Origin of the sequence: Stenotrophomonas sp. GD03777 (assembly GCF_029842485.1) — a bacterium.
Classification (GTDB): domain Bacteria; phylum Pseudomonadota; class Gammaproteobacteria; order Xanthomonadales; family Xanthomonadaceae; genus Stenotrophomonas; species Stenotrophomonas sepilia.
In genome coordinates, this window is the sequence record NZ_JAOCGL010000015.1 from 1 (window position 1) to 53683 (window position 53683).

A 53683-nucleotide genomic window follows, 5' to 3' on the forward strand; every position below is an offset into this window, starting at 1 on the left:
TCGGCCTGCAGGCGGAAGCGCGACACCGCCACCGCCAGCTGCTCGGCCTGCTCCTCCATCGCACGGGCGGCGGCACTGGCTTCCTCCACCAGCGCGGCGTTCTGCTGAGTGGTTTCGTCCATCTGCACCACGGTCTGGTTGACCTGCTCGATGCCGGCCGACTGTTCGCGCGACGCGGCCGAGATCTCGGCCATGATTTCGTTGACCCGGCCGACCTGACCGACGATGTCCTGCATGGTGCGCCCCGCACCGTGCACCAGCTGCGCACCGGCACCGACCTGGGCCACCGAGGCGTCGATCAGCTCCTTGATCTCCTTTGCAGCACCCGCCGAGCGCTGCGCCAGCGCCCGCACTTCACTGGCCACCACTGCGAAGCCACGGCCCTGTTCACCGGCGCGCGCCGCTTCCACTGCCGCGTTCAGCGCCAGGATGTTGGTCTGGAACGCGATGCCATCGATCACCGAGATGATCTCGGCGATACGCTGCGAAGACGCCTCGATCTGCTCCATGGTGTGCACCACCTGGCTGACCACCTGGCCGCCTTCGCTGGCCACACCCGCTGCGGAACCGGCCAGCGTGTTGGCCTGCAGCGCATGGTCGGCATTCTGGCGCACGGTGGAGGTCAGTTCTTCCATCGACGCGGCGGTTTCTTCCAGGTTGGCGGCCTGCTGTTCGGTGCGGCGCGACAGGTCGCTGTTGCCGGCGGCGATCTCACCGGCGGCCAGGCGGATGCTGGCCGCCGACTGCTGGATCTGGCCGACGATCTGGGTCAGCTGCTGCACGGTGCTGTTGGCATCGTCGCGCATCACCGCAAACACGCCGTGGAAGTCGCCCTGCATGCGGGCACTGAGGTCACCGGCGGCGATCGCGCGCAGCAGCGTCGACAGTGCCGCCAGGTTGTGGTCGCTGACCTGCATCATTGTGTTCAGCGTCTCCACCATGCGGCGGAAATCATGGTCGAAGCGCAGTGCATCACCGCGCACGGCGAAGTCACCGGCGGCGGCGGCGGCGGCCAGCTGCTGGATCTGCTCGTTGATCGCAGCCAGGTTGCGCTTGGTGGTCGCCATTGCGGCAGTGAACACCGCCTTCTCGCCCGGCAGCGCTTCCATGTCCACGCTGAGGTCGCCCACGGCATAGCGCTGCATCACTTCAACCAGGCGCTGGGTGACCGCATTGCTGGAGGCCACCAGCTGGTTGCTGTCGGCCACCATGCGGCCGTACTCGCCCGGGAAGGCCGCAGCATCCATGCGATAGCTGAGTTCACCGGCATCGTGGCGGCGCGCCATTTCGGCCTGCGCAGCCATCACCGACTGCAACTGCCCACGCATGCCCTGCATTGCGTCCAGCAGGCGCCCCACTTCGTCGTTGCTGCGCGCCGGCAGCGTGCTGTCCAGCTTGCCGGCGGCGACATCACCGGCCACGCGTACCGCTTCGGCCAACGGGCGGATCGCCAGGCGGCGCAGCAGCACGTAGACGCCGGCGCTGAGGGTCAGCGCGGCGATCACGCCGACCAGCAGGGTCAGCCACAGCAGCTGGCGTGCCTCAGACACGATCACCGCATGCGGCATCACCACGCCCAGCGCGAAGCGTTGCGGGGCGTCGCCCACGCGCAGCGGCACATACACGCGTACGTTGCCGGCCGCGTCGGGGCTGAAGGCCTCGAACGGACGGTCGGCGGCGATGTCGGCCAGCATGCTGCGGGTCAGGGCATCGTTGCGCGGCTTGCCGATCTCGGCGGCATTGGCCGAGGCCAGCACCACGCCCTTGGGCGACAGCAGTTCGACGCGGCCAGCCCCCATCGGCTTCAGCGTTGCCAGGTGCTTCTGCAGCGCTGCCAGCGAGAAGTCGACGGTGAACACGCCCAGGAATCTGCCGTTCTCGATGATCGGCGTGCTCAGGGTGCTCATCAGCACCTTCTGGCCGGCGATGTCATAGGCGTAAGGTTCGCTGACCTTGGGCAGCTTGTCGCGGCTGGGCACCATGTACCAGTCACCGGAACCGCTGGCAGTCTCGGTGTAGTCGGTCATCACCGACTGCTGCGGTTTGCCGTCTTGCCAGGCCCAGTAGCTCATGTAGCGGCCGGTGGCATCGTGTGCTTCGGTATTGACGAACTCCGCATCCTTGCCGTCGAAGGCATCGGCCTCCCACATGGTGCTCTTGCCCAGCCATTGAGGATGAGCACGCAGCTGTTCGCCGAGCACCGCCGCCAGGCTGGCGCGGCCGGGTATGTCACCACGGGCACGCTGGGCCAGCACGGCCTCGACCATGGCGTCATTGCTGGCGAAAGCGGTGCCCAGATCAGCCGCCACCTGGCGCGCCTCAGCGTTGGCCTCGCTGGTCATGGTCTGGCGCGAGGCGCTGATCAGACTGGCGCTGGCCTGCCGGTAGATCAGGAAGGCGGTCAGGCCGAAGCACAGCAGCGCGATCACGGCGGTGCCCAGCATCAACTTGTGGGCGATGCTGCCCGGGCGTTGGGCAGTGGCAGAGCGGGAAGAAGACATGGGAGGGTCCGCAAGCAGTTCAGGACGACCGGCACCACGAGGGCACCGCGCAGGCGCGCGATCCGTCGCGCAGGCCACCGGCAGCCGGGGCGCGCCCGGCGCTGGAAGCGCACTGGGTTAGCGGCCGCCCGCCAACGAGGTTGAGGCGGTCGGCCTGCACATTCCTGAATCCGCTCAGGGTCGGCTCAGCGTTCCCCCCTCGCGATGCCCTCACTCGGCCACGCGGTCCTTGATCCACTGTGCCCGCGGCAGTACCTCGATGCTGCCGACGGCATACTGCTGCAGTACGTCGTCCGGCCCGAAGCACGGTTGCCAGCCCAGCTCGCTGCGCAGGCGGGCACTGTCATAGACACGGTCGATGCTCAATGGCAGCGGCCAACCACGGCGTTCGAACTCGGCCAGCAGCTGCGGCGCGCGACGGGCCAGCACGCTGCGCGGGTGGGTGGCCAGTTCCAGGCAGTCCTCGCGCCGGAACGGCGTCGGTGCGCAGGCGAGATAGCGCGCGAACCGGGCGCCTTCGTCGAGCAGCAGTGCAGCATGTGCGCTGGCCACATCGCGGGCGTCGATGCCGCGATGCAGGCGGAACATCGCCATCCGTTCGGGCGGTTCCGGGAAACACCGGCCCATGCGCAGCACGCGAACGCTGAAGCCCGGCGTGGCGGCGGCTTCGGCCAGGGTCTCTGCCTGCAGCTTGGTACGGTGGTAGATCGTGCGCGGCAGCGGCTCGGTGTCTTCGTCGATCCAACGGCAGCCACCGGCCACCACGGCATGGCCATACAACGCAGTGGTGCTGGTCAGCACGAAGCGCCGTGCACCGGCTTCGCGTGCCGCCTGCAGCAGGTGTGCGGTGGCCTCCACGTTGATCTGCTGGAACACCGCATCCGGCACCAGGCCGACATGCGGGGCATGCAGGGCCGCGGTATGGATGACCGCATCCACGCCCTGCACCGCGCGCGCGACGGCCTGCCGATCGCTGACATCGGCAATGATGCGCGTGGTGGCAAACGGACTGCGGTCCAGCCCCACCACTTCGTGGGCGGCCGCCAACGCACCGAAGATCGCGCGCCCGATGCGGCCGGAACTGCCGGTCAACAGAATCTTCATTGAGTCCATTCACTCGAAGCGCCCGGGAACTACCGGGATGCTTCGATTCTAGGCATGCAATCGCGCATCCGCGATAGGACAGCCATGCAATCGTGCGTTCATCTTGACGACTTCGCAGACGCCAGCAGTTGCCGCGCGATGAACAGCGGATCGTCGCCGCCGGCCACATCAGGCCTCACGCCAGTACGTTCCCAGTTTCCACCGGTGCGCAGATTGATGGGTTGCCGGTCGGGAATACTGATCTGATAGCCATCGGGCAGCAGCACAGGATCACCAAACATATGCGCGGCACCGCCACTGCGCGTGCCGACAATCCGCGCGCGGCCCAGTGCCTGAAGCGAATAGGCGACGAACTCGGCCGCCGAACCGGTGCGGCGGTCGATCAGCACCACCAGCGGTTTCAGGTACGCAGGCAGGCTGGCAGGCGGCAGCGGTACCGGCGTGCGCCGGCCGCGCTGGTCCAGCTGCTGCACCGCGTCGATCTTCGCGTCCAGCAGCGTGCGTACCAGCAGGTCGGCACTTGCATCGTCGCCGCCCCCGTTCTGGCGCAGATCCAGCACCAGGCCATCGGTGTCGGCCAGCAGGGAAAGGGCCGCAGCGAACTTCGGGCGCGCCAGATCCAGCGGATAGAAGGTACTCAGGCGCAGGTAACCAATGTTGCCCTCCATCACCCGAACCTCGCGCACGCCGGCACCATTGCTGCGGGCATCGGCGCGCCAGGCCATCAACCAGTCGTCCTGGCCGGCCGCTGCGTCCACGCGTTCAACATGGAAGTGGCCATCGAACATGTCCAGGTCCTGGTTCAGGCGTGCGCTGAACGCAACCGGATCCGAACAGCTGTCCGCATAGCGCTGCTGCACCGACCAGGTGCGCAGGGCATCGGCGATACGGGCGCCCTCCGCCTCGTCAAGGTACTGCGCCTGCACGGCGGTGGCCGCCGCGCGCAGCACTCCGTCCTGCGCCGGGCAGGCCCCTGCCAGCAACGCAATGAGCATCCAGGACACGGCCATCAACCAACTCCGCGTTGAAGATATATAAGCGCTTATATATCATCCTGGTCATGGATCTCCAACACGCCACGCTCGGCACATTGCTGCGCGCCCTGCTCGACCAGCTGGACCCGGCGGTCGAGCACGCCTACCGGGACCTGCAACTGGACTACCGGCCCCGCTACACACCGGTGCTGCGCACGCTGATGGCGCAGGGCCCCTGCCGGATCAAGGACCTGGCATCGGCCTGCGGGCTCAGCCATTCGGCGCTCAGCCAGACCGTGGCGGCGATGGTGCGCGATGGTTGGCTGCACGCGTCCAGCAGCGACGATGGGCGTGAACGCATCCTGCAGTTGAGCCCCCGCGCACAGCGCGCGATGCCTGCGCTGCAGGCGCAATGGCAGGCCACCGCGCGTGCGGCGCGCAGCCTCGATGCCGATCTGGGGCAGCCGCTGGAGCAGGTACTACGCGACGCCCTTGCAGCGCTCGCACAGCGGCCCTTCGCGCAGCGCCTGCAGGACGCCCGCCAGCCCTGAAGCCTTACTGCTCTGCGGCCATTTCGATTTCGCTGAGGAAGGTCCAGCCGCCGTTGCCCAGGCGCAGCTCCAACGTGCGCACTGCGCGGCCGGCTGTCCGGCCTAGGTGAAGGGTGCAGTTCGTCCTGGCCACGCAGGGCGGCGCGCGCAGCAGCGTACCTGCGCCGTGAAAAGCAGTACGGTGCGGCGTGAAGGCAGCCGCACCGGTGCGGACACTCCGTTAGCCGGGCACCGGCAAGGATGAGCTTCCCTTCCATGCAACGGGAGCCTTCCCATGGCCGGCCAGCACCACGGCACTTCCCATCGTGGCTTCGCCTCGATGGACCAGGACAAGCAGCGCGCGATCGCCGCAAAGGGAGGACGCGCCGCGCATGCGTCCGGCAATGCACACGAGTTCAGCCCGGCCGAGGCACGCGTGGCCGGCCGCAAGGGCGGCGAGGCGATCAGCCGCAACCGCCAGCACATGGCAGCGATCGGCCGCGAAGGCGGGCACGCTCGCCACGCCAATGCACGGCAGCAGCGGCAAGCGGCCGAAGCGACGCCAACGAGGGACGGTCCACAACGCCAGCAGAGCTGACCGCGGCGCGTCCAGGCGCGCCTGGGCTGCCGGAGCAGCCCGGATGCCGCGAGCAGGGCCAGCACGCCGGTAGACGGTCATCGTCCCGCGCGCACCGTCAGGCGTGGCGAGGCACCATCCACCGCTCAGGCGTGGGCAAGGATGTTCAACAGCCGACCGAACGGATCGCGGACGAAGAAGCGCCGCACGCCCCAGGGTTCGTCGGCCGGGCCATATTCCAGCGCGATGCCGGCCGCGCGCATGCGCTGCAGCACGTCCTGCAGATTGTCCACTTCGATCGACAGGTCCGGCACCGGCGTGCCCGAGCCTCCTTCACTGGCGAAGCTGACCTGCGCCAGCGCACTGCTCTGCCCGCCATGGGTGACGATCCAGCCATGGTCCATCACCACCGGCATGCCGAGCGGCTCGCCATAGAACGCAGCGGCACGTGAGGGATCGGACGTGGCGATGTTGGCGACGACACGCTTGACGGCCATGTTCCACTCCACCAGGAAGAACGTGTCGAGACTGCCCGACCTTGCGCACGAACAGAAGAGCCCCGCCACGGACGAGGCCCGTCTTCAGCCGAGCATGGCTGGGCTTACACCGCGCCGCAGCGCTCCATGACACATCGATCGTATTCGTACTGGCATTCCATGGCATCACCACCACCGGACACACATGCCTGGTAAGCCTTCCAGCAGGGCAGATCGCAGGGCTGGACTGGTCCGGCCACGGCCACCGAGCCGCTGCAGGCCAACGCGAACACAACACCGGCGATCACTTTCCTGAAAGTGCGCATCGACATCGCTCCTTGATTAGCCTGGTGAGCCCAGGCCGGGCCACCTTAGCGCTGCACACGGGACGCTGGGTGAAGGCCGATGCCGCTCGACTCAGCGGTGCAGTAACCCCAGCACACGCAGCTGTCCGGCCAGCTCATCAATGTTGCGCCACGGCAGGATCGGCGAATTGCCGCGCTCGTCCGGCGGGTTGTCCGGCAGCGCATCGGACCAGCCACCGGCCCCCACCAGCGGCAGCAGCGGCCGCTTGTGCAGCCAGGCCAGGCAAACCTCCGAGATCGTACCGGCGCGCCCGCCGATCACGATGCAGGCATCACCGGCCAGGGCCATGATCAGGTTGCGCGCATCGCCCATGCCACAGGGCACCACCACCGTGGCGGGCCAATCGGCTGCCGGCATGCCGCTTTCCGGGATCACGCTGAGCACCTGGCCACCGGCGGCTACTGCCTGCTCGGCAGCTACCCGCGTAGCGGCACTGCCACAGCCGCTGACCAGCGTGATGCCCTGCACGGCCAGGAAACGCCCTGCTTCAGCTGCGCGCTCGAACGCGTCGCTGCCAGGATCGGCACTACCCAATATCGCCAACTGTGGTTTACGCAATGCGTTACGCATGGACGGCTCCAAGGCCTCGGCAAGAAAGGTCGCGGTGCCCGGCCCGGCGGAGCCACGTCGTGCACCGATCACAAAACATTAACACGTTCATAAAAATCCCTTCACATTACTGGGGGATATCGCCATGCCGTTGCGTTAACGGCCTTGATGTCCGTCAACCAAGGAAGTTGTCCGATGAATCACCCGCTGTACGGCCGTTCGTCCCGCTCCCTGTCGCACCGCCCGCTGGCGCTTGCCGTCGCCAGCTCGCTGCTGCTGGCCGCTGCACTGCCGGCCATGGCCAGCGAATCACTCGAGGCCTGGCAGCAGCAGCGCCAGATGCAGGCTGCATGGGCGCAGCCTGCTGCCAACGCTGCACCCGCAGCGACGGCCGCTGCACCTGCCGCCAGCAGCACCGCCGTTCTTGGCAACCCGGGCGATCCGGCCAGCTGGCGCAGCGATGAGTTCAACGCCGATTGGGGCCTGGGTGCGATGGGCGCGGACTACGCCTATGCACGCGGCCTGACCGGCAAGGGTGTGCGCCTGGCGCTGTTCGACTCGGGGTCCGCACTGGCGCATCCGGAGTTTGCAGGACGCAATACCTCCAGCATCACCATCGGTGCCGACTGCCCGACGCCGGGTGTGGTCGCGGGGACCGGTGCCTGCGGGCAGACCCGCGGCGAACAGCCCGGCTACAACTACTATGGCCTCGGTGCCGGCGTTCCGGCCGCACTCGCGGCACGCCTGATCGCGGCCGGCCAGCCCTATGGCTTCAGCTACGCCGACCACGGAACGCATGTGCTTGGCACCATCGGCGCAAACCGCAATGGCACCGGCATGCATGGCGTGGCCTTTGGTGCGGATCTCACCGCCGCCCGCGTGTTCGGCGACACCTACTATGAGTGGCGCCTGGATCCGGACAACTACTATCGCCCGCGCGCGGTCTACCGCACCGATCCGGATGACGCCGCCACGCTGGACATGTATGCACAGATCCAGGCGCAGGGCGTGCGTGCCATCAACCACAGCTGGGGCATCTCCACGCGCAACATGACCGCCGCCGCGCTGGACCAGCAGTACGCCAACATCGGTGCCGACTACGGCGTGTACGGCAGCATCTACGCCAGCAATGGCGATACCCCGGGCTCCACCCTCATCCAGGTCTGGTCGGCTGGCAACGGCAGCGGCGCCGTCGCCGGCATCACGGCCGCCATGCCGCGCTGGAAGCCCGAACTGGAACCGTACTGGCTGGCCGTGGCCAACGTCCGCCGGCCCAACGCCGCTGCGGGCGAAACGGACTACGTGATCGATGGCAGTTCCAGCATCTGTGGCGTTGCCGCCAACTGGTGCATCTCGGCACCCGGCACCGACATCGTCAGCACCATCGTTTCCGGGGATATCCAGGGCCGCATCGAAAACACCTCCGCCTACGTGCGGCTGATCATCGACAGCGAGAACACCCAGTATGTCTATGGCACCAAGACGGGCACATCGATGGCGGCGCCGCACATCACCGGCGCGCTCGGCCTGCTGATGGAGCGCTTCCCCTATCTGGACAACGCCCAGGTCCGCGACGTGCTGCTGACCACCGCACGCGACCTGGGTGCAGCGGGCATCGATCCGATCTACGGCTGGGGCATGGTGGATCTGAAGAAGGCCATCGAAGGCTATGGCTCGCTGCGCGTGGACACCAACGTGGTGATGAACCAGAAAGCCGGCGGCCTGAAAGTCTGGGAAGGCGATGCCTGGGACAACTGGACCAACGACATCGGTGGCCCTGGCAAGCTGACCAAATCCGGTATCGGCTGGCTGCGCCTGAGCGGCAACAACAGCTTCAACGGCGCGGTACTGCAGGACGGTACGCTGGAATTGAACGGCACCAACACCCTCACCTCGGCAGTCGAAGTACAGGGTGGCCAGTTGCTGCTCAACGGCAGCCTGGTCTCCACCGCACTGACCACTACCGGTGGCGTGAGCGCGGTCAGCGCCAGCGGCGTGTTGAACAACAGCAACCTGGTGATCAATGGCGGCGTGGTGTCCTTCAACGGCACGCAGACCGGCGGCACCACCACGGTCGGCGCCAACGGCCTGCTGAAGGGCGTCGGCACGCTCGGCAATACCCGCGTGGACGGCATCATCGCGCCGGGCAACTCGATCGGCACGCTGACCATCAACGGCAACTACGTGCAGGGTGCCACCGGCGTCTATGCCGCCGAGCTGGCCCCGGGTGGCCGCAGTGACCAGTTGCACGTGACCGGCACCGCCACCCTTGGCGGCACGCTGGTCGCGCTGCCGGAGCCGGGTGTGTACTACCTCGGCGAGCAGTTCAACTTCCTGCGTGCCGACGGAGGCATCAACGGCCAGTTCGCCAAGACCGACTTCAGCGCGTTCTCCCCGTTCCTGCAGTTCAGCCTGGCCTACGGCACCAACGGCACGCGCATCGATGTGGCCCGTGGTGCATCGCTGACCACCGCCGCGCACACGCCCAACCAGCGTGCCGTGGCGGCCGCCGCCGACCTGCTGCCGATCGCCCAGGGCCTGCCCAAACCACTGACCCAGCTGTTCCCGCAGCAGGTCGGAGGCGTGCTCGATGGCCTCAGCGGCGAGCTGCATCCGGCCACGGCCATCGCCCTGGTCGAGGGCAGCCGCTACGTGCGCGATGCCGCGTTGTCACGCCGTGCCGGCGCCGCCGCACCCGGTAGCGACGTGGGTGACGCGACGGGTGCATGGGTGCAGGCCATCGGTGGCAACAGCAAGCTGGACGGTGACGTCAACACTGCCCGCACCGAAGCCAACAGCAACGGCCTGCTGGTCGGCATCGACCGCGAGTTCTCCGGCTGGCAGGTCGGCGTGTTGGCCGGCACGGGCCGCACCGACGTGAAGCAGCAGGAGCGTCGCGCCAAGTCGAAGATCGACAACACCCACTTCGGTGCCTACGCCAGCCACAACTGGGGCGGTTTCGGCCTGCGCGGTGGTGTGGCGTGGAGCAAGCACGAGGTGAAGAGTACGCGTGATGTCGCCTTCGCAGGCTTCAGCGACAGCCTGAGCGCGCGCTACGACGCCCGCACCCGCCAAGCCTTCATCGAAGCCGGCTACCGCTTCGGTGGCCCGGAAGCCGGGCTGGAGCCCTACCTGCAGGTCGCACGTGTCGAAGTGGACCTCAAGCGCGTCAACGAACGCGGTGGAGCAGCGGCACTGCAGGGCAAGGTGGACGATACCGGAACCACGATTGCCACTGCCGGCCTGCGCTTCGACAAGGGACTGAAGGCTTCGTTCCAGCAGGAGAGCTGGCTGCACCTGCGCGGTGGCGTCGGCTATCGCCGCGCTTCCGGTGATCGCAGCCAGGTCGCCAACCTGGCCTTCGCCAACGGAAGCACGACGTTTGCGGTCAACGGCGCGCCGATCGCCGACAACGCGGTGGTGGCCGAACTGGGCCTGTCGGCCTGGCTGACCGAGCGCCAGCAGCTGGAACTGGGCTACAGCGGCCAGTACGGCAGTGAAAGCCGCGACCACAGTGCGAATGTGCGCTGGTCGGTGCGCTTCTAGTTCCCGTCACGTGTTCTCATGAAGGATTGGGGCGGCCTGATGGCCGCCCTTTTTTTATCACCGGCCGAGGCTAGCGGCAGCCGCGCAACATCGCCGCGGCGACCAGGCTGGCCACTGGCAGCAACAGCCCATAGGCCACCAGCGGCCATACCGTATCGCCCGGCAGCAGCACCGTAGCCAGTGTTCCGAAGCAGGCCACGATCAGGCTCTGCATCGCGTAGTAGAGCGCCACCGCCATACCCGACGCATCGGCAAACTCACTCAACGCGCCGTTGGCAGCCACCGAAACCACCATCACCAGCCCCACCGCGATGCCCCACATGGGCAGCACGACGCTGGCGAATGACAGTGGCAACTCCGCAGCGAGCGCCATCAACAACACGCCCGCCACCATCACGCACAGGCCACGCACGAATGTGCCAGGCACCGCCCAGCGCGCGATGAACGTCTTCGCCATGCGCGACATGAGGATCATCACCAGTGCCACCGTCGCGAACGCCAGGCTGAAGGTGATCTGGGAGTACTGCATGCGCTCGACCAGCACGCGCGGTGCGATCGAGAAGAACACGAAGAACGTGCCCATCGCGGCACTGAATCCCAGCGTGTAGACCCAGAAGGCACCACTGCGAAGAATTTTCTGCAGTGCCGGTCCAGCGTCCCTGCGCCCTGCGGGTCGGGTTTCCTGCCACAGGCGTTGCGCACGCAGGACGGCGACCAGGCCAAGCACACCCAGCAGCACGAAGATCGCACGCCAGCCTGCTGCCGCAGCCACCAGTGCACCCAGCATCGGCCCCAGTGCCGGCACGAAGGCCAGCATCGAAGCGAACAGTCCATACAAGGACGCCCCCTGCGGTGTATCCGCGTATACGTCGCGGACGGTGGCAAACGTCGCTACCAGCGCTGCCGACGCGCCAATCGCCTGCACTGTGCGCCAGGCCAGGAAGAACCCGCTATTGCTGGACAGCGCCAGCGCAAACGAGGCAACGGTGAACAGCAGCGCCCCCAGCAACAGCACGGGGCGGCGCCCGATCCGGTCGGACAACGGGCCGAACAGCAGTTGGCCGACGCCGAGCACCAGCAGGTAGATGCTCAGCGTCAATTGCACCCGCGCAGGCGATGTTCCCAACGCGCCGGGCATCAAGGGCACTACAGGTAGATAGATATCCATGGCCAGCGAGGCCAGGAGGTCGAACGGCGCCATCAGCGCAATGGCCGATGGCAGGGTATGGGCCCAACGCGGGGCCTGTCGATTGAACATGGGGAGTCTCCGCCCAGAATGAGTCCGGCGGTGATCCATCCACTTCGCATGCATCGCAGGGATGTTCACCGCAACAACGTCTGCGTCGTTGTTGCGGCTCAGCGAACTGTCTGCGGACCGTTCCCGTTGTTCATGGTGCTCATTGTTGGCAGTGCGGAACCGGAAAGAGTGTAGCAGCGACCGATTCAGGGTGGCCGGGGCAGCGGTGCCGCCCCGGCCGCGGCGTCCCTGGGGAGTGGGACGCCGCTGATCGTCAGGCCGCCTTCATCGCATGCTTGCGCGCGCGCATCACGTTGTGGCATTCCTGCACTTCCGGCAACAGCTGGGTGACTTCCTGGCGGACCGCCGGCGGAAGCTCGTTGTCCTTCAGCACGTCCTTGAACGCGCCCAGCAGGCGGTCCTCCGATTCTTCCAGCTCGGCCACATAGCCATAGTTGGTGTCACCGAAGGCTGCACGCACCTTGCCGTAGAACTGCTGCATCGAACCCACCACGGTGCCATGCTCGGCCGGCTTGCCGCCGCTGGCAGCCACCGAGCCACTCAATGCGGCCACGATGCGACCCTTGACACCGGCAATGCGGGTGAACAGGGCCGACAGCTCGGCATCCTTCACCTTGGTTGCGGCTTCTTCATAGAACGACTTGCCGTCACGGGCGATCTCGATCAGGTCGTTGAGACGGTGTTCGATGGTGGACTGGGTGCTCATGGCGTTGCTCCTGTATCTTCGTTTCAGGGGAGAAAAGCAGCTTCGACTGCGCTGCCTGCGTATCCACTGTGGACATGCTCGTGTGGTTCCCGGGTGAGCAGCGATTGATACGCACATCACTTCACCCAACCCGCACTGACTTTTTCACGCGGCGGTGGCGCGTGGATCACATCGAGCGATCCTGGGCAGGGTCACCAAGGAACAAAGAGGATGATCAGCACGATCATCAGGACCGCAACGAGTGCTCCCATCAGCACGTTTCTCTGGCGCCAACTGGGCTTGGGTTTTCCGGGGGTATTCATGCCTGTTACCTGTCTCTGCGGATGACCCCGGCAGACTGATGGATCGGCGACGGTGCGTGCGTGCAGGACACGTGCAGGCGACGTGCAGAGCACCGACACCCATGTCGATTTCCGGCACACTCGCTCGTCAGATCATCAAAGCCCTCCTTGATTGCGGACCCCATGCCTCCCATCCTCACCGCCTTCGCCACCTCCCCCGACCGTGGCCAGGGCCTGGCCCGTGACATGCGCGTGCGCTGGGCACTGGAGGAACTGTCGGTAGCCTATGACGTACAACTGCTCACCTTCACCGAGATGAAGCAGCCCGTACACCTGGCACGCAATCCGTTCGGGCAGATTCCCACCTGGCAGGAGGGCGACCGGACCCTGTTCGAATCCGGCGCCATCGTCCTGCATCTGGCCGAACAGCACCCCGGCCTGCTGCCGCGCGACCCGGACGCCCGCATGCGCGCGATCATGTGGATGTTCGCTGCGCTGAACACGGTGGAGCCCCCCATCGTTGAGCGCTCCATGGCCTGGGTGCTGGAGCGCGAGCAGCCGTGGTACGCACAGCGGCTGCCGATGCTGGATGAGCGGGTTCGGGCGCGACTGGCGCAACTGTCGACATGGCTGGCCAAGGCGCCGTGGCTGGACGGCGATTTCAGCGTGGGCGACCTGATGATGGTCTCGGTGCTGCTGCGCCTGAAGAGCAGCGGGCTGCTCGACGAGTATCCGACGGTGGCCGCCTATGTGGCCCGCGCGACGCAGCGGCCCGCCTACCAGCGCGCCTTCGCCGCGCAGCTGGCGGTATTCCAGAACGGGTAGTTCCACGCCATGCGTGGAAACACTCAGCGCAAGCTGCGCCGGCAGGCGGCCTGCACCAGCATCAGCTGCGCCACCAGGATCAGCATTGCGCAGCCCGACAACAGCCAAGGGTCGATGTACCACTGCTCATTGAAACTGAAGTCGCCTGCGGAAATGCGTTTCCAACCGTTGAAGTGCTGCATCGCTGCGACCACGAACGCGAAGCCACCCGCTGTGTACGACAACCAGGGCACGATGAGGCTCCCCGGGCGCGCGAACAGCGTCAGCAGGCCGAGCACGCCGATGACCGTGCGCTGCACGCGGCAGTACGGGCAGACATAGGCCATCCCGCTCCATTCCACCGCCCAGGCCAGCAGGCTGACCAACATGCCCGCCACTGCGGCGGCGTGCAGGGCTTTCGGCGTGATCGTCATGCCACTCTCGTGTGCCATCCCGTGCTCCTTGGTTGAAAGACCCGGGCAGGGTAGCAGTGCTGCAGCGTCATCCCTTCTTGATGACGGTCCGCTTGCCGATGGTGCTGGTCCTGCCAGCGGTCGGCCTGGCCAAGCCAGGAATCAGGAAATCGGTGACCTTGTGGCCCATCGACACCTTGGACGCCAACCAGCGCGGCATGCGCCCGCGACCGGTCCAGGTCAGGCGCTTGTATTCCGGGTCGCGATACTTGGGCGCGACTTTGCCGGATTTACGGCGGACGGCTTTTCGGGCGGGCGCAGGTGTTTCCGAGGCTTGGCCGCCAAAGAGTTCTTCAAGGGTGTAGCCGGCTTCGGCGGCGGCGGCCTTCAGCATCCGCCGCACCGCACTGGCCGGACGGCGGCTGGAAATCAGCTGTTTCCGCCGTTCAGCGGCAACCACCAGGGCACCCAGCTCGCGAAGGCTGAGCGATTCAATATCGATCGTCATGCGGGAAAGGTCTACTGCAGCGCGGCAGCTGTCAAGGCGCCCTGCCCGGCGCGTAGACACGGGCTTCACCGCCGGTGGGCTCCGATCGCCTGCGTCGGCCATCTCCGAGGACCTCGACGTGAGCACTTCATCGCATTCGCTCGCCTACCTGCTTGCACGCATCCTGCTGATGGCCCTGTTCCTGGTCTCCGGGCTGGGCAAGCTCGGCGATCTCAGCGGTACCCAGGGCTACATGGAGGCAATGGGAGTACCCGGCATCCTGCTCTGGCCGACCATCGCGTTCGAAATCGGCAGCGGCCTGTGCATCCTGCTCGGCTTCCAGACCCGGCTGGTGGCGGTCGTGCTCGCAGGCTTCAGCCTGGTCACCGCTTTCATCTTCCACCACAACTTCGCCGACCAGACCCAGCAGATCATGTTCCTGAAGAACCTGGGCCTCGCCGGCGGCTTCCTGCTGCTGGCGTGCACCGGGGCGGGACGTTACAGCATCGATGGGCGTGGGCGGCGCGGATGAGCGCGCGGCATGCCGCCATCACCCCTGGCCCATGGGCGCGACGCGCCGCAGGCGCAGGTTGCGCCATGTCGGCTGGGAGCCGCGAAAATCCACCGCTTCGCCATCGCTGGTGAACAACAATCCTGGCTCCACCTCAGCAACCAGGCGGATGCCATCGATGTACAGCCAGCCGTGTCGTTGCTCCAGCACAACGAACATCGATGGTCTGCCCCATTGGTCAACGCGATAGCGTCCCAGCCAGGGTTGCCAATGGGGCGCCTGCGGCCCGGTGGGCCCATCGATGGGATCGTTCTGGTCCAGGCCATCCTCGCCGTTGCTGCATTCCAGGTACGCCGGCAGCATGTCCGTCGCCGCATGGTAACGGTACGTCGCAACCTCTCCATCGGTGTCCACAGTGAAAAGTTGATCGCCGTCGATGGCCGCAAAGCGGGTACCCTCGGCGTGCGCCCCTCGATGCAGTTGCAGCTCCCCGTTTCCGGCAACCCCGATCTTCGCCTTGCCGCTGCGCCCGATCCAGCTTCCCGCCATCTGCTGCATCTGGTCCTGGGTCAACCTGATCGGCGCCAGGCTTGATAGGGGCACACGCGGCTGACGGGGCCCGAAACGCGCCGACAACAGCTGATCGAGCAGACGCTCGCCGATGCCGTACCCCGCAGACGTCGCGCGATTGAACATCGCGGCAAATCCAGCGTTTGCCTGCCTGCAGTAGGTGAACACGCACCCGAATCCGAAGCCCCCGCCGCGGTGGTGCAGCAGCCGCACCGGTGTACTGCCGTAGAGGCGTTCGCTGCGCATGACACCGAGCCCGTAGTCGCCGCCCAGGCCGAAACCATGCATCTCGTCCCAGAGACGGGGCTCAAGCAGTTGCTGCGCACCGGATCGGCCGCCACCGAGCAGGAAGCCAAGATACTTCGCCATGTCGGCGGCACTGGTCCACACGCCTCCCGACACCACCAGCGGCGTCACCGGCGGTACCTGCGTATGGCCTTCCTGGGTTCCCAGTGCCCGCACCTTGCTTGCCAGGTAGACCGACGCATCGGCCGTACTGTCGTGCATTCCCAGCGGCTCGAAGATCCGGCGCTGCAGCCAGGCCGGATAGCTGATGCCCGCAACCTGCTCAAGGACATGACCGGCAAGGTCGAAGCCCAGGTTGGAGTAGCGATAGCGCGTACCCACCGGAAAGCGCAGCCATGTCTGCGAGATGCTGCGGACGTGCGCATCAAAGCCCGGCGACGCCAGTTCGTAGTTGTTGCCCAGTGGCGCCTCGTGCGTGAATCCCGCGCGATTGGCAAGCAGCAGGCGCAGGCTGATGCGCTCCTGTGGAGCATGCTCGAAGCGGCTGCGCACCGTGAACGACGGCAGATAGCGGGTAATGGGCGCGTCCAGATCAAGGATGCCGTCCTGCACGGCCAACAGCACCGCCACCGCCGCGAAGTTCTTCGAGGTGGACTGGATGCTGAACATCGTGCTGGCGTCTACGGGCACGCTGCCCTGGCCTGATACGTGACCGAAGCCTTCAGTCCAGCGCACCTGCCCGCCTTCGACCAGGCAGACGGCAGCGGCACCGATGCCGCTGCCGTCCATGGCCGAGCGGATCACGCCGCGTTCCGCGTCGATCAGGCTCGCGGTGGTGACGCTTGGCCGCGCCGGGGTGGCAACACCGGTGGGAATGAGCGTGGCCGCCGGAACAGCCGCGGCATTGGCCAGGAAGGTGCGACGACTGAGCGTACCAGGCATCAGATCACTCCACTTCAGGATGCCGCCATCTTCCCGCCAGCAGAAATGGCAGGGCATGTGTCATTCGGCACAGAGTGCGGTGATCGATGGCGCTGCGCCTTCGCTGGCTGAGCAGGCCTCAGCCCGGAGGGTCCGGCAAGCGGATTCCCTGCGCCGAAACAAAGGCGCGGGACTCGCTCCAATAGGCCTGTGGCGGTTCCCGCAGCTCTGGTCGCGCCCAGTAGTCGTTGCCATGCAATGCGCTCATCACATGGCACCAGCCGTCACGCGGATCGTGAACCTGAAATCGCCCGCGATGATGGCGCGGATGATACGCGTAGTGACCAAGCGCCTCCTGGCGCGCTTCATCCGGCGAACGACCCGCCTGATGGACAAGCGTCCATGCACGCATGTGGCGTGCATGCGCGAGCGCGCCCAGGTACTCGTCCTCATCCAGCAGTGGCACCTGCTCACCGCGGGCCAGGCACAGTGCGTCCGATTCGGCTTCGTAGTCCAGCGACGGCTGCGCCAGTTCCGAGTGCTGCTGCCAATACCTTTCGCCCTTCATGTGCAGCATCGCCCAGTGCCAGGGCTCGTCGTGGAAGATCAGCGCGTGTTCGTATTCGCGGCCGGGGTTCTGGTCGGGATAGCGCTTCCGTGCCTGTTCGAGCGCCTGCGCCTCGGGCACCTGGCCATAGTGGACCAGACACCAGGCGAACAGGTGCCGGCTGTCTTCGATTTCGGTGGTGAAGTCTTCCACCGGGGTAGCGGTGTTGGGCATGGTCGATCCCTGTGTGCGGATCAGATGGTACCGACGCTCCGGGTCGCGCGGGGGGCGGGGGGCAATGAGATCTGCAACAAGTCGTGCGAGGTCGCGTGGGGGCCCATCACGATTCGAATCTGGAATCGACGGATTATGGGACCTCTACAGCGCTTCCACGCGCCTCCACAGACCTTCCAGCCGTAAACCACGCGGCTGATTCCCAGGCCCCGCGACCATCTTCGCTCATCTTTGTGCACCTCCTTCCGCTGACAAAAGGTCGCCGAGCGGTCGCCAATGGGCGCAATGAAGGGAATGCTCGGAGAGAACGGACTGGCCGCCTTGCCGATCGGTCAACGTGCCTCGGATCCAGCGTCGCGTGGTGTGGGCCGGCCGAATGTGCGGAAGCTGGCTGGCGGTGGGCTGAAGTTCCGCTACAGATACACCAACGCCAACGGTCAACGCGATCGCGTCGCGGCCGCACCACGAGGGAGGGCGCAACCTTCGCGGTGAGATCGCAACTGCGGCAGCCGCCGTCGGGCTAGCGAGAGAACAAGCCAATTGCTACCGCGGCACGGAATGGCCATTTTGCCACTCATGCGCTCGCCTTCCGAGAAAGGGTATTTGTCGCTTTACGTCTACCGATGCGTGATTGAGAACACCCAAGAGCCAAGCGTAGCCAGCTGCAACGAATTTCTGGTTGACAGTGAATATCACCCCGCAATATGAAACCCCGGGAATCGAGAGGCAGGGGATCAGCGCCGAAATCAGTTATCACCACGGCCCGAGGTCCAGTCCATCGCAAAGCTCCGCGACGACAAGGGAAAAGGAATCAGGTGAAGATCAGTAGAATTCTCATATATGGAATGCTCGTCATCGGCGTAGTCGCAACCATTTCCTGGTTGGCCTGCAGACCATCCGATGTCACAGGAAGCAAAGGAGATGAGGTTCCTCTCAGTGAAAAAAGCACTTCGTCAACGGATATCGCATCTGAATCAAGCATTCATCAATCCTTGCGTTCGCCACACCAATCCATCGAATCAACAGTGGCTTTGGGTGGCAAGGCATTTCTGCTCAAGATCGAAACACCTCACTACGAAGGCGACGCCTCGGAATACATTGACAGGCGCATCGCGGCTGCACGGGCCGGCGATGCCCAGTCGAGCTATGAGATCCATAACCGCATTGCCAGTTGCAAGCGGGCGCTTAACTCAGGTGATGCCGATGAGTACAAGGCCTACGCATCAGTGGAAATCGGCCAGGAGATTGGCCACTGCCAAGGGCTGATAGGGCGAACGGAACTCGGAGATGAGAATTGGCTCTCTCTTGCTGCCGCCCAAGGGTCGGTCGAAGCAAGACTGATTTTCGCCAAAGACCCGAAAGCCATCATTGGAAACTTGACTGAAGCGCTCAAGGATCCGGAACGAATAACCAATTATCGAAGGGATGCGATTGATTATCTAAATGAGTCGGTATCACAGGGAAGCGTCGACTCGATTGAAGCCCTTGCTGACATCCATGACCGAGGGATCATTGCCGATAAATCCCCTGAAAAGAGCCTTGCATACTGGCCCGCATATCAGCGCGCGCACCCCAATAGCCAATCGGCGGCGTCCATTGCGAGACTCTCCAAACTGTTGCAGCCCAACCAGATAGAGCGATCCAACGAGATGTCTGAGGCTATATACAGGTCCTGCTGCTTGTAACCCAACAGAAGTTTCCTACTCACCCAACATGGCGCACGATGAAAGCAATGAATTCAAAGAAATGGTTGATTGCAACCTCCCTGGTTGTCGCGATTGCTTCCTCTTGCCCACCCATAGCTCGCCCCTTCCAACTAAACGAATAATCTAACACTGCGCGAAATCTCCCAAAATCGCTATCAGGTGGGGGTTCCGACCCGTGCATCACAAGACGTTGTGCTAGATTCGGGACAGTGTTCCTGGCGCGAGAGGTACCTTCATGGATGCATGGCTCGACAAATGCGCTACTTCATCAAGGCGCGGAGATCGGAGTCACCTCCGGCTTGCAGCGTATCGCTGCCTCTCAATAGCCGTTTCAGCGTTGATACTGTCAGCGTGTTCGAGCGGTGCCTCAACAACCCCATCGCATAAATCTAATCAAAGACAGTCCGTCAAATCAGGGAGTGAAATTGGTATGGAGCGATTCAAGAACGACATCGAGCGCCTGTCTAGTGTACGTTTTGATGATGTCGACGCGTTAAATGAACAGCTCCACACGCATCTGGGAGAGCCGACACGCCAGGACGTGATGGACGAACGGATCGCAGAACACGGAATGTTGGGCGACCTTGAGGTCCGGAACATCAGGCTGAGAAGTGCTGCTGACGATCCTGCGCTCGCGAACCTGATCTTTGAGATCGCACCACCAAGCATTGCGCTCAAGGAAATCATCTGGGAAAACTCGACCAAACATCCACCTCGGCCTGACGCGCCTGGCTCTCGCCCTTACTGGTCTGCGCAGGTGAACGATGCAAAGGTCGTGCTCGGACTCGATTCCGATAACGTGACGCTGACCTACATATCGATCAGTCAGCGCTGATCCCTGTTATTGCGAAGGAGCCGGAGCATGGAGCGTACTGAAGAATCTGGACTGCCACAGCCGCAGGAGGGAGGCCGCCCAGGAGCCACACGGCGTCCCGCATCGCCATTGGACGACCCCTCCTTGGCGCCGCTTCTAGCAAAATCCCCAACACTTCAGGCGGGCCTCACCCAGGCGAGGCGTGAAGGCATCGTTATCCAATGGGGGGCAGCCGGTGAAGGCACTTATCTTATACCCGGCGTCAAGATCGTTATTGACGAGAATGCGATTGGGCAAGGCTCAAGGATCGCAAGTTCTCTTGCTCACGAAGTTGGGCACCATCTCTTCACCGAACCCGAAAATCGAACTTCTAAGCAAGCCTATGTGAACAGCGAGCTGCGAGGAGAAGCCGCCGCGACTCTCAGCAATGTCCAGGTCCAGCGTGAGATCGTTGCAGCTGGCGGTCCAGATATTGGCGTTTCCGGCACAGGTAATCGTCCACAACAATACGGAACCATTGCGGCGGAACTCCAGGCCGGACGGATCAACCGTAACCAAGCACTTGGGCAGATCGCTGAGGTGTTCAAGACAGAGGCGCCGTCTGTTGGTCCTCATGCGACATACGAACTCTACTATGGCGACTACTACGACCGGGAAATAGCACCCACGCAACGGCGGCGTAGGCCAGATCCAGAATTTGACGCCGAGCGCATTGCGGTTGCGGAAATAGTCGGTTCGGACAGCGACGACTCGCCCTCACGGCAGCGAGCATCCTCCTCAGCCCCTGAACTCGGCGATGCTGACCGCTCTCTCTACATGCAGATTAGGGCAGGTGTGGAACGCCTGGACGCAGAGCATGGGAAACCTTGGGACGAGTCGAGTCAGCGCATGTCTGCAAGCTTGCTGGTACTGGCGAAGGAGCAGAGCCTTTCACGGGTTGACCATGTTGTCTTGAACAATCCGACAGAGAACCTAGCTCGAGGTGAGAGGGTCTTCATAGTCGAGGGAGCAATGGACGATCCCGCCCATCGTCGAGGCCATATGAGTACGATGGATGCGCTTCGCGCACCGGAGGCGGAATCGCTCCATCGCGCTGATGCGTTGAGCCAATCACAAGCAGCGAGCCTTGAACAACAACCGGCACAGCAGGCGCATACGCAAGACGGGCCATCGTTCTCGAGATAAAGCCGTCACTGTGCTATCGGCGCCATTCATTCCACCGCCTTGGCCCACAAGTGAGCGCCCACGCTGCAGCTCGGGCGCTCTCGAATCATCATGCGGTCGCCTCCAGTTCGAAGGGTTCGAAGCGGATCACGTCCTGGCCCAGCCACTCGTTAATAGCTGCCATGTGCGTCTGCAGCGGCGCCAGTTCCATCGCCGCCCACACGCCCGCCGCGTCGCGGATCGACCCAAACCCGCCACTGTTCTGCGGCACGATACCCAGAAGCTGCGGTGGCACCCGGAGCACCGCCAACATGTCATCGCGGGTCACACTCTTGATCCCGGTGAACTCATCTCGGACCGCCACCTCACTGACCGGGGTCACCTGCAAGCCGTCCTTCTTCCCATTGGGCGAGTGCACGAACAGGTTCTTGAAATTGCCCGGCCCGCGCGACTGCCGCAGCGCGTCGCGCAACGCGTCCACGTCCAAGCCCTCGGGTTGGGGGTCGGTCATGTAGAGAATGTAGCCGGCGTGCGAACCGTTGTTGTAATACTTCCGGCGGAACAGCGTGGCCGACTCGTTCAGCAGCGCGGCCTCTACGGCTGGCATCCACTCCGGCAGGCCGTAGATCTCCTGATCAGCATCTGCCTCTCGCAGCTGGAACACCTCACCGGCGGGAAACTCATGCTCTACCCGTGCGGCACGCACCGGGAAGAACTCACCGGGCTGCACGCCACGGCGCACGTACTGCGCCAGCGGCACCGCCAGACTGTGCGCGGCTCCTGACATGGGGCGGCGACGCTCGACATACCCCATGCCGAAGGTGGTGTAGTCCAGCGCCAGCTGCGAGAACGCCTCACGGCTCAGCAGCCGGTGCGGTCGGAACGTGCGCACCAGCATGTTGCGTTTGAATGTCAGGCCGCTGTGCAGGTACGGGTTGGAGCGCGTTGTGCGCGACAGCCCTTGCAGATCCACCGGTGGCTCGAAGTAGCGGCCATTGCGCCAGCATTCGAGGTAGTCGAGGAAGCCGCGTGATTCCAGCACAGGGCTGGCCTCGCCAAAGGTGAAGGCTTCGATACTCACCGGCGGCGCGGCGATGGCGCTCTGGTCGGTGTCGGTCATCAGAAAATCTCCATGGTGCCGCGCGCAGCCCGTCCGCCTTCCAGCGGCTCGCTCTGCAGCGCGTGCGTGAGTGCCCAAGCCAAGTCAGCATGGCCGGTGGTACGCGAGCGCCCGGCGGTGTAGGTCACCTGGCGCCCGCTCGGGGTGATGGTTTTCTGGATCGCCAGCAGTGACTGCGTGAGGTCGATCCAGCCGGCGTCGTATTCCTGCCGTTCGTCATTGATTACGTCATAGGCTTTCAGCACCAGCCGCGTTTTCACCTCGGGCGAATAGTTGAAGACAGTCACGCCGGGTAAGAACTGGCGCACCAGCTGAGCAACGCAGGTGCCCATGCCGGTCGCATCCACGCCGATGTAGGTCACCCAATAGCGCTTGGTGATCTGCTCGATGAACGCCGCCTGGTCTTTGAACTCCATGCCCTTGAACTGGTGGCGTTCCAACACGCGGAACTTGCCCCCAGGCACCAGCGGCGGGGCCACAACCACGATGCCCGCGCTGTCGCCGGTCTCAGCCGGGTCGTAGCCGATCCACACGGCGCGGTCGCCGTAGGGCCGGACGGCAAACGGCTTGTAATCGACCTGGCAGGGCTGCAGCATCGTGAGCGGGAACACACTGGCGCTGTCGTCCACGAACTCGCACATCAGCAGGTTGGCGAACTCCTCGGCGCTGTAGTCACGGCGCAGTTCCTCGATATCGAACAGGTCACAGCCACGGTCCGCCGCGTCCAGCACGGTCACGATCTGGCGCCAGATGGCGTCCTCGCAGGGCCTGCCACCCATCAGGCGCGCATGGCTCACGTCCAACACCGAGGGCAACCGTGGCGACAAGCAGGATGCGGCCGGGCACAATCGCCCACCACTACGGGCCGCTACGATCACGACTTGCCAGTCGTGAAACCACCTCGCAAGCGTTGAGTTTTCCCGCGAATTTTCCCGCCGGCACAAAAAAGGCACTTGGGCGTAAGCTGTTCATGCAAGCATAAGTTGTCCGACCGCTACAAGCATAAGTCGCCCACTAGTGATTCGCCAATGCCATTCACACCGCCCACTAGTCTGGATAAATACAACCAAGCAGTTGGACACCGCCGCCAAATGAACTGGACACTTGCGCCAAACAAACTGGACAGCAGCGCCAAATGAATGGGACGCCGCCGCCATACTGAACACCCCGTTCGAAGAAGGTGCAGGGCCTAGGCTGAGTTCGTTCAGATGTTATCTACAGCCAAGCCCGAGGGCGGGCCTGAGGGTGCAGCCGATCACTGAACGCTGGCTGCTGGAGGCGGGCAACTGCGACACCACTCGACTGCAGCGAGGCTGAAGCATGTGGCCCAAGGAAGTGCGGTCAACCAAGATGTTCTTGCCCAATGGTGGCGTCTTCTACCACCTGTTCCACGATCTGGTCGGTGAGCTTGCTCGGATACTGATCCAGTCCGCTGGAGCAAATAGATCCGTGGTCACCTACGAGGTCCTCGGCGACGCAGATGACTGCCTGGAGGAACGCAAGCGGATTCTTGAACCGTTGAGATAGATGGTCAGCGAGGCACTTTTAAATATAGGGCCACGCCTACCCTCGGAATAGTCCATGGCCTGAGGCTGCCAGTTGGCGGCCCGAGGCTGCACTGGACTACTCCCGTGACTTGATTGCCTTGACCTTGTGCAGGAAATCGCCATTCAAGACTAGCTTGCGGCTGCTGTGGATGAGGCGGTCCATGATGGCGCCGGCCAAGGCGGGATCGTGGATGAAGGCATGCCAGTCCTTGGCCGTCATCTGCCGGAAACAATGGTGGCACCGGATCCGACCTGGTCATCGAGCAGTTCCAGCAGATCGGCGCGGCCGCGGCCGGACAACGGGGTCAATTCGAAGTCGTCCAAGATGAGCAGCTTGGTCTTGGCCAACTGCCCCGCAGTATGGGCAGCGAACCATCGGCATGGGCCAATTCCATTTCTTCCGGCAGCCGCCCTACGCGTCGATAGCCAATCGGGAGGCCATTGCGCGCCGCCTGGACGGCCTAGGCGCACGCCAACCATGTTTTGCCGGTGCCGGTGATCAGGACGTTCTGCTGCCGCTCAATCCAATTACAGGTCAGCAGATCGGTAGCCATCCCCAAGGCAGTAGACCCTGGTGCGACGCAAAGCGTCATTGGCGGCGGGGCTGATTGACCACCCAAACGAGCTGGCTCGCTTGACAGACTTTGCCGGTATCCGGTATTAGACGTGCTCGGTCGCTAGGGATAGCTATGGTCGGATGAGGGTGCCTCTGAAGGGTTAGTCATTGAATAGACGCGCATAGAGTGGTTGGGCCGCACCGTAGGTCTTAGCCTTTTTTTGATTTGACCATCCGGCACTTAAAGATGAAGCAGGACGCTACACGCTCAGGTTTGTTTCGCGGTCTGATTTCTTTTAGCTCAATGACGCTCGTGTCGCGCGTACTGGGGCTAGTTCGTGATTTGGCTATCAATGCTTCCTTCGGTGCAACCGCCGCGAGCGATGCTTTTTGGGTGGCGTTTCGCATCCCAAATTTTCTTAGGCGACTATTCGCCGAAGGATCATTCGCTAGCGCATTTGTTCCAGTCCTGGTGGAAATCAAGTCGCGGCGCCGTCAAGAGCTGCGTTCGTTCATAGCCAACATTCTGGGGATCTTGGGGGCCGCCTTACTGATAGTCACCGCCGCCGGCATTTTGATGGCGCCTTGGGTGGCTTCGGCTTTCAGCTTCGGCGATACGGGCGGGGAAAAGGCTCATCTCACAAGCCAACTGCTTAGAATAACTTTTCCATTCATCTTCTTTGTTTCCCTGACAGCTCTTGCTGGAAGCATTCTCAACAGCTTCCAGAGGTTTGCAATACCAGCACTGACCCCAGCTATTCTCAATATATGCATGATTATTGGTGCAGTTTGGGGGTCAAGTATTGCTGACCCTCCTATTGTGGCGATGGGCTGGGCAGTAATGGTCGCCGGAATACTTCAATTGGCCTTCCAGATGCCTTCATTGGCGCGCCTCGGTCTGCTTGTTTGGCCGAGATGGAACTGGCGGGATCCAGAGGTTCGAAAAGTTTTTCGATTGATGATGCCAACGCTCTTTGGCTCTTCAGTAGCCCAAGTGAACCTGCTATTTGATACATTCCTCGCGGCTGCCTTGGTTGCTGGATCTCAGACTTGGCTTACACAGGCCGATAGATTTCTTGAGCTTCCTCTAGGGCTATTCGGGATAGCGCTCGGAACAGTAATTCTGCCCGCGCTTTCACGCCACCACGTATCAAATGACAGCGGCGCATTCAACGATACGTTGGACTGGGGTATGCGAGTTACCCTAATGATCTCCGCTCCGGCAATGGTCGGACTCGCGACCTTGGCGGAGCCATTGGTAGCAACGATGTTTCAGCGCGGGAAGTTCACGGCATTCGATACCGAAATGGCGGGGATGTCAGTGCTGGCGCTTAGCCTTGGTCTGCCGGCATTCGCCCTGGTTAAGGTCTTGGTCCCTGCATTCTTTTCTCGCCAAGATACGAGCACCCCTGTCAGGGCCGGCATCGCCTCTCTTGTCGCCAATGCCATCCTCAATGTGATGCTGCTTGGTGCATTCGCGCTATACAAAATACCGGACTGGCGCGACCGTGGCCTAATAGAGGCGGTAGCAAGCACGCCTGGCTTGCATGTGGCCCTTGGGTTGGCGAGTGCGCTAGCTAGTTATGTTAATGTCGTTCTTCTGTGGTCGGCACTTAAAAAGCAGCAGGGCTATGTTCGTTCGAGAGGGTGGGCAAGGTTTTTAGTTCGCCTTTTTGCTTCGTGCATTCTAATGGGGGTGTCTATCTGCTGTGCTCTCCATTTTGCGCCTGATTTTACTGTATCAGGGGAGGCTGTCAGGATTGGTTGGTTGGCAGTGCTGGTCGCCTGCGGTGTGGTGGTATATGCGGCGTCAATGCTTGCATTTGGCTTCCGTCCTTCCGATCTCTCAAGGCTGTAGATCCTGATAACGAACATGTATTGTTGTTTGGGAGTAATTTATGGCGATCTGATCGTCACTGAATCTCTCTAGTTCTTCTAGGGAGCCTGCATCGTTCTTTCATGAAGAAAGGGCGGTCATCTTGGTGTTGTGTATAACAAATGGAGATTGAAATGCGTACCATTGATATGAACGAAATTCAGCAGGTTGGTGGCGGATTCAGCGAGAATGTACTCACCGTGGTTGAAAATGGTGAAACGAGCTATGTTGCCATTAATTGGCAGGGCGCACTTGAGCTCGCGATTTACTATAACTTTAACGGACACAATCCCATAAACATCCAGTAAGGCAAAGGGCTCCCTTCGACATGAAGGGAGCCCTTTAGTGGTGTGGGCGACGCCTATTATGCTCTGGTAGATCTCTCATTGGGCAATGCTTCCGTTGCTGGGAAGGCGGGTTTGAGAATGACAATATCAGCGAGTGAAGAACGGCTGCAATCGCCCTTCGCTCATTGAAGAATGTATGGTTCAAGCATGCATGCCACTCTCGATTGGACGTTGACTCAAGCTCGCTCTACGCACGCGTAGTAGCACATCCACTTCAATCGAACTCTGAAGCGAGTTGTATGGACACCGTAATTCAGACTGAAGCCGCTGAATGCGGACTTGCCTGCTTGGCAATGATCGCGTCTCACCACGGCAATCGTATAGGCTTGCGCGAGCTTCGCCGACTTCATTCGCCTTCGCTAAAAGGTGCATCTCTCTCCCAACTGATGGACGTCGCGGCACAGATGGGCTTCATGTGTCGCCCCTTGCGATTGGATTTGGAGCATCTTCCTAAATTGCAGTTGCCTTGCATCCTGCATTGGGACCTCAATCACTTTGTCGTGCTCACACGTGTCCGCAAGCGCGATGTCACAGTGCTTGATCCTGCTTTCGGAAAGCGGGTGCTTCCCCAGGCAGATTTCTCGCGGCACTTCACCGGGGTCGCACTGGAGCTTAGCCCGGGCGCCGAAATGCGCCCCGCTAAACGTCCGCCAACAGTCGCGATCTCGCAGTTGACAGGAAAAATTAGCGGCTTGTGGCGCGCACTCGGGCTCGTCCTCATGCTTTCGCTGGCACTACAGGTCTTTGTTCTGCTGGCGCCATTCTTCATGCAGTGGGTCGTCGACCAGGCGTTGATCGCAGCTGACCGAGATCTACTGACGGTCCTTGGCCTTGGCTTCGGGCTGGCGTTGCTGCTCCAGGTCGGCATCGGTCTTGTGCGAGGATGGGCGGTGATCCATCTCTCCAATCGTCTCGGCTTGCAATGGACAGGCAATGTCTTTAGTCATTTGATTCGACTGCCTCTGGACTTCTTCGAGAAGCGACACCTAGGCGATATCACCTCCCGTATGAATAGCGTGCAAGCAATCCAGCGGACCCTGACCACAAGCTTCGTTGAAGCCCTGATTGATGGCCTGATGGCTATCGCCACACTTGGGATGATGCTGCTTTACAGTTGGAGGCTTGCGTTGGCGACGCTGCTTGCAGTTACCTTCTATCTGGTAGCACGCTCCTTGGCATTTCGCGCACAACGAAACGGCACAGAGCAACAGCTGATCGCATCGGCCCGCCAGCAGAGTCATCTGTTGGAATCTATTCGCGGCGTGCAGTCGATAAAAGTAGCAGGTAAGGAAACGCAACGCCGCTCAGGCTATTACAACCTGATGAATGAAACTGTCAATCGTGAAATTTGGCTGGCGCGAGTCGGCTTGGTCTTCAGCAGCGCCAGCCAAACCATCTTTGGCATCGAGCGCATAGCGGTCATCTGGATCGGAGCGATCCTCGCGATGAAGAACGTTTTTTCAGTGGGAATGCTCATCGCCTACCTTGCTTACAAGGATCAGTTTTCTCAGCGGGTCAGTGGACTGATCGACAAGTGGGTGGAGTTTCGCATGCTGCGACTGCATGGCGAGCGTCTCTCTGACATCGTTCTGGCCGAGCCCGAAGCAACCGAGGGGCGAGCTGGGAGTCAGGGCTTGCCTGCCAACTTGCGTATTGAGGCGGTGGACTTGGGCTTCCGATATGCCTCAGGAGAGCCATGGGTGCTTCGAAACTGCAACCTGACGATAGAGCCAGGAGAGTCGGTTGCGATTGTTGGAGCCTCCGGTTGCGGCAAGACTACCTTGCTAAAGTTGCTGCTTGGATTACTTACGCCGACGGAGGGGGGGATCTACATAGATGGGGTTCCTTTGCCCAAAGTGGGAATGGAGCAATACCGCCGCATCATCGGTGCCGTTATGCAGGACGACCAGCTGTTTGCAGGAAGCATTGGCGACAACATCGCCTTTGAAGACGAGGGGCAGGACGAAGTGCGTGTGCAAGAGGCGGCCAAACTCGCGGCGGTGCATGCCGATATTGCGGCGATGCCGATGGGGTACAACAGCCTGATTGGCGATATGGGCACCACGCTGTCGGGTGGCCAGAAGCAACGGGTGATTTTGGCGAGAGCCCTATATAGGAAGCCACGGCTGCTGTTCTTGGACGAAGCTACTAGCAACCTTGACGTAGAGCGTGAGCGTTTGGTCAATGATGCTGTTCGGAAGCTGGAACTCACGAGGGTGATCGTTGCACATCGACCGGAGACAATTGACAGTGCTGATCGAGTTCTAGTCATGAATGCGGGGATGATTGTGCGCGAACTACGGCCTTCCGACCCTCAGGTTACTGAACATCAAGTAGCAAACGAGGTGATGGCATGAGCGGGCTGTTTCGCCGAGAGGTCCTGGAGGCGAAGCGGGGGAGTTGGCTTGGAGGCATCTCGCTAGCGCAGCCCGTCAGGCTTTGGGGGCTGGCAACCTTTGCCGCCATTGCCGCGAGCGTGGTATTGGGCTTTCTCGTGTTCGGTGAGTACACGCGGCGCTCCAGAGTGGAGGGTGAACTCGTTCCCGATCTTGGTCTCTCGACGGTTGTGGCACCTTCTGCCGGTGTTATTGCCTCCCTACACGCGGAAGAAGGTGATCGTGTCCAACGACAATCGGCTTTGCTCCTTATCAACGTCCCGCGTGTCACTGCAGCCGGTGACGATGCATTAAAAGTTCTGCGTGATGGTCAAGAGACGCGCGTCGTGAGCTTGGGAGAGCTTCAGGATGCTAAGGATCAGCAGTTTCAGGCCCAGCAGCGCGGCACTGAGCAACAGCGCGACGCACTGCGTCGCGAGCTCACGCAGATCGAAAATGAGATACGCACTCGTGGGGAACAGGTTCGTATAGGTCGGGAAACAGTGGGGCGCTATCGCCAGGTCGTAGATCAACGCTACGTAAGCCTGGTGCAGATGAATCAGCAGGAGCAATCTATGCTGGACATGCTCAATGCACAACAGGCATTGCAGCGGCAAGCGACGTCTCTGCGTCGGACGCTTGCTCAGCTGGACCAGTCGCTAGCGGAGCTCCCGGAACAACGGCGCGCCGCTCGAGCTATGACTGAGCGTGACTTAGCGGCACTCAGTCAGGAAGCCGTACAGATGGAAGCCAACGGCGAGTTGCTACTGCGAGCCCCGGTCGCAGGCCTGGTAGCGAGTCGGCAGGTGGAAGCAGGTCAAGCTGTGCAAGCTGGCCAGCCGATTCTTAGCCTGTTGCCGGAGGGGTCATTGCTGCGCGCCCAGTTGCTGGTCCCAAGTGCCGCGATTGGGTTCATCAAGCCTGGCGATCATGTGCTTTTGCGCTATCAAGCTTATCCATATCAAAAATTTGGCAGTCACGAAGGTACAGTAATTCGTGTTTCTCGGAGTGCGATTGCAGCTAGCAGCCCAAAGGGAGAGGCGAGCGAACCCGTCTACCGAGTCCTTGTTTCGCTAGATCAGCAAAGTGTCCTGGCTTATGGGAAGCCGGAAGCGCTACGACCGGGAATGCGCTTGGAAGCTGACATCATGGGGGAGCGCCGACGGCTATACGAGTGGATTCTCGAGCCTATCTACTCGGTGACAGGTAAAGTGGGCAGCTAGATTCGCCTCGTGCACTAGCGAATGGTGCCATTCATTACGCGGATCGGCGCTCCATTCTCCTGTTCGATTTTTCTTGAATACTTCTCACCGGGGCCTGTTGACGCGTAGGCCTTGTGCTCATCAGCATCACCTGGATTGAGAGTCCGCGGGGCATCAGCCGCCGCGCGTTGAACGCGACAAGTGAGATCGATGGTCCGCGGTGGCTTCAATCCTGCCTAGGTCGCTAGGACAGAAGGAGACGCAGGGCGAGAAGGCGAGCGCTGCGTTCACCGCAGTTGGCTTGGAACTGTTGTCTCATCGCCTTGGTACGTGGTGACTCTCAATGTTTGATTCGGCACCCCAGTGGGGCTTTGTTGGGTTGCCGTCCGAGCGGATGCGGTGTACGTCCACCATCATTGTTGTAGACCATACCGGTTACTTTGATTGGTAGTTGGCGTTGCGACTACTTGGGGATCCAGTGGCAGCCCCTGACGCTAGGTGCACGCCAACCCTGTCTGAGAGCGGTCAAGCATGGTGCAGCGCGTCGCACACGATCTGAAATCAAATTTCATCGAAACTGTCGATCAATCCGTGCTTACCGACATCAGGAGGCGGGGAAGCGCGGATGTGGTCCAATCGGATCTGATCGCCGGCACCGACGGTGACTCCTCGGCGATGCGCTGCCTGGGTGATCCGGTCAACTGCCACACGCAGGGCTGGGCCGGGTGATCGTTGCTGGGGTGATGTTGATGCCTTTGCCTGGCTGGCCAGATTCTCTTGGTGACCTTCTGGGATCTTTCCGGCCCATACCGTCGTCAACGATGCCAAGCAAGGAGCGGCGGTGACTGAGATGAAGCGTCCTTCTCCGGTCACGGCGTGGCTTGGGTGCTGAATCCACAGCACTCACCCGAGGCGTGTGCGCCCCCATAGTGGGACCGCTGCTGCGAATGCGGACTAGTTCAAGTGGCTGAGGCGGCCGCCAACCCCGGATTCGAGTTCGATATATTTATATCTTACTTTTCAACAACTTGCGTCAAATCAACAATAGGTCTATACAGGTTCAATCAGACCGGACAGAGCGCGACTAGGCATGCCAGGCTCTCAGATCCCTCCCGCACCGCCCCCTCCCGGCTCGTTCTGGGCGGCACCGCTGCTTGGCGTAACCGTCCCCGACAGCCCCATCTTCTCAGCGGCGGACACAGCCAGGCTGTTGGGCTTCCCCACAAGGGAGGCCCTCGCAAAAGCACGCCGAACCGGACGGCTCTCTATAAAGATGTTCCAGATTCCTGGACGGAGAGGCTGGTTCGCTCGTCGCGAAGAGGTATGCGCCTGGCTACACCAATCCCTGAACAGCGAGGAGCAAGCCCGATGAGCTAGCGAAAGCACGGGCCCTCAATAGAAAAGGCCGCACATTTGCAGTGTGCGGCCTTTGATACGGCAAACGGCTTCTCGATCCGTTGCCCGATATTGAGCTTCGCCCTCCATGCAAGTCAAGCCCCGTGGCATAGCGCCGCGCGGCCGTCCTTTGCCCGTCTGCGCTGGATCCAGCGCGGATTAGGAGGTCTCATGTCTTTATCTGCCCCAGAGTTCCAGTCGTACGTAGAGCGATTGTCTCTTTCGGCCGCTGCAATCAGCTATATAGCCGACACCCGTTCTAGTGAGCCGGCGCGATCCGTCAGATCTGTCGGATACCACAACACGGTCTGGCGCTACCCGAGCGCGAAGATGGGGTTTGCAGTGGCGCTTGAGAGTACGGAGGAGCACACATGCGCCGCTCAGCTTGAGTACGACACAAGTGTCATCGAGTACTGGGACCAGCCGCCCGCTGTAAGTCTAGATGTGTTGGATTTCCACGGGAGAAGGAGAAAGGCGAACTACGTTGCTGACTTCCTCACATTGAAGGAGTCTAGCGTCGAGGTGGTCCAGGTCAAGACTGCCTCCGAGTGTGAACGCTTGGCCAGTTCCAACCCCAACAGATGGACGTGGGACGGAACCAAGGCAGCTGACCTTGCAGCCGACGCGCACTTCCAAGAAATCGGCTTAGTACACCGCGTGGTCTCTGACGGATGCTCACGAAGAATTTTCGCTGAGAACTGCTTGCTTCTGTTGCGCCTTCGGCAAGCATCTACGCGAAGCATCGATGCTCGTCAGCTTGCCAAAGCCTGCTCCACGCTCAGGCAGCGAAAGGTCTTCACCTTGGGCCAGTTAATGCGTGCAGTGAACACTTCCTCAGCGAATGAAGTCGTGCGGTTGATAGACCTAGGTACTCTCTTCACCGATCTCAATCGATGCCGCCTGTCGGTACCTGATGAGTGCCTGGCCTCCTTTGAACCTGACATCGTGACCAGTCATCTTCATCGCCTAGACATGCTGGGCACTGCAGCCGATCATCCATTCCAGCTGACACAAGCGGAGGCAATAGAGGTCCACGGCCGATTGCTCGTCATACGTGGGCTGATGCCTCCAGTGAAGTCTGATCGAACAACGAGGCGCTGGCGCGCGCGGCTTCTACAAGCAGAGGGAGACCCTTCGGCCCTCCGACCAAGACATCGATCCAAGGGCAATAGAACGCCCAGGCAGACACCTGAAGAACTCGCAGTGGTGGATCGCGCGATCGGCACTCACTTCCTCAACGCAGATGCCCTAAGCGTTCAGGCGGCATACTCACAGTACCTACTTGATCATCAGATTTCTATTGCCGAGGGCAAGCTGCTACGGAACTCAGTCGCCGTATCTAAGGAGACCTTCCGCCTTCGGTGCAAACGGCTGCCAAAGGAAATCGCCGAAGGGGCCCGGAGCGGGGCAAGAGCTGCTGCAGCTTCCGCACCCCCGGTAGACCCCGCGCTGACACACCTATCTCCGGCACGGGCATTTGAGCGCGCGCATACTGACCACTACCAGTGCGATCTGCACGTGGTCGTGATTGAGGCCAAGCCGCCAATCACCAGCAAGCCTTGGATAACTGCGCTGCGTGACCATGCCACCGGTCAAGTTTTAGCCACGTCCTTAAGCTTCAGCAGTCCAAGCAATTACAGCGTGCTGGGAGTTCTTCGCGACTGTGCGCGGCGGTGGGGACGGCTCCCAGAATCAATCGTCGTGGACAACGGCGCCGAGTTCAACTCCACATACTTTGAAACCACCCTGGCCAGCTTAGGCGTTTCAAAGCAGAGCAGGCCTCCGGGAGAGCCGCGCTCTGGCGGACAGGTCGAAGGGTGGTTCCGTTCGCTGAAGTCGTACCTCAGCCAGCAGTCAGGGAACACGACAAACGACGCTAGGGGACGATCAGCTACAGCAAAATTCAAGGGGCGAAGCCAAACAAGCTGGACACTTGCAACGGCTTATCAAACCATGGATGAGTTCATCTTCGGCATCTACAACAACAGCATCGCTGATGGCTGCCTTCGCAGTCGATCAAACGCCTCGGAGTCACTTCTAGCCGCATTCCCCGAAAGTGGAGTACCGACGCCCTTCACCCGCGAGCTGCTTGCCAGAACAGCAATTCCGCTTCGGAGACCACTAAAGCTTGATCGAGCTCGGGGAATTCGTCATTGCGCGAGATGGTACAGGCATCCCAAGTTGTTCGAGTCAAGAGGCGGTCGCGGGCTTCTCGAAGCCTATGTCGAGCCTTGGGACGCCAACACACTCTATGTGCTGATAGACGGGCAACGTATCGCCTGCAGGCATGGTTCTCAGCATGCGATTGACCTTACTACGGACTTTACGCCCGCTCTGGACTCGATCCGGTTCCTCGGTAGCACCAGAGGCCGTGCGCTTCTCGCTAAGGCCGCGTCGATTGAGACAGCCAAGCTGACAAGGCGATTCGCTGAGGCTGCCAAGGCCAGGCAAAGGGCGACTAGCGCATCCAAGGCGCAGAAGCCAGCAATGCCTCGCAAGAAGCTACCCGTGCGACGTGCCCTAGTACTGCCTTATGGTCACGGTGACGCGTCATGAACGAGCATCTCCGAGAGGCGGTGAACGGCGCTCGATTTCCGCACCCTCGCTACGTTGAGGCGGTGAGGTCTGCGGCAGCATTGATCACATTCAGCGGCGAAGGATCCGTGGTTGCGATGGTGGGCCCACCCAGAGCGGGAAAAAGCACTGCCGGAAGGGCCGCCGCGAGAGAGGTGTACCCGCACTCCAACCCCGATTCCATTCCTTACGTAGTTGTGGATTGCAGTCGAACCGACGCCGGCTACATGTCCATGCGCTACCTAACCCTAGACCTCCTCGCCCAACTCGGCCATCCGTTCTATGGCGATCTCGAGCACTCCCTAAGGCTGAAGCTTACGGAGACCAATGCGCGCCTACAGCTTCGTCGCGCGATTGAGTACAGGCGCACCAAGCTACTGATCATCGACGAGGCCCATCATCTTCTACGCGTTAAGGACCGGTCCGGACGCGAAGCCGCATTGGAATCACTGAAGTGCCTTGGGAATGAAACGGGTGCCTTGATATTCCTCATCGGCGGGTACGAACTTCTCAGGGAATGTTTCTGCTCTGCTCACATGAACGGGAGGCTGTCTATCCTTCACTTTCCGCGCTACGGAACTAGCACCTCTGATGCAGGATGCTTCGATAGGATTCTCGCGTCCTATGATGTTCTACTCCCTTGGGCAAAGGGGCACTCACTCCTCGAGATGAGAGATCTCCTATACGAAGGTTCACTGGGGTCGTGTGGACTCGTTGGCAACTGGATTCTTCTTGCGCTAGCGCGGATGACCTCGCTGCGATCGCAGCGGCTTCGCATGGAGCACTTCAAGTCAGCCAGGTATAAGCAGCAGCTGGCGGAGATCGCAGAGGACATCTCGTTTGGCGAGTCCGCTCTCCGACCTATTGAGAAGGATCACATAGGCGCTTTGGAGATCGCCCCCATTACGGACGTCTCAGGAAGGAAGGTAGTTCGCAGACCAGGCAAGCGGCTTCCAAAGCGGGATCCAGTCGTTAATGCTGAGCGTCAGCGATGAACGCATACTTTCATGTCCCACCTATCGCCCTTGGCACAGTGGAGGTTGAGTGTCTTTCCTCGCTGCTCCACCGAATTTCATACGCCCACGGCGTTTCGCGATTTCAGTTCATCTCACACCTGCAGTCTCGCTGGAGGACCGAAACTGGCAATCATCTCCCTCGATGTGAAGAGCTGAGATGGGACGGCTACAGTCCGAATGTATCTATTGCGCTATCCGCGCTCAATTATGCATTTGGCTATGACTTGGAGGGAACGACCCTCATCGCCCTACAAGGCATCTGCGCAGGAAACAGCATCGGGTCCATAAAGCATGAAAGATGCTGGTGCCCTGCCTGTCTCAAGGGTGATCGTGAAGCCGGCAGGCCACCCTATGATCGCTTGCTGTGGCGAGTACAAGGCGTCGAACGCTGCAGTCTTCATAAGCTGCGGCTTCGACGCAAATGCCCTCACTGTGATTCAGGTCAAACCAAAGACAGCAGCAAGGTCGAGCTAGACCAATGCGGTACCTGCGGTCAAAGCCTATCCAACCTCACGTCAATCGGAGACTATTCGCCCCGACCGCTATTCGGTGAGGAGCAGACAGAGCAACTGATCCTCCGATTGGGAGAGGTTCGTGGAGCGGCCTCGGGTTCGCTGCAGGTATTTCTTAACAACGTCAGCAGTCCTGCCAAGGATTGGGGAAAGCATCTTGGCGACATCTTCCACACGAGGCACTGCCCGATTCTTCCGCAGCTGACGTCGTTGATTGCAGTAGCTACTCACTTTGGTGTGGACATCGTGCAACTGATGACCTCGCCAGCTTCGGCAGCAGCCCAATCTGGATTGGAAATTGGCAAGGCGTCACCGCGGAAGATACGCAGACCGAGTTCTCACTTGCGAGCAGATCGTACCGCATGGTTTCGGAAGGAACTGGAGGCTGTTATCGCATCCGACCCGCCCTACCCTTCTACAGCTCAGTTCTGCCGCAGCCGGGACTACAGCGTCACTGCCGCCAGCAACAGCTTCCCATGGCTTACCAGACAGCTCAGTGCCCTGCATCGTGAGTGGAAGAACGCCGAGAAGGAGCGGCAGACGTTGGCGGCAGCAATGGCAATTAGATCCCTGCTACCAGGCACAGAACACCCGTCTATCAGGGCTCTCACCCGCGTGGCTGCCGAACTATCAGGTGCGCCGTTGCATGTCGTGCGAAAAGTACTATCAGCGGAAAAGCGATGACGTGGCCGCTCGCGTCAACTAGGCCGTTTCATCTGCCTCTTAGGGCAGGAGCGAGAAGTCTCACTGTCGTAAGAAGCCCTCGTGAAGATCGTACTCTCTGAGGATGGCGGCCATATCTCTCCGTTGTGCTGATTTCTCAAACGTCACGGTGGAGAGAACTACAGAAGATTCTCCTCCCAGAACAAGTGCGCCTAGATCCCCAATCTCGACGCTGTTAAGTGTGGGAAGCATGATATGAGCGATTAGCCCGTCGAAGTAGAATCGGTACATGTCTATCGGGCGCTCAACACCATCAGCACAAGGCAAGTATTTGACATCCCGTCTTGGAGCATGATTGTGCACCGGCCCCAACGTAGATAACTGAGTCAGCTGTATTGGATAGAAGCTCATTGGTGGCTCCAGTCCGTCCACCAGGGCTTTACGGATCACCTCAGAATCTGCAGCGGGAAGTTCAATCTCCTTGAACTCGCTGAGCTGGCTCTCCGCAGCTCGCCAGAGCAGACTCAAGAAGAAGATACGCAACATCTTCGTATCCGTGTAGACCTGCCTGAACCCAAAGGGATCCTGAATCACGTCATGTAAGCTGCCGAGCGTCGTTGCCTCGCCCCAACTACTCCATACAAGGCGATGCTCCCTCAATGCCTCAATCGCCCGGGTGTCAATTTCGGACAAAATGTCCTCTCCCTCGCGTATGACAAGACCTTGGTCATACCAGCTACTGCAGCGCTGAGTAGGCCTCGTGCCCTCCCCGTACTGAAAGAAAGGGACCCCTCGTGCGCTGATCTTCGTCAACGCCTGTGGAATGATGTGCGACTTGACGAAACGCCCGGGCTTTCCGGTCAGTTTGCAGTAACCATGTCTAATTCGCTGTGTCTTGCTCCGTCTACCGGCCATATCTGCAGTTGTTCCTATCGCCTCTTAGTTGGCTTCAAAGATCAGCTTTTAGTTCAACTCATCAACCAGAGCAAGAACATCAAATGCGCGAACGCGGCCATAGTTCCCTCAGCCCCAGTGACATCTCCCACGTTCAGTTCACCCGCGCACACTATCTCGGTCGCTTCATGGCTGGAGGCCTCGCGCTCCGCACTGGGCTACTTCGGCCTATTGCTCTTAGGACCAGGGCTGAACTTGGAATCTAAGCCCTGGCGCACGTTTGCTACATCGGGAAAGGCTTCCACCATCCTGTCGGTGGCCACCTTTAGTATTTCAGCGCAGATGAGCATCGCGGTAATCAAGTAGCTGCGATCCGCGGCATTGTCTAAGCCTGAGCCACGACCGTTGGCCTCCATTCGGTAGAACGACATAGGGTGGATGTGGGAGTGTTGTGACCACAGATCCCAGATTACGTCGAACTGCGCCTTCTTCATTCCAACCATTTCCACCAGCTGGGCCCGGTCCAAGAACCAAGCCTTCTTACCAGACAGACACTGTGACTGAACTTGTTGGGCCAGATGTTGAAAGAAGGGAATGGTTTTCAAGCGCGCGATTAGTTCATCCCTCTGCCGCTCAAACGCTTGTAGTTGCTCCGGATCGTCCACGAACATCTTGACGCGACTGCAGCAGTCGTTGAGTTGTAGCAGCGTGATCCGCGCACGGCCTTCTTCAAGATCCTCATTGGTCGGAGATATGAGGTAGTGGAAGAAGAGGTTTCCTTCCAAGATCGCACGAGCATGGCATGCAATCGCATGAAATCCCCATTGAGCATGGTCACTTTCAACCCACCGGGACAGCGGCGCGGCACGTACAGCGGCCGTACCGTGGGCACACATGCGGGCGAAGACATAGGTCGCGTATCCCATGCAGGGTCCCGCCATCCTCCCGGCTTGGGCCTGTCCGACAGCTACCGCCTCGCACACGGCCTCATCTAAACATCCAAGAGCCTCCTCATAATCCTGCCGCCCGGGTTCCTCTTTTTCGCTCAATCGTTGAACGAACGCCTCAGCTTCACTCATCTCGCCTCCATACCTCGGCCGTTCAGCTAGAGTCACGCCCCCGCCTAGGGCGCTGTCGAAAACACCCTACAACGGCCACAGCGCAAGGCTATCAGATGGTCTGCGGTATAATTGGACCTCGGCAGGAGGTACCCATGATCAGCAAGGCTCAGCGCCAACAGGCACTGATTGAGGCCACGGCTTCGCTCCGCCTAGAAGGCCTGCCTGTTTCATGCCGGGATGACGATCTTTATGCAGCGGCCGTTGATGGACGGCGCGTTGGGGAGTTGCGCGATGCCGTATTGGCTCGTATCCGCGCCGAGCTGGCGTCAATGACGACACCCGCGACCCCATAGGGACGGCGGGGCCTTAAACACCCCATCTTGATCTTGCCGCGTTGGGCCGATCACCGGCTTCTCGGGCTGTCTCGGCCATGTCCAACCAGCAGTTGGCCTGAGTCTTATCACAACCTCATCCCGGCTCAGTGAGTCCGAACTCCGCGATCATCCCGCGAAAGGGGCGTCTTATGGTCGTTTTACCATCATAAGTTGTCCACAACGGCCAACTTATGCCTGCAGGAACATAAGCCTAAGTGCCTGTTTTTTTATGGTGGGCCCACCAGGATTCGAACCTGGAACCAAGGGATTATGAGTCCCCTGCTCTAACCGTTGAGCTATAGGCCCTGCGCAGCGCCACAGTGTAGTGGAGGCCACGCTCGATCGGCTACCCGGCAGCAGCAAGAGCCTCAGCAACACGCCCCAACCGTTTCTCCGCCGCTTCCACGAACCACGCCTGCCGCCGCAGGTGTGCCTGGAACAGCGCCACCGTCCTTCTGGCCTCTTCCAGTGCCTTATGGTTGCCGCCGTCAAAGCCCTCGACCAGTTCCGCACCAGACAGCGTCAGCAACGCATACGTCGTGCGGCGGGCAAACCCCAGCCGATCCTCACGCTCATCCTGCATCACCTCATCCCAATCAAGCAGCGACGGAAAATCAGTCTGCCGGGAATCAGACAGATCGTGCTCCACATCATTCATGGCCTCACTCCAAATGCATGACGAATCAGTGCAGCGGGCCGTATGTGATGTACGTGACCTGCTGCGCGCTTGCATCAGCGCCGATTGAGACCGGCCTGCCTACGCGATGTGTTGAGCATCTGCACGGTCAGCGTGCGGCTACCGCAGGAAGTAATCAAATGGCAGACGTGACATCGTCAGGATCCGACCGGCATGGCCGGGACGACCAAAGAAAAACCCCGCACCAGGCGGGGTTTCTCTCAACGCTTCAACAGCCGCTGGCTATCAATCGATATCCAGGAAGCTGCGCAGCTGCTCCGAACGGCTCGGGTGACGCAGCTTGCGCAGGGCCTTCGCTTCGATCTGGCGGATGCGCTCGCGGGTCACGTCGAACTGCTTGCCGACCTCTTCCAGCGTGTGGTCGGTGTTCATGTCGATGCCGAAGCGCATGCGCAGCACCTTGGCTTCCCTCGGGGTGAGGCCGGCCAGCACGTCGCGAACGGTTTCGGACAAGTTGATGTTGGTGGTGTTCTCGATCGGGGACTCCACGTTGGTGTCCTCGATGAAGTCGCCCAGATGGGAATCCTCGTCGTCGCCGATCGGGGTTTCCATCGAGATCGGCTCCTTGGCGATCTTCATCACCTTGCGGATCTTGTCTTCCGGCATGTCCATTTCCTTGGCCAGCTCCTCCGGCGTAGCCTCGCGGCCGTACTGCTGGAGCATCTGGCGGGAAATGCGGTTCAACTTGTTGATCGTCTCGATCATGTGCACCGGGATACGGATGGTGCGCGCCTGGTCGGCGATCGAGCGGGTGATCGCCTGGCGGATCCACCAGGTGGCGTAGGTCGAGAACTTGTAGCCGCGGCGGTACTCGAACTTGTCCACGGCCTTCATCAGGCCGATGTTGCCTTCCTGGATCAGGTCGAGGAACTGCAGGCCACGGTTGGTGTACTTCTTGGCAATCGAGATCACCAGGCGCAGGTTGGCCTCGACCATTTCCTTCTTGGCCTTGCGCGCCTTGGCTTCGCCGTAGGCCATGGCACGGCTGATTTCCTTCAGCTCTTCCAGGTCCAGCTGGGTCAGCTTCTCGATGTCGATCGTCGCCTGCTGTTCGGCGATGATCTGGTCCTTCACTTCGCGCAGGGCCGACGACCACTTCTGCTTGCGCTTCAGTGCGTCTTCCACCCACTCCAGGTTGGTCTGGTTGCCTTCCCAGGAACGGATGAAGTCCTTGCGCGGCATGCGCGCGGTGACGGTGGCCAGGTTCAGCACACGGCGCTCATGCGACTTGATGTCGGCCATGGTGTCGCGCAGCTGCTTGGTCAGCACGTCGGTCAGCGGCAGCGGCAGCTTCAGGGTGACGAACACCGCCGACATCTCTTCGCGCAGGCGCGGCAGGTTCTTCTTGTCGCCCTTGGTTGCGGCCTTCTTGAAAGCGTTGAAGGCATCGCTCAGTGCCTGCATGCGCGCGGCGACTTCCTCCGGATCCGGACCGGTCGGTGCGGCTTCTTCATCGCCACCGTCGACATCGTCGTCCTCGTCCTCGTCGCCTTCGGCGTCCGCATCGGCGCTGTCATCGGCAACGACCGCCGGCGGTGCCGGCTCTTCGTCGACCAGGTCGTTGAAGCCGACGATCACTTCGGCCAGGCGCTTCTTGCCTTCCTTGTGGGCTTCGTAGTCGTTCAGCAGCGACTCGACCGAAACCGGGAACTGGCCCAGGGCCGCCTGGACCTGCGAAAGGCCTTCCTCGATGCGCTTGGCGATGGCGATTTCGCCTTCGCGGGTCAGCAGCTCGACGGTGCCCATTTCGCGCATGTACATGCGCACCGGGTCGGTGGTACGGCCACCTTCGGTGTCGAGCGCGCTCAGCGCGGCGGCAGCTTCTTCAGCCGCGGTGTCATCGACTTCGCGGTTGCCGGTGTTGCCATCGTTGAGAAGCAGGGTTTCCACATCCGGCGCAACTTCATGGACATCGATGCCCATGCCGTTGATCATGCCGATGATGTCTTCGATCTGTTCCGGGTCGACCATGTCGTCCGGCAGATGGTCATTGACTTCGGCGTAGGTCAGGTAGCCCTGTTCCAGGCCCTTGCTGATCAGTTGCTTGATTTCGGATTGGGCAGGACGTTCGTTGGCCATGTAGTGCTCGCGCCACCGGCTAGGGAGAAATAGGGAACGTAGCATTATACCAGCCCGGGGCCCCGCCTGCCGGGCGGTGGTCCCGCAGGCTCAGGGCCTGAGAAGGAAGGTCACGGGACCGTCATTGACCAGGCTGACGACCATATGGGCGCCAAATCGGCCCGTTTCCACCCCCGGCGCGTGATTTTCACGACAGATCTCGACAAATCGATTGAACCCGCGTTCAGCCTCGTCCGGCGGTGCGGCCGTCGTGAAGCTGGGGCGCATGCCCGAACGGGTATCGGCGGCCAGGGTGAACTGGCTGACCAGCAGCAGGCCGCCGCCGGTGTCGCGCAGCGACCGGTTCATCTTCCCGGCCTCGTCGGCGAACACCCGGTAGCCCAGCAGGCGCTCGGCCATCCGTCGCAGCTGGGCCTCGGTATCGCCCGGTTCCATGCCGACCAGGGCCAGCAGGCCGGGGCCGATCTGCCCCACCACTTCCTGGTCGACATGGACGGCGGCCTGGCTGACGCGCTGGATCAGGACGAGCATCGTGGGCTTCCAATGAACAGGGCCGGCCACGATAGCAGCGCCCTTGGCTAAACTGGCGCCGATGAATCCGCAACGCAAAGCCCGGCTGGTCTACCGCGCCACCACCCTGTTCGCCCGCCTGCCCTGGCCAGTGTTGCGGGCGTTCGCGCATGCCCTGGCGTGGACGTGGGTCCGTCTCAACGCTCGCGAGAGCCGCGTCACCCGGCGCAACCTGGAACTGGCCTACCCGGAACTGGACGGTCCGGCGCGCGACCGCCTGCACCGCGAGCTGCTGCGCTCCACCGCCCTGCAGGCCATCGAGACGCTGCGGCTCTGGAGCCAGAGGCCGGCCGACAACCTGCGCCTGCACCTGAAGCAGCGCCACGGCGAATCCCTGTACGACGCGGCCCTGGCCAGCGGCAAGGGCGTGATCGTGGCCGCACCCCACTTCGGCAACTGGGAGCTGCTGAACCAGTGGCTGGCCTCGCGCGGGCACATCGCCATCGTCTACAAGCCACCGGAGGACGAGGCCAGCGACGCCTTCCTGCAGCTGGTGCGGGGCGGTCAGAACGTGCAGCAGGTGCGCGCCGAGGGTCCCGCCGTGCGCCAGCTGTTCAAGGTGCTCAAGGACGGTGGTGCCACCGGCATCCTGCCCGACCAGCAACCCAAGGCCGGCGACGGCGTGTTCGTGCCGTTCTTCGGCGTGCAGGCACTGACCATGACCCTGGTCAACCGGCTGGCCGAGCGCACCGGCGCCACCGTGCTGTATGGCTGGTGCGAGCGCGTTGGGCCGGACATGGAATTCGCCCTGCACATCGAGCCGACCGACCCGGCCGTGGCCGACCCGGACCCGCAGGTGGCGGCCACCGCGCTCAACGCCGGCATCGAGCGCATCGCCCGCCGCGACCCGACGCAGTACCAATGGACCTACAAGCGCTATACGCTGCGGCCACCGGGCAGCGGCGAGGAAGACCCGTACGCGACCGAAGAGCATCCGCACTGACGGTCGCACCACGCGGGCCCGTCCGGCCCCTGCGACCGGCGGCCGCACCACGTTGAATACGACGCCGTCGCCCCCATAGAGACTGCGATGTCCGCCTCCCCCGGTCCTGCCATGCCTGCTGCCTCTTCCCTGTTCGGCGATCCCGCCGCGATCCGCTGCGAACGCGCGGTGGCCGAACTGCGTGCCGGTCGCCCGGTACTGCTCCACGATGGCCAGGGCCAGCGCCTGGCGGTGATTGCACTGGACAGCGCCACTGCCAGCAGCTTTGCCACGTTCGCCGGTGCCGCGCGCGAGCGCCACTACCTGTTCCTGACCGCGACCCGCGCCCGCGTGCTCGGCGTGGAAGCACCGGAAGGCGCGCGCCTGCCGCTGGCTGGCATTGCCTTCGATACCCTGCCCTCGCTGGGTTACCTGCGCGAGCCCGGCCCGATGCCCGACGGCTGGGCAGCCGGCGACGCCTTCGATGCCGGCGCGGTCGAGCTGGCCCGCCTGGGCCTGCTGCTGCCGGCGATGGTCGCGGTGCGCCTGGACGTGGATGACCACACTTTCGACGGTGCCGCCGAGGTGGCCCTGTGCGACCTGGCCGAAGGCGCAGCACATGCGGCCCACGACTACGAACTGGTGGCGCGTTCGCCGGTACCGCTGCGCGACGTCGGCATGACCACCTTCGCGGTGTTCCGCGGCGGCGTGGCCCAGCGCGACCAGGTCGCGATCATCGTCGGCGAACCGGACCTGTCGTCGGTGGTACCGGTACGCGTGCACTCCTCGTGCCTGACCGGCGACCTGTTCGGCTCGCTCAAGTGCGACTGCGGCGACCAGCTGCGGCGCGGGCTGCGCAAGCTGAAGGAACTGGGCGGCGGCGTGCTGCTGTACCTGGACCAGGAAGGCCGCGGCACCGGCATCGCCGCCAAGATGCGCGCCTACGGCTACCAGCACGACGGCCTGGACACCATCGACGCCGATGCACAGCTGGGCTTCGGTGCCGACGAACGCCGCTACGGCAGTGCGGTGGCGATGCTGCATGGCCTGGGCATTTCGCGCGTGGCTCTGCTCAGCAACAACCCGACCAAGGCACAGCGCCTGCGCAATGCCGGCATCGAGGTGCTGGACTGCATTCCGGTCACCGGCGAGATCACCGCCGAAAACGAACACTACCTGCGCACCAAGGCCGATCGTGCTGGCCACCTGCTGGATGTCGATGCGCTGATCCAGGCTGCCCAGTAACGCAGCCGACCTGCTACCGTCTGCGCGGTGCGGCCACCGCCGCCGCTCGCCCTGCCACCTGACGGAGCCCGCGTGACCGACGTCGCCCCCATCGCCCCGCCCACCGATGCCTGGCAGTCGCTGCCGCAACGTGCCGCCCGCCTGGCCGCACTGGAAGGCGCCTTCGGCGGAATGTTCGTGCCGGGTCTGCCACTGGCCGCAGCTGCCTGGTTCTTCGATCTGCCCGGCGGCCTGTGGACTGCCGCCCTGGGGCTGCTGATCGGCATCCTCTTCGGCGCCTGGCTCGGCCGCCGGCGACTGACCCGCACCCGCTGGCGCCTGGATGACCAGGGCCTGGGCCTGCGCCGCGACCTGATGTGGCAGCTGGAAACCCGCATTCCCATATCGCGCGTACAACACCTGGACCTGCGCCGGGGCCCGTTGGAGCGCCGCGCCGGCCTGGCCACGCTGATCGTGCACACTGCCGGTACCCGCATGAGCGCGGTCACCGTCAACGGCCTGGATGAAGCCGACGCCGAGCGCCTGCGCGACACCCTCTCGCACCAGCTCGACCAGGACGCCGACGCCCTGTGAGCCTGCCGCCGTCCCTGCCCGCATCGCTGCCTGCCGGTGGCGAGGACCATCGCCTGCACCCGTGGTCGTGGCTGTTCGTACTGCTGATGCAGCTGCGCCACTACTTCCTGCCGCTGGTCGCGCTGCTGGTGTTCGGCCAGCGTGGCGAGCGCGACCCGATGTGGGCGCAGTTGATTCCACTGTCGGCGATCGCGGCACTGGTGCTGGTCTCGGTGCTGCAGTACCTCAGCTACCGCTACCGCATCGGCAGCGATGCCATCACCGTGCGCAGCGGGCTGCTGGCGCGCAACCGCCGCGAGATCCCGTTCGCCCGCATCCACAACGTGGAAGTGCGGCAGAACCCGCTGCACCGGCTGTTCGGTGTGGCCGAGCTGCGCCTGGAATCGGCCGGCGGCGTGCGGCCGGAAGCCGAGATGCGGGTACTGAGGCTGGACCAGGCGCTGGCGCTGGAACGGCTGGTGCGCCAGCGTGGGCAGGCACCGCAGCCCGCCGACGTCGTCGCCACGCCCTCGATCACCGGGACCGACACCGAACAGGTGCTGCTGCGCCTGTCGAGCTGGGACGTGGTGCGCATGGGCCTGCTCTCCAACCGCGGATGGGCACTGGCGATCGCCGCCTTCGGCGTGCTGTTCCAGACCGTGCCGCGGCCGGTGATGGACGCGGCCATCCAGCGTGGTGGCAGGGAGGCCTTCGGCTACGCAAGCCACCTGCATCCCGGCGTGGCCGGCGCCTTCCTGCTGCTGGCCGCAGCCCTGCTGCTGGGCTGGCTGGCGCTGCGGGCGTTGTCGGTGGTGCTGACCCTGCTGCGCTATCACGGCTTCACTCTCAGCGAGCAGGATCGCCGGCTGACCGTCTCGGCTGGCCTGGTCAGCCGAACCCGCAGCAGTGTCGCGCGTCGCCGCATCCAGGCCTGGACGCTGCACGAAACCACCCTGCATCGCTGGTTCGGCCTGCGCCAGCTGCGCATCGACAGCGCCGCCGGCGGCCCTTCGCGGGACCAGGACCGCGCCCTGCGCGAGCTGGCACCGCTGGCCCCGGCAATGCGCTGCGAGCAGCTGGTGCAGCACCTGCTGCCACAACTGCAGTGGCCACCGGCGCAGTGGCAGTCCATTCCCCAGCGTGGCTGGTGGCGGCTGTGCCTGGGTGCGCTGCTGCTGGTCCCCGTGCTGGCCGCAGCCGCGTACTGGCGCTGGGGATCATGGGGCCTGATCGTGCTGGCCTGGTTGCCGCTGGCGCTGCTGGTGGCCCACCGGCAGATGGCGCGCATGGGCTGGTATCTGGATGACCACTACGTCGCCGTGCGCGGCGGTTGGTGGAAGCGCTGGTGGCGCTGGGCCGAGCTGGACAAGGTGCAGGGCCTGCGCCTGCTGCGCTCGCCACTGGACAAGCTGTTGGGCACCAGCAGCCTGCAGCTGGATACCGCCGGCGCGCATGGTGATGTGGCGTTGATCCTGCACTACCTGCCGCAGGCGCAGGCGCAACAGGTGATGGATCAACTGGCGGCCGCGCTGGCGCGGCGCAAGCTGCGCTGGTAGGCAGTGCCGGCCGCTGGCCGGCACTACCGCGGCCTGGGGTCGCGCATCCACGCATGGCGTGGATCTACTGTAGAGCCGAGCCCACGCTCGGCTTACCGCTGCGACGGCCCCCAATACCCCAGGTCCTTGCGGATCTGCAGGTCGCGCACCCAGCTCCCGAACGGCTTGCGCCGCAGCACGCCCATTTCACCGGACAGGAAATCCTCGGTAGCCGCAATCACGCGCTCGCTGGACAGGCCATCGCGGTACGGATGGATGGCATCGGCGTAGCGCACGATCTCCGTCTGCAGCGCGGCGTCGGGATGCAGCGCGCGCTGCAGCATCGCCGGCAGCTGCACCGGGTCGTCGAAGTCGATCATGTGCGGCTTGGGCACCCGGTTGCGGAAGGTCACCACCGGCTTGTGCTGGACGATGAACTCCGAAACGATCGAGGACGTATCGGACACCAGCACATCGGCGGCGCGCTGTGCAGCCATCACCTGCTCCGGCTCGACGAAGCGCGCATTGGCACCGGCCAGCGCGCGGTAGCGTTCGAACAATTTCGGTGGGCACTTCGGGTGCAGGGTCAGCAGCCAGTAGCGCTTGCCCTCGGCGATGTCGGCAGCAATCTGCGCATGCAGGTGCGGGGCTGCGCTCAGGCGTTCGGTGAAGGTCGAACCGAACAGGATCACCGGGCGTCCTCCAGCGGCGGCGCGCAGCGCGGCGCTCTCGCCACCATCGTCGCGGAACAGCGGATCCAGCTTCGGCCAGCCGGTCTCGGCCACCGCGAAGTGGCCCTGCAGGGCCGCGATCTCGCGGAACGGCCCGGTGGTGGCCGGCCCCTGCGTGCAGTACAGGTCGAACATGCCGCGCACCCGGAAGTGGCCGCGCGCACTGTCCCGCTTCTCCACGTTGAAGCCATGGAACAGCTGCACCTTGGCTCCCGAAAGGAAGGTCGGCACCCAGTTGGCGGCGCTGAACACCGCCCGCGGCCGCATTGCCAGCGCCTGCTTGAGGCCGATGTTGGGCACTCCCGGCAGCTGGCTGCCGGCCGCGCCGCCCTCGAACCAGGCTGCCACCTCCTGCCCGGAGGCGTGCAAGGCCTGCGCCAACGGGGCGAGAATAGGCAGCGCATAGCGCTCCGTCGCAAACAACAGGTACCCGGCCATCATGTCCTCCACGACCGCTCCCATCGAACGGCCTCGCATCTCGGCCTGCATTATCGCGTTCAACGAGGCCGGCCGCATCGGCGACTGCCTGGCCTCACTGGCCTTCTGCGATGAGATCGTCGTCGTGGACTCCTACTCCACCGATGCCACCGTGGCCATCGCCGAGGCCGCAGGCGCCCGCGTGCTGCAGCGCCCGTTCGACGGCTTCCGCAGCCAGAAGGCGTACTGCGTCGAGCAGGCCCGCCACGACTGGGTGCTGTGCCTGGACGCCGATGAGCGGATCAGCCCGGAACTGCGTGCGGCCATCGAACAGGCCCGCGACGGTGGCTTCGCTGGCCATGCCGGCTATCGCTTCGCACGCCTGTCGGAGTACTTCGGCAAGTTCCTGCGCCATGGCAATGCCTACCCGGACCGGGTGATGCGCCTGTTCGACCGCCGCCGTGGCGGCTGGCGCGGCAAGCGCGAGATTCACGAGGCCGCCAGCGTCGATGGCAGTGTGGGTACCCTGCGCGGCGACCTGGTCCACTATCCCTACCGATCCTTGCAGCAGCAGCTGGCCAAGACCGAGAAGTACGCGCGGATGATGGCCGAGCACGAGTTCGCGCGCGGTAAACGGGCCACGCTGGGCAAGCTGGTGCTGGCACCGGCCTGGCGGTTCTGGCGCGGCTTCGTGTTCCGTGGCGGCTTCCGCGACGGCTGGCATGGCCTGGTCTACGCCTATGTGCGCGCCAACTACGTGCGCCAGAAGACCATCATGCTGTGGATGCTGGGCAACGGCCAGGCCGTGGCCGACCCGCCGAACCCCTGATCGCCGGGCCCTGCCCGGCGCGCCGATGCATCACGCCCCGGTGACTGCCCGGTGGCGCGCGCCTTCGACGATCGACAGGCCGGTCAGCAGGCCGACCAGGGTCACGTAGAAACTGGCCGTCATCTGGTGCGCGAACATCGACTGGGTCAGGCCGCACAGCGCATAGGTGATCACCAGCATGATGCCGGCTGCGGCCGGCCCACGGAAGGTTGACCGACCACTACGGCGATGCAGGCGCACGAACAACCACAGCGGGATGCCATACACCGCCAGCAACAGCAGCAGGCCCGGTACGCCCTGGGTCGCTGCCCATTCGGCAACATCGTTGTGTGCATGCCCCAGGTGGCAACGCAACTCTTCCGGATTCTCCCGACAGACCGGCACGCGCAGCATCGCACTGTCGAAATGACCGATGCCAACACCCACCAGCGGGTGATCGAGGAAGGTCTCCCAAGCCACCTGCAGGCGTTCCACGCGGGCACCGGCGGAAGAATCACTGTCGCCCAGTTCCATCCGCTGCACGTCACTGTGCAGCTCGCTCAGGCGCACCTGGTGACGCAGCTCCGGCACCGACAGCAACAGGGTCGCGCCGATCGCCAGCATGCCGGCCAGCACCGACAGGCGCGCCGCACCGGTGCGCCAGCGCAGGCTCAGTGCCAGCACCACCAGAAGCGCCAGCAGGGCGGCGAACACGCCGCGGCTGCCGGTCAGCACGATGGTGCCGCAGCCGGCGGCCGTGCCGAGGATCACCAGCGACCAGCGCCGCGACGGGCGACAGAACACCAGCAGCACCATCAACACCATCACGATGTCGGCCAGCACGATGGCGTTGGTGAACAACTCTGCGCGCGGGGCGCCACCCAGCACCTGCCACAGCGACATCGCGAAGGTGGCGAGCAGGCCGGTCAATGATCCGTACCAGAGCCACCGCAGGTTGGGACGCAGCGCGCAGACCCAGAGCGCGATCCACGGGATCACCACGAATCGCGAGCGGTTGTCGACGTCACGCAGGCCCTGCTCGAACAACACCACCGACAGTACGCCGAGCGCCAGCACCGCCAGCATCAGCCAGGCCAGCACTTTCACCGGCTGACCGGCCATGCCGCGCGCGCGCCACAGCAGCTCCGGCGCAAGCAGCGTGCTGAGCAGCAGCAGCAGGCCATACGGCAGCAGGTTGATCGGCACGGTCAGCACCAGTGCCGGCAGGCAGAACAGGCCCAGCTGGGCCAGCGCATGCGCGGCCCCATGGCGCCCACCGGCGGGAACGCCCAGCGGGTCGTCGGCCATGGGGTTCAGGTTGTCCGGTGAAGCTGGCACGTCGGGAAGTATCGCTGCAATCTGCGGGAAGAACGGGAAGGACCAACGGAGGCCGTCCCAGCCTGCTGTTTTACTGCCTTTGGGCCCGCTTGGGCAGACTGGACAAGCTGGAATCGTGGTGGCTAGTCATGTTCCTGCAAACGCCGTTCACGTTCGCGCTCCTCTGCAGTGACCACGCAGGGCACCTTCACCGCTGCTGCCGGCACCAGCCACCAGCGCCGCCGGTTGGCCACGCCGGCCAGTTCAGAACGGTTGCGGTCGACGCACGACAGCATCGCGTATTCGTGCACCAGCAACCAGCGGCGTCCGGGCGCCAGCCGCTGCCAGCGCGTGGCCGCAATCAGCTGCTCGTCCCAGTCCGTCTCGAAACCGAAGGTCGCTGCGGGGCGGTCGGCCAACAGCAGATGCTGCTCCTTCCAGGCCACCAGCCCCAATTCGGCATCCGGTCCCAGACGGTCACCAACCGTGCGCATCAGGCCGCGGGCGGAACTGGAATCGTTCAGCAGCGGATAGCCGACCAGGCTGTACAGCACCCAGACCATCGCCAGGGTCGATACCAGCGCCAGATGCCGGCGACGGCCGCAGGCCAGCAGGCTCACTCCGCCCCACACGCCCATCGCCAGGATCGTCCAGGCCAGTGCGTCGACGGCGCCGGGCGCCAGCCCGCGGCTGTGGGTCAGGCGCAGCTCGAAGGCCGGCTCGCCCAGCACCGCCATCGCACCGGCCAGGGCCAGGCCCAGTGACAGCAGGCCGGTGAACACCCCCACCACGGCCTGCACATCGCGCCGCCTCAGCAATCCAGGCAACAGCGGCGCCAGCACCAGGCAGAACATCGGCAGTGCCGGCAGGATGTACACATCGCGCTTGCCGGCGGGAATCGAGAAGAACAGCACCACCATCAGCCACCAGGCCAGCGGCAGCAGGTAGCGCGGGTCGCGGCGGCGCAGCCGGCGGCGCCACGCCGGAATCGCCCAGGGCAGGGCCAGGAACGCCGGGATCCACATCAGCGGCATCGTCGCCAGGAAGTACCAGGCGGGCTGGTGATGGTCCCAGGAATGGGCGTAGCGCCGCGCCGTCTGCTGGAACAGGATGTCGTCCATGTAGGCCAGGTACTCGTCCGAGCCGGTGGCAAAGCCGGCCAGCAGCATCGGCGCCAGCCACAACGACACCGCCAGCAGGAAGGCCAGCGGCGCCAGCCAGAAACGCGCGTCGCGCGCATGCAGTCCCACCCGTGGCCACTGCAACGCCGCGGCGATGGCCGCAGGCACGAGCATCAGCAGCGCCAGCATCCCCACGCCCTTGGTGATCACGCCGATGCCAGCAAAGAACCAGCCCAGCCACCACCAGCGCCAGCTTGGTCCCAGCAAAAGGTGGCGCAGCAGGCCGTAGTTGGCCAGGGTGATGAACAGCAGCAGCAGTGGGTCGATCTGCGCCTTCTTCGCCTGGAAGGTGAACTGCAGCGCGAACAGCAGCGCCCAGCCGGCGTACAGCCCCACCCGCCGCGTCCACAGGCGTCGCCCCAGGTCGACCACGCACCACAGCGTGCCCAGGGCCGCCAGCAGCGACGGCAGCAGGAAGGCCACGCGCCACTGCCCGACCAGGCTGTACAGCGTGGCCTGCCACCACATCAGCATCGGCGGCTTGTCCGAGTACAGCTCGGTGCCGCGATGCGGGAACAGCCACTGCCCGCTGTCGAACATCTGCTTGGCCACCAGCGCGAAGCGCGGTTCGTCCGACGGCCACGGATCACGAAGGCCCAGCCCGGCCCCCAGCACCAGCAGGGCCATCACCACGAACAACCACGTCTCGCGCGACGCGCGGGATTTCAGCATGGGACTCGGAACGTCAGCGGGGTCAGGCTGTTTTTAGCAGACGCGCGTAAAAGAAACCGTCAGCATCGTTGTCACCCGGCAGGCGCTGGCGCGCAATCCCCTCGCAATCGAGGCCGAATGTGTCATCCAGAGGCTGTGCCGCTGCGTCCGGATGCCACTTCAGGAAGGCTCGCACCTGATCGACGTTCTCGGCGCGCAGGATCGAACAGGTGGCGTACAGCAGCACGCCTCCCGGGCGCAGCATCGACCAGCAGGCCTCCAGCAGGCGGGCCTGCACGCCGACCAGCGCATCGATGTCCTCGGCGCGGCGGTGGAACATCACGTCCGGCTGGCGGCGGATCACGCCGGTGGCCGAGCACGGGGCATCCAGCAGGATGGCGTCGAACGGCGTGCCATCCCACCAGGCCCCGGGATCGCTGGCATCGGCCACCCGGGTCTGCGCGCCCTCACCCACACCGGTGCGGGTGTAGGTATCGCGGGCGCGCGCGAGTCGACGCGCATCGATATCGAGCGCCAGCAGGCGCAGACTGGGGTCACGTTCCAGCAGGTGCGCCGACTTGCCACCGGGTGCCGCACAGGCGTCCAGCACGCGGGCGCCGGTCGCGGGCGCCAGCGCGTCGGCTGCGCATTGCGCCGACAGGTCCTGTACCGACAGTGCACCGTCGGCAAAACCCGGCAGCTGGTTCACCGCAACGGGGGCCGCCAGGCGCAGTGCATCGGCGCAGAGCGCGCTGGGTTCGGCGGCAATGCCCGCCTCGGCCAGTGCCGCCAGTGCCTTGTCACGGCCGCCGTGCTGGCGGTTGGCACGCAGCCACAACGGTGCCGGTTGCAGGCTGGCGCTGAAGATCGCGTCGGCCTGTGCCGGCCAATCGCGTTCCACCGCATCGGCCAGCCATTCCGGGAAGGCATCGCGCGCCGGCTGCTCCGGGAAACCTTCGCGCTGCGCGCGGCGCAGGATCGCATTGACCAGGCCGGCCTGGCGCTCACGGCCCAGCGCACGCGCGGCATCGACCGTGGCCGACAGCGCCGCATGCGCCGGCAGTTCCAGAACGTCCAGCTGGGCGAAGCCCACCATCAACAGGGTGCGCAGATCGGCGTCGCGCGCCGACAGCGGCTTCTGCATCCACGACTGCAAGGCAGCGTCATAGGTACTGCGGCGACGCAGCACCGCAAAGCACAGCGCTTCCAGCAAGGCACGATCGCGGCTGTCGGCCAGCTTCGGCAGCGCCCAGGCCAGTTCGGCCTTCAATGAACGGCCACGGGTGAACACCTGTGCCAGCACACGTGCGGCCAGCATGCGGGTGGCCGCGCCCGGCGCCGCCTTGGCCACGGAGAAATCGTTCTGCTTCGACACCGCTTATGCTCCCACGCGCAGATCACGGCGGGCGTTGAGGTAGTCGGCGGCGGTGATCGCCTTGCCGCCTTCGCGCTGCAGCGTACGCAAGCGCAGTGCGCCCTGGCCGCAGGCGATGTCGATGCCATCGCGGCTGGCCGCCAGCACCGTGCCCGGCGCTTGGCCGTGGGCCTCCTCCAGCGCCACCGCGCCATGGATGCGCACGCGTTCGCCAGCCAGCGTCGCTTCGGCGATCGGCCACGGATTGAAGGCACGCACGGTACGCGCCAGCACATCGGCGCCCTGCGCCCAGTCCAGACGGGCTTCGGCCTTGTCCAGCTTGTGCGCATAGGTCACGCCCTGCTCCGGCTGCGGCCGCGCGATCGGCTTGATGCCGGCCCGCAGCAGGCCCAGGCCGTCGGACAGGACCTGTGCACCCAGCTCGGCCAGCTTGTCATGCAGCTGGCCACCGGTATCGGTGGCAGCGATCGGCAGTTCCTGGTGCAGCAGCACCGGGCCGGTATCCAGGCCCGCTTCCATCTGCATCAGGCACACACCGGTCTTTGCGTCACCGGCCTGGATCGCGCGCTGGATCGGCGCCGCCCCGCGCCAGCGTGGCAGCAGTGAGGCATGCACGTTCCAGCAGCCGTGGGTCGGGATCGCCAGTACCGCCTTGGGCAGGATCAGGCCGTAGGCCACCACCACCATCAGGTCCGGCTGCAGGTCGCGCAGCTGCTGCTGTGCAGCCTCGTCCTTCAGTGATTCAGGCTGGTAGACCGGAATGCCACGGGCCACGGCCTCGAGCTTGACCGGCGACGGTGCCAGGC

At 63.2% G+C, this 53683-nt stretch carries 46 protein-coding genes, 1 tRNA gene and 1 pseudogene; 20 read left to right on the forward strand and 28 right to left on the reverse strand.

Annotation, left to right across the window (positions count from 1 at the left end; genetic code table 11):
* The 3 genes from N5E02_RS05685 to N5E02_RS05695 form a co-directional block, all read right to left on the reverse strand.
* Positions 1-2501, reverse strand: a 2501-nt coding sequence (locus N5E02_RS05685; RefSeq protein ID WP_279946023.1) for a methyl-accepting chemotaxis protein, incomplete at its 3' end; no start/stop codon positions are given.
* 210 nt (positions 2502-2711) lie between these two features.
* Positions 2712-3605: an NAD(P)-dependent oxidoreductase gene (locus N5E02_RS05690; RefSeq protein ID WP_065177998.1), complete on the reverse strand. Its 894-nt coding sequence runs from the start codon at positions 3603-3605 to the stop codon at positions 2712-2714.
* A 98-nt stretch (positions 3606-3703) separates the two neighbouring features.
* The gene (locus tag N5E02_RS05695) at positions 3704-4615 is read right to left on the reverse strand and encodes a S41 family peptidase (protein WP_279946024.1); all 912 of its coding nucleotides are present in this window, start codon (positions 4613-4615) and stop codon (positions 3704-3706) included.
* Positions 4616-4665: 50 nt separating this feature from the next.
* Between N5E02_RS05695 and N5E02_RS05700 the strand changes: the two genes are divergently transcribed.
* Positions 4666-5130, forward strand: coding sequence for a MarR family transcriptional regulator (locus N5E02_RS05700; protein ID WP_279946025.1), 465 nt, complete (start codon positions 4666-4668; stop codon positions 5128-5130).
* 274 nt (positions 5131-5404) lie between these two features.
* Positions 5405-5707, forward strand: coding sequence for a KGG domain-containing protein (locus N5E02_RS05705; protein ID WP_065177995.1), 303 nt, complete (start codon positions 5405-5407; stop codon positions 5705-5707).
* A gap of 125 nt (positions 5708-5832) precedes the next feature.
* On the opposite strand, the gene N5E02_RS05710 is transcribed toward N5E02_RS05705, so the two are convergent.
* From N5E02_RS05710 to N5E02_RS05720, 3 genes are all read right to left on the reverse strand, one after another.
* Positions 5833-6183 carry a VOC family protein gene (locus tag N5E02_RS05710; RefSeq protein ID WP_279946026.1) on the reverse strand — a complete coding sequence of 117 codons (351 nt, stop codon included), beginning with the start codon at positions 6181-6183 and terminating at the stop codon, positions 5833-5835.
* Positions 6184-6287: 104 nt separating this feature from the next.
* The gene (locus tag N5E02_RS05715) at positions 6288-6488 is read right to left on the reverse strand and encodes a hypothetical protein (RefSeq protein WP_005419561.1); all 201 of its coding nucleotides are present in this window, start codon (positions 6486-6488) and stop codon (positions 6288-6290) included.
* 91 nt (positions 6489-6579) lie between these two features.
* Entirely contained in the window at positions 6580-7098 is a 519-nt protein-coding gene (locus tag N5E02_RS05720; RefSeq protein WP_032954557.1) for a Rossmann fold nucleotide-binding protein, read from the reverse strand.
* Between the two features lie 174 nt (positions 7099-7272).
* Here N5E02_RS05720 and N5E02_RS05725 point away from each other — a divergent pair, with 174 nt between their 5' ends.
* The gene (locus N5E02_RS05725; protein WP_164092859.1) at positions 7273-10623 is read left to right on the forward strand and encodes an autotransporter serine protease; all 3351 of its coding nucleotides are present in this window, start codon (positions 7273-7275) and stop codon (positions 10621-10623) included.
* Between the two features lie 70 nt (positions 10624-10693).
* Here N5E02_RS05725 and cml read toward each other — a convergent pair whose 3' ends face one another.
* Both cml and N5E02_RS05735 read right to left on the reverse strand, forming a co-directional pair.
* Positions 10694-11881: a CmlA/FloR family chloramphenicol efflux MFS transporter gene (gene cml, locus N5E02_RS05730; RefSeq protein ID WP_235649070.1), complete on the reverse strand. Its 1188-nt coding sequence runs from the start codon at positions 11879-11881 to the stop codon at positions 10694-10696.
* Between the two features lie 253 nt (positions 11882-12134).
* Entirely contained in the window at positions 12135-12587 is a 453-nt protein-coding gene (locus N5E02_RS05735; protein ID WP_005419568.1) for a PA2169 family four-helix-bundle protein, read from the reverse strand.
* 464 nt (positions 12588-13051) lie between these two features.
* Here N5E02_RS05735 and N5E02_RS05740 point away from each other — a divergent pair, with 464 nt between their 5' ends.
* Positions 13052-13693: a glutathione S-transferase family protein gene (locus N5E02_RS05740; protein ID WP_065179797.1), complete on the forward strand. Its 642-nt coding sequence runs from the start codon at positions 13052-13054 to the stop codon at positions 13691-13693.
* 23 nt (positions 13694-13716) lie between these two features.
* On the opposite strand, the gene N5E02_RS05745 is transcribed toward N5E02_RS05740, so the two are convergent.
* Complete coding sequence (locus tag N5E02_RS05745) at positions 13717-14124, reverse strand: hypothetical protein (protein ID WP_065186330.1); 408 nt, start codon at positions 14122-14124, stop codon at positions 13717-13719.
* Positions 14125-14173: 49 nt separating this feature from the next.
* Complete coding sequence (locus N5E02_RS05750) at positions 14174-14593, reverse strand: H-NS histone family protein (protein ID WP_111008293.1); 420 nt, start codon at positions 14591-14593, stop codon at positions 14174-14176.
* 118 nt (positions 14594-14711) lie between these two features.
* Here N5E02_RS05750 and N5E02_RS05755 point away from each other — a divergent pair, with 118 nt between their 5' ends.
* On the forward strand, positions 14712-15104 hold the full coding sequence (locus tag N5E02_RS05755; protein ID WP_019660763.1) for a DoxX family protein: 393 nt from the start codon (positions 14712-14714) through the stop codon (positions 15102-15104).
* A gap of 18 nt (positions 15105-15122) precedes the next feature.
* Here the strand turns inward: N5E02_RS05755 and N5E02_RS05760 are convergent, their stop codons facing one another.
* Entirely contained in the window at positions 15123-16841 is a 1719-nt protein-coding gene (locus N5E02_RS05760) for a serine hydrolase (RefSeq protein WP_279946028.1), read from the reverse strand.
* Between the two features lie 118 nt (positions 16842-16959).
* Entirely contained in the window at positions 16960-17601 is a 642-nt protein-coding gene (locus tag N5E02_RS05765) for a hypothetical protein (protein ID WP_005419576.1), read from the reverse strand.
* Between the two features lie 815 nt (positions 17602-18416).
* Between N5E02_RS05765 and N5E02_RS05770 the strand changes: the two genes are divergently transcribed.
* The 3 genes from N5E02_RS05770 to N5E02_RS05780 all read left to right on the forward strand — a co-directional run bounded on the left by N5E02_RS05770 (position 18417) and on the right by N5E02_RS05780 (position 21306).
* Positions 18417-19286: a hypothetical protein gene (locus N5E02_RS05770; RefSeq protein WP_164229858.1), complete on the forward strand. Its 870-nt coding sequence runs from the start codon at positions 18417-18419 to the stop codon at positions 19284-19286.
* 451 nt (positions 19287-19737) lie between these two features.
* On the forward strand, positions 19738-20142 hold the full coding sequence (locus tag N5E02_RS05775) for a hypothetical protein (protein WP_065196868.1): 405 nt from the start codon (positions 19738-19740) through the stop codon (positions 20140-20142).
* Positions 20143-20169: 27 nt separating this feature from the next.
* The gene (locus tag N5E02_RS05780; RefSeq protein ID WP_139727725.1) at positions 20170-21306 is read left to right on the forward strand and encodes an XVIPCD domain-containing protein; all 1137 of its coding nucleotides are present in this window, start codon (positions 20170-20172) and stop codon (positions 21304-21306) included.
* A gap of 88 nt (positions 21307-21394) precedes the next feature.
* Here N5E02_RS05780 and N5E02_RS05785 read toward each other — a convergent pair whose 3' ends face one another.
* From N5E02_RS05785 to N5E02_RS05805, 5 genes and pseudogenes are all read right to left on the reverse strand, one after another.
* The gene (locus tag N5E02_RS05785; RefSeq protein ID WP_139727727.1) at positions 21395-22405 is read right to left on the reverse strand and encodes a phage portal protein; all 1011 of its coding nucleotides are present in this window, start codon (positions 22403-22405) and stop codon (positions 21395-21397) included.
* Positions 22405-23208, reverse strand: a pseudogene (locus N5E02_RS05790) (terminase family protein); the annotation flags it as partial. The gene N5E02_RS05785 and the pseudogene N5E02_RS05790, both read right to left, overlap by 1 nt.
* A gap of 820 nt (positions 23209-24028) precedes the next feature.
* A complete protein-coding gene (locus N5E02_RS05795) occupies positions 24029-24172 on the reverse strand; it encodes an ATP-binding protein (RefSeq protein ID WP_279946030.1) in 144 nt (47 codons plus the stop codon).
* The gene (locus N5E02_RS05800; RefSeq protein ID WP_279946031.1) at positions 24169-24300 is read right to left on the reverse strand and encodes a hypothetical protein; all 132 of its coding nucleotides are present in this window, start codon (positions 24298-24300) and stop codon (positions 24169-24171) included. The genes N5E02_RS05795 and N5E02_RS05800 overlap by 4 nt, the downstream gene beginning before the upstream one ends.
* Positions 24301-24413: 113 nt before the next feature.
* Positions 24414-24545: an ATP-binding protein gene (locus tag N5E02_RS05805; RefSeq protein ID WP_345782198.1), complete on the reverse strand. Its 132-nt coding sequence runs from the start codon at positions 24543-24545 to the stop codon at positions 24414-24416.
* 237 nt (positions 24546-24782) lie between these two features.
* On the opposite strand from N5E02_RS05805, the gene murJ reads away from it, so the two are divergent.
* The 6 genes from murJ (at position 24783) to N5E02_RS05835 (ending at position 35272) form a co-directional block, all read left to right on the forward strand.
* Entirely contained in the window at positions 24783-26366 is a 1584-nt protein-coding gene (gene murJ / locus N5E02_RS05810) for a murein biosynthesis integral membrane protein MurJ (protein ID WP_279946050.1), read from the forward strand.
* Between the two features lie 152 nt (positions 26367-26518).
* Positions 26519-26692, forward strand: a complete 174-nt coding sequence (locus N5E02_RS05815) for a hypothetical protein (RefSeq protein ID WP_279946033.1) — start codon at positions 26519-26521, stop codon at positions 26690-26692.
* A 278-nt stretch (positions 26693-26970) separates the two neighbouring features.
* A complete protein-coding gene (locus N5E02_RS05820) occupies positions 26971-29088 on the forward strand; it encodes a peptidase domain-containing ABC transporter (RefSeq protein ID WP_279946034.1) in 2118 nt (705 codons plus the stop codon).
* Positions 29085-30329: an HlyD family efflux transporter periplasmic adaptor subunit gene (locus N5E02_RS05825; RefSeq protein WP_279946035.1), complete on the forward strand. Its 1245-nt coding sequence runs from the start codon at positions 29085-29087 to the stop codon at positions 30327-30329. Before N5E02_RS05820 ends, N5E02_RS05825 begins: the two co-directional genes overlap by 4 nt.
* A 510-nt stretch (positions 30330-30839) precedes the next feature.
* A complete protein-coding gene (locus N5E02_RS05830; RefSeq protein ID WP_279946036.1) occupies positions 30840-31037 on the forward strand; it encodes a hypothetical protein in 198 nt (65 codons plus the stop codon).
* Between the two features lie 3218 nt (positions 31038-34255).
* Positions 34256-35272, forward strand: a complete 1017-nt coding sequence (locus N5E02_RS05835; protein WP_279946037.1) for an ATP-binding protein — start codon at positions 34256-34258, stop codon at positions 35270-35272.
* 1277 nt (positions 35273-36549) lie between these two features.
* Here the strand turns inward: N5E02_RS05835 and N5E02_RS05840 are convergent.
* Entirely contained in the window at positions 36550-37161 is a 612-nt protein-coding gene (locus N5E02_RS05840; RefSeq protein WP_279946038.1) for a hypothetical protein, read from the reverse strand.
* A 419-nt stretch (positions 37162-37580) separates the two neighbouring features.
* Complete coding sequence (locus N5E02_RS05845; RefSeq protein ID WP_279946039.1) at positions 37581-38441, reverse strand: hypothetical protein; 861 nt, start codon at positions 38439-38441, stop codon at positions 37581-37583.
* A gap of 134 nt (positions 38442-38575) precedes the next feature.
* Between N5E02_RS05845 and N5E02_RS05850 the strand changes: the two genes are divergently transcribed.
* On the forward strand, positions 38576-38776 hold the full coding sequence (locus N5E02_RS05850) for a hypothetical protein (RefSeq protein ID WP_279946040.1): 201 nt from the start codon (positions 38576-38578) through the stop codon (positions 38774-38776).
* 251 nt (positions 38777-39027) lie between these two features.
* On the opposite strand, the gene N5E02_RS05855 is transcribed toward N5E02_RS05850, so the two are convergent.
* The 4 genes from N5E02_RS05855 to dtd form a co-directional block, all read right to left on the reverse strand.
* Positions 39028-39103 (reverse strand) — tRNA-Ile (locus N5E02_RS05855).
* 40 nt (positions 39104-39143) lie between these two features.
* On the reverse strand, positions 39144-39455 hold the full coding sequence (locus N5E02_RS05860; protein ID WP_139727781.1) for a hypothetical protein: 312 nt from the start codon (positions 39453-39455) through the stop codon (positions 39144-39146).
* A 264-nt stretch (positions 39456-39719) separates the two neighbouring features.
* Positions 39720-41573 carry an RNA polymerase sigma factor RpoD gene (gene rpoD, locus N5E02_RS05865; RefSeq protein WP_005419586.1) on the reverse strand — a complete coding sequence of 618 codons (1854 nt, stop codon included), beginning with the start codon at positions 41571-41573 and terminating at the stop codon, positions 39720-39722.
* A gap of 90 nt (positions 41574-41663) precedes the next feature.
* Entirely contained in the window at positions 41664-42104 is a 441-nt protein-coding gene (gene dtd / locus N5E02_RS05870; RefSeq protein WP_005419588.1) for a D-aminoacyl-tRNA deacylase, read from the reverse strand.
* Positions 42105-42165: 61 nt separating this feature from the next.
* On the opposite strand from dtd, the gene N5E02_RS05875 reads away from it, so the two are divergent.
* The 4 genes from N5E02_RS05875 (at position 42166) to N5E02_RS05890 (ending at position 46418) form a co-directional block, all read left to right on the forward strand.
* Positions 42166-43086, forward strand: a complete 921-nt coding sequence (locus tag N5E02_RS05875) for a lauroyl acyltransferase (protein ID WP_095378158.1) — start codon at positions 42166-42168, stop codon at positions 43084-43086.
* Positions 43087-43173: 87 nt separating this feature from the next.
* The gene (gene ribA / locus N5E02_RS05880) at positions 43174-44310 is read left to right on the forward strand and encodes a GTP cyclohydrolase II RibA (protein ID WP_053496995.1); all 1137 of its coding nucleotides are present in this window, start codon (positions 43174-43176) and stop codon (positions 44308-44310) included.
* 72 nt (positions 44311-44382) lie between these two features.
* Complete coding sequence (locus N5E02_RS05885) at positions 44383-44883, forward strand: PH domain-containing protein (protein WP_235649065.1); 501 nt, start codon at positions 44383-44385, stop codon at positions 44881-44883.
* Positions 44880-46418 (forward strand): PH domain-containing protein, encoded by a 1539-nt coding sequence (locus N5E02_RS05890; RefSeq protein WP_279946042.1) that lies wholly within the window; start codon positions 44880-44882, stop codon positions 46416-46418. The genes N5E02_RS05885 and N5E02_RS05890 overlap by 4 nt, the downstream gene beginning before the upstream one ends.
* Positions 46419-46510: 92 nt before the next feature.
* On the opposite strand, the gene N5E02_RS05895 is transcribed toward N5E02_RS05890, so the two are convergent.
* Positions 46511-47569 (reverse strand): CDP-glycerol glycerophosphotransferase family protein, encoded by a 1059-nt coding sequence (locus tag N5E02_RS05895; RefSeq protein WP_279946043.1) that lies wholly within the window; start codon positions 47567-47569, stop codon positions 46511-46513.
* Between N5E02_RS05895 and N5E02_RS05900 the strand changes: the two genes are divergently transcribed.
* A complete protein-coding gene (locus N5E02_RS05900; RefSeq protein ID WP_065178794.1) occupies positions 47568-48374 on the forward strand; it encodes a glycosyltransferase family 2 protein in 807 nt (268 codons plus the stop codon). The two genes, N5E02_RS05895 and N5E02_RS05900, sit on opposite strands and share 2 nt — an antisense overlap.
* Positions 48375-48404: 30 nt before the next feature.
* Here the strand turns inward: N5E02_RS05900 and N5E02_RS05905 are convergent, their stop codons facing one another.
* From N5E02_RS05905 to fmt, 4 genes are all read right to left on the reverse strand, one after another.
* On the reverse strand, positions 48405-49661 hold the full coding sequence (locus N5E02_RS05905) for an O-antigen ligase (RefSeq protein ID WP_279946046.1): 1257 nt from the start codon (positions 49659-49661) through the stop codon (positions 48405-48407).
* Between the two features lie 152 nt (positions 49662-49813).
* A complete protein-coding gene (locus N5E02_RS05910; RefSeq protein WP_065178796.1) occupies positions 49814-51523 on the reverse strand; it encodes a glycosyltransferase family 39 protein in 1710 nt (569 codons plus the stop codon).
* A gap of 22 nt (positions 51524-51545) precedes the next feature.
* Positions 51546-52877, reverse strand: coding sequence for a 16S rRNA (cytosine(967)-C(5))-methyltransferase RsmB (gene rsmB, locus N5E02_RS05915; protein ID WP_065196856.1), 1332 nt, complete (start codon positions 52875-52877; stop codon positions 51546-51548).
* Between the two features lie 3 nt (positions 52878-52880).
* Positions 52881-53683 (reverse strand): methionyl-tRNA formyltransferase (fmt, locus tag N5E02_RS05920; protein WP_279946049.1); only part of this gene is annotated, 803 nt, incomplete at its 5' end.

What these genes read in the sequence shown, in the direction of transcription:
- N5E02_RS05860 (WP_139727781.1), bottom strand. Translation starts at nt 39,455, where the DNA reads ATGAATGATGTGGAGCACGATCTGTCTGATTCCCGGCAGACTGATTTT.
- N5E02_RS05745 (WP_065186330.1), bottom strand. Translation starts at nt 14,124, where the DNA reads ATGGCACACGAGAGTGGCATGACGATCACGCCGAAAGCCCTGCACGCC.
- rpoD (WP_005419586.1), bottom strand. Translation starts at nt 41,573, where the DNA reads ATGGCCAACGAACGTCCTGCCCAATCCGAAATCAAGCAACTGATCAGC.
- N5E02_RS05805 (WP_345782198.1), bottom strand. Translation starts at nt 24,545, where the DNA reads ATGACGCTTTGCGTCGCACCAGGGTCTACTGCCTTGGGGATGGCTACC.
- N5E02_RS05705 (WP_065177995.1), top strand. Translation starts at nt 5,405, where the DNA reads ATGGCCGGCCAGCACCACGGCACTTCCCATCGTGGCTTCGCCTCGATG.
- N5E02_RS05905 (WP_279946046.1), bottom strand. Translation starts at nt 49,661, where the DNA reads ATGGCCGACGACCCGCTGGGCGTTCCCGCCGGTGGGCGCCATGGGGCC.
- N5E02_RS05795 (WP_279946030.1), bottom strand. Translation starts at nt 24,172, where the DNA reads ATGACGGCCAAGGACTGGCATGCCTTCATCCACGATCCCGCCTTGGCC.
- N5E02_RS05900 (WP_065178794.1), top strand. Translation starts at nt 47,568, where the DNA reads ATGTCCTCCACGACCGCTCCCATCGAACGGCCTCGCATCTCGGCCTGC.
- N5E02_RS05850 (WP_279946040.1), top strand. Translation starts at nt 38,576, where the DNA reads ATGATCAGCAAGGCTCAGCGCCAACAGGCACTGATTGAGGCCACGGCT.
- N5E02_RS05785 (WP_139727727.1), bottom strand. Translation starts at nt 22,405, where the DNA reads ATGACCGACACCGACCAGAGCGCCATCGCCGCGCCGCCGGTGAGTATC.
- cml (WP_235649070.1), bottom strand. Translation starts at nt 11,881, where the DNA reads ATGTTCAATCGACAGGCCCCGCGTTGGGCCCATACCCTGCCATCGGCC.
- N5E02_RS05895 (WP_279946043.1), bottom strand. Translation starts at nt 47,569, where the DNA reads ATGATGGCCGGGTACCTGTTGTTTGCGACGGAGCGCTATGCGCTGCCT.
- dtd (WP_005419588.1), bottom strand. Translation starts at nt 42,104, where the DNA reads ATGCTCGTCCTGATCCAGCGCGTCAGCCAGGCCGCCGTCCATGTCGAC.
- N5E02_RS05735 (WP_005419568.1), bottom strand. Translation starts at nt 12,587, where the DNA reads ATGAGCACCCAGTCCACCATCGAACACCGTCTCAACGACCTGATCGAG.
- ribA (WP_053496995.1), top strand. Translation starts at nt 43,174, where the DNA reads ATGTCCGCCTCCCCCGGTCCTGCCATGCCTGCTGCCTCTTCCCTGTTC.
- N5E02_RS05725 (WP_164092859.1), top strand. Translation starts at nt 7,273, where the DNA reads ATGAATCACCCGCTGTACGGCCGTTCGTCCCGCTCCCTGTCGCACCGC.
- N5E02_RS05765 (WP_005419576.1), bottom strand. Translation starts at nt 17,601, where the DNA reads ATGCCCAACACCGCTACCCCGGTGGAAGACTTCACCACCGAAATCGAA.
- N5E02_RS05715 (WP_005419561.1), bottom strand. Translation starts at nt 6,488, where the DNA reads ATGCGCACTTTCAGGAAAGTGATCGCCGGTGTTGTGTTCGCGTTGGCC.
- N5E02_RS05740 (WP_065179797.1), top strand. Translation starts at nt 13,052, where the DNA reads ATGCCTCCCATCCTCACCGCCTTCGCCACCTCCCCCGACCGTGGCCAG.
- N5E02_RS05775 (WP_065196868.1), top strand. Translation starts at nt 19,738, where the DNA reads ATGGAGCGATTCAAGAACGACATCGAGCGCCTGTCTAGTGTACGTTTT.
- N5E02_RS05700 (WP_279946025.1), top strand. Translation starts at nt 4,666, where the DNA reads ATGGATCTCCAACACGCCACGCTCGGCACATTGCTGCGCGCCCTGCTC.
- N5E02_RS05910 (WP_065178796.1), bottom strand. Translation starts at nt 51,523, where the DNA reads ATGCTGAAATCCCGCGCGTCGCGCGAGACGTGGTTGTTCGTGGTGATG.
- N5E02_RS05690 (WP_065177998.1), bottom strand. Translation starts at nt 3,605, where the DNA reads ATGAAGATTCTGTTGACCGGCAGTTCCGGCCGCATCGGGCGCGCGATC.
- N5E02_RS05780 (WP_139727725.1), top strand. Translation starts at nt 20,170, where the DNA reads ATGGAGCGTACTGAAGAATCTGGACTGCCACAGCCGCAGGAGGGAGGC.
- N5E02_RS05875 (WP_095378158.1), top strand. Translation starts at nt 42,166, where the DNA reads ATGAATCCGCAACGCAAAGCCCGGCTGGTCTACCGCGCCACCACCCTG.
- N5E02_RS05720 (WP_032954557.1), bottom strand. Translation starts at nt 7,098, where the DNA reads ATGCGTAACGCATTGCGTAAACCACAGTTGGCGATATTGGGTAGTGCC.
- N5E02_RS05820 (WP_279946034.1), top strand. Translation starts at nt 26,971, where the DNA reads ATGGACACCGTAATTCAGACTGAAGCCGCTGAATGCGGACTTGCCTGC.
- N5E02_RS05830 (WP_279946036.1), top strand. Translation starts at nt 30,840, where the DNA reads ATGGTGCAGCGCGTCGCACACGATCTGAAATCAAATTTCATCGAAACT.
- N5E02_RS05835 (WP_279946037.1), top strand. Translation starts at nt 34,256, where the DNA reads ATGAACGAGCATCTCCGAGAGGCGGTGAACGGCGCTCGATTTCCGCAC.
- N5E02_RS05815 (WP_279946033.1), top strand. Translation starts at nt 26,519, where the DNA reads ATGCGTACCATTGATATGAACGAAATTCAGCAGGTTGGTGGCGGATTC.
- N5E02_RS05825 (WP_279946035.1), top strand. Translation starts at nt 29,085, where the DNA reads ATGAGCGGGCTGTTTCGCCGAGAGGTCCTGGAGGCGAAGCGGGGGAGT.
- N5E02_RS05845 (WP_279946039.1), bottom strand. Translation starts at nt 38,441, where the DNA reads ATGAGTGAAGCTGAGGCGTTCGTTCAACGATTGAGCGAAAAAGAGGAA.
- N5E02_RS05760 (WP_279946028.1), bottom strand. Translation starts at nt 16,841, where the DNA reads ATGCCTGGTACGCTCAGTCGTCGCACCTTCCTGGCCAATGCCGCGGCT.
- N5E02_RS05750 (WP_111008293.1), bottom strand. Translation starts at nt 14,593, where the DNA reads ATGACGATCGATATTGAATCGCTCAGCCTTCGCGAGCTGGGTGCCCTG.
- N5E02_RS05710 (WP_279946026.1), bottom strand. Translation starts at nt 6,183, where the DNA reads ATGGCCGTCAAGCGTGTCGTCGCCAACATCGCCACGTCCGATCCCTCA.
- N5E02_RS05695 (WP_279946024.1), bottom strand. Translation starts at nt 4,615, where the DNA reads ATGGCCGTGTCCTGGATGCTCATTGCGTTGCTGGCAGGGGCCTGCCCG.